The sequence below is a fragment of the Frigoribacterium sp. MEB024 genome (assembly GCF_000878135.1).
In the GTDB taxonomy this organism is placed as follows: Bacteria; Actinomycetota; Actinomycetes; order Actinomycetales; family Microbacteriaceae; genus Frigoribacterium.
Map to the genome: position 1 here is coordinate 1 of NZ_JXQZ01000013.1, position 55,145 is coordinate 55,145.

Genomic DNA, 55,145 nt, shown 5'->3' on the forward strand with positions numbered 1-55,145 from the left:
GGGCCAGGGCGTCGCCGGCGGCGCGCGTGGCGGCCGCGACGTGGGCGGCGGCGGACGCGAGGACGGGACGCAGGCGCTCGGCGAGGGTCGGGCCCGCGGTCACCGGCTCGGGGGACGGCTCGGGCGCGGCCAGGGGAGCGGACGCGGTCTCGACGGGCGTGCTCGGGGCGGAGGCGACCGCCGGGGTCGGTGCGGCGGCGACCACGGGGGCGGACGCGAGCGCGGCGGCGGACACCGGTCGTCCTGCGGGCAGGACCCGCGCCTCCTGAGCCGTCGAGCGGGCGGTGATCCTTGCCGTCCCACGGGCGGCCTCGTGCTCGAGACCGCGGTCGGGCTCGTCGCGCGGCAGGGCGCCGAGCACCCGGTCGGGCTCGTCGCGCGGCAGGGCGCCGAGCACCCGGTCGGTCAGCCCGACGAGCGCGATCGCGACGCCGCCCACGGCGAGGGCGGCGCCCAGCAGCCAGATCGCGATGGTGACGAAGTCGAGGTCGCCGATCGGTAGGAAGCCGCCGGCGAAGAGGCCCACGCTCGCGAGGCGGAAGGTGGCGGCCATGACGAGCGCGGCACCCGAGACGAGCATCGCGAGAGCGACCCAGCCCGTGACTGCTGCCTTGCCCATGCGACACCTCCTGTCCGTGGGGCGCACGCCGCGAGTCGGGCCCGCGCGGACGTCCCCTGCGAATGTAACCCCGACGGGGGCTCGACCGTAACCCGTGGGGGTGGACGCGCCGTTCCCGGGCGATGCTCGGCTTCTGCGGGGGCTTCTCGGATGCGGGGCCGGGAGGATCGGGGGCATGGCCAACTTCGACCGTCTCCTGGGTGCCGCCGCGCGTGCGCTCGGCAACTCCTCTTCTTCCTCGACCGGGCGCGGTGGTGCGTCCGGCGGTTCCACCGACTGGCGCGACATGGTGCGCAAGGTCTCCGACAAGGTCACCGGCGACGACCGTCAGACCGTGCAGTCGCAGCAGGGCGGGCAGCAGCCGCAGCGTGGCGGGTACGGCGCACCTCAGCAGGGCGTCGGTCGTCCGGCGGCCCCGCAGGGCTCCGCCGCCGATCGTGCGGCCCTCGCCAAGTACGACTACCTGCTGCAGACCGCCCCGCCGCAGCAGCTCGAACAGGTGCACCGCGACGCGTTCGAGCGGCTCACCCCCGAGCAGCGCCAGCAGGTGCTCGCCCGCCTGAGCGCCGAGGTGCCCCAGGGCGAACGTCCCGCCTCGAGCTCCCCCGCCGACCTCGCCCGGGCGGCGACGCGCGGCGAGACCGCGCACCCCGGGCTGATGAAGCGCGTGCTCGGCAGCACGGGTGGCAAGGTCGCGGCGGGTGCCGCGGTCGGCGCCGGAGTGGCCGGGGTCGCGGGCCTCGCGGTCGCCGTCGCCGGTGCGGCCGCCGTCAGCAGCGTCGCCCTGCCCCTGCTGTCCGACGCCGTGACGTCGGGCATCGACTTCGACCAGCTGACCAACGGCTTCGGCTTCGAGGGGCTCGACGGTCTGACCGCAGGCGGCGAGGAGTACCTCGGCGGCCTGGGCGAGCAGGTCGGCGGCCTCGGCGACCAGGTGGGCGGGCTGGGCGACCGGCTCGGCAACCTCGGCGAGGGGTTCCAGATCCCCGGCCTCGGCAACCTCTTCGACCGCTGACCGCGCGAGTCGCGTCCTGAGACCCCAGGATCTCGCCGAGACCCTTCCGCGCGCGCGGGGGTCCGAGCGACTTCCTGGGGCCTCACGCCGGTAGCCTCGGGGAATGACCGCGATCTCGGTCGGCATCGCCGCCGTCTTCCTCCTGCTCTTCGCCGTGTCGCGTCGACGGGACGCCCGGAGGTTCCGCAACGGGGTCTTCCTGTTGATGGCCGGGGGGTTCGGGGTCGTCGCCGCCGCGAACGTCCTCGTCGCCGCGTTCCCGCCGCTCGTCTTCGTGTTCCTCGTCGCCGTGGCGCTCGTGCCCCTGCTCGTCCTCGCGCTCGCCGTCTTCGCGATCGCGAACGGCGTCACCATGCTGCGGTCCGAAGGGCGCAGCCTGGGCAACCTGCTGTCGTTGCTCGTCGGCATCGCCCTGATCGGCGTGCCGCTGCTCGTCGTAGTGATCGTCGAGGCCGGTCGCCGGTCGGACGTCGCGGCCCTCCAGGACGTCTCCGTGGGACTGGGCATCGTCGTGGTCTTCGTCACCGGCTACGCCGCGCTCACGTTCGCCGCGTTCACCCTGTGGTCACTCGTCTACGCCCGACCCCGGGTGCGCGAGCAGCCCGACGCCCTGATCGTGCTCGGCTCCGGTCTGATCCGTGGCGAGGTGCCGCCGTTGCTGCGCAGCCGACTCGACCGGGCGCTGGCGATCTACCGCGCGACTCCCGAGGGGGTGAGGCGGCCGGTGCTCGTGCCGTCGGGCGGTCAGGGGGCCGACGAACCGCGTCCCGAGGGTGAGGCCATGGCCGAGTACCTGATCGCCCAGGGTGCCGACCAGGCCGACGTGCTGCCCGAGACGGAGTCGCGCTCGACCCGCGAGAACCTCGTGTTGTCGGGTCGGGTGCTCGCCGACGCCGGTCGGACCGGGCCGACCCTCGTCGTGACGAACAACTACCACGTGCTGCGTGCCGCCCTGCTGGCACGGGACGCCGGCAGCAGCGCCGACGTGGTCGGGGCCCCCACCGCCGCGTACTACGTGCCGAGCGCCTTCCTGCGCGAGTGGGTGGCCGTCATGGTCGAGCACAAGCTGCTCAACGTGCTGCTGGTCGCGCCGTTCGTCGTGCTGCTGGCGTCCCTGCTGGTCTACGCGCGCCTCTGACCCGCCGGCGCCGCGCCTCCTGGTCAGGACGGTCGCGTCGCCGTGCCCTCGTCGACGGCCAACTCGGCCGCGGTCTCGTCGCGTGCCCGGGCCGCGGCCGCGTCGCCGTCGTGCTGCAGGCGGTAGTGGAACCGGCCCGCCCCGAGCACGGGCAGTGCTCCGGTGACGGGGTCGGGCTCGCCCCCGCGGACGCGGCGCACCCGAAGGTGTTGCCCGCGCACGAGCCACACGACGGCGACGCCGGCCGCCACGAAGCCCGACGCCGCGGCGACGCCGATGGCCCAGCGCGGTCCGGCGACGTTCGCGACCCAGCCGACCATCGGTGCGCCGAAGGGCGTGCCACCGGTGAAGACGGCCATGTAGAGCGCCATGACACGCCCTCGCATGCGGGGTGCCGTGGTCAGCTGCACGGTGGCGTTCGCCGTCGTCATCAGGGTGATCGAGGCGAGTCCGACGGTGACGAGCACGGCCGCGAAGCTCCAGTAGGTCGGCATGACGGCGGCGACCAGGCAGGTGACGCCGAAGGCCAGGGCCGCCGTGACGAGCACGCGCCAGCGAGGCTTCTCGCGGCGGGCCGAGAGCAGGGCGCCGACCAGCGACCCCACCGCGATCGCCGACGACAGCAGGCCGAACCCGCTCGCGTCGACACCGAACTCGACGCTGGCCATGGTCGAGGTGAAGATGGCGAAGTTGAGGCCGAAGGTGCCGATGACGAACACCATGACGAAGACGACGACGAGGTCGGGTCGCTCGCGCACGTACCGGAACCCCTCGCGGATCTGGCCCTTGGCCCGCGACACCGCCGGTTTCAGCTCGAGCTGCGCGACGCGGATGAACCGCAGCGACAGCAGCACGGCGGCGAACGAGCCGGCGTTGATCAGGAACACCCAGCCCGTGCCGATCGTCGCGATGAGCACGCCGGCGACGGCGGGGCCGATCAGGCGGGCGCCGTTGAACGAGGCCGAGTTCAGGCTGACGGCGTTCGTCAGGTGGCCGGGGGGCACGAGCTCGGACACGAAGCTCTGCCGCACCGGGGCGTCGATCGCGGCCGCGACGCCGAGCAACAGGGCGAAGAGGTAGACCATCCAGAGCTGCACGCTGTCGGTCAGCACGAGCACGCCCAGGCCGAGCCCGAGCAGGCCCATGCTCAGCTGCGTCACCATCAGCAGCCGCCGCCGGTCGAACCGGTCGGCGATCAGCCCGGTGATCGGCACCATCAGGATCGGCGGCGCGAACTGAAGCGCCATGGTGATGCCGAGCGCCGTGGCGTCGTTGTCGGTCAGGTCGGTGAGGACGAGCCAGTCCTGCGCCGTCCGTTGCATCCAGGTGCCGATGTTGGACACGAGCGCCCCGGCGAACCAGAGGCGGTAGTTGAACAGCGACAGGCTGCGGAACATGGCCGTCACGAGCGCGTCAGCTTCCGCAGGATCTCGGTGGCGTCGGCCAGGGTGCGACGCTCGTCGGGGGTCAGGGCCGAGAGGCGGGGCACGAGCCACTCGTCACGGCGTCGACGCGTCTCGAACACGAAGGCGGCACCGGCCTCGGTCGTCTCGAGCAGCACGCGGCGTTTGTCGTCGTCGTCGACCGTGCGACGCAGCAGCCCGGCGTCGACGAGCTTGCCGACGGTGCGGTTCATCGACGGGGGAGTGACGCCCTCGTGGGCGGTCAACGCCCCGATCGTCAACGGTTGGTTCTGCACGACGTAGCCGAGAGCGGCCATCTGGGCGTCCGTGACGTCGGCGTCGGCCTTCTGCTGGCGCAGTCGACGGGCGAGTCGCAGCACGGCCCCTCGGACGTCGGTCGCGAGGTGGGCGTGCGGCACGGCCCGGGTGGCGGAGGGGGCAGGAGGCGCGGAGTCGGTCATCGCCGGGCCACGATACTCGTTTAGTTCGGCTAAGTAAACGTCTGGCCCGGACGGCGTGCGCCTAGGCTCGGACCGATGAGCGACGACGACGTCCCGGCCGAGCCGAGCCGCCCCTCCTGGTTGACCGGGCGTGGGGCCGTGCTGACGGTGGCGCTCATCGTGGGCATCTCGCCGTTCGCGACCGACATGTACATCCCCGCGCTGCCGGCCATCGCGCGCGACCTCGGGGCGACGACGGCCGAGGTGCAGCTCAGCCTGACGGCGTTCCTCGTCGCGTTCGCGGTCGGCCAGATCGTGATCGGGCCGATCAGCGACGGTCGGGGCAGGAGGCGCATCCTGCTGGGCGGGACGGTCCTGTTCGCCCTCGCCTCGATCGCCTGCGCCGTGGCTCCCGACGCGGCCACCCTCGTCGTCGCACGCGTCGCGCAGGGCGTCGGCGGCGCGGCGGGCTCGGTGGCGGCACGGGCCATGGTGGGGGACTCGACGACGGGCCTCGTGCGCAGCAGGCTCTTCGCGACGCTCGCCGCGATCAACGCCGTCGGTCCGGTCGTCGCGCCGCTCGTGGGCGGCGTCGTGCTCTCGGTGTCGAGCTGGCGGGCGACGTTCGTCGTGCTGGCGGTGCTCGGCGCCGCGTTGACCTGGGCGGCCGCGCGGCGCCTGCCCGAGACGCTCGTCGATCCCGAGCCGGGTGCAGGTTCGCTGCTCGCGTCCCTGCGACGGATGGGCACGCTGCTCGCGATGCCGCGCTTCCGCTGGTACCTCGTGACGGGCTGCGCCGCGACGATCGGCTTCTTCTCGTACATCGCCACGTCGTCGTTCGTCTTCCAAGAGCAGTACGGCTTCGGCGAGGGCCTCTACACACTCGTCTTCGCCTCGAACGCGTCGTGCATGATCGCCTCGACCCTGGTGTTCCGCCGACTCGTCGGGCGCTTCGCCGAGGACCACCTCTTCACCGCCGGCCTCGTCACCTGCACCGTGGGCTCGGCCCTCGTGCTCGTCGGTGCGCTGACCGGCGTCGGCCCGGCACTGATCTGGCCCGCGCTCGCCCTCGTGACGGCGGGCTGGGGCTGGGTCATCCCTGGGTCGATCACGCTGACGCAGGCGCTCGGGCACCGCGCGCCCGGCACGGCCGCCGCGCTCGCGGGTGGGCTGCAGTTCGGGCTCGGCGGTGCCGCGACCCCGCTCGCGGGGGCACTCGGCGGCACGGCCGTGGTCATGGGCGCGCTGATGCTCGGGTTCATCGCCGCCGGTCTGGCCGTGCAGGTGTGGGCCTCGTCGCGACCCGGGACCCCGGCGACCTGACCCACGGGGCGTCGGGCGGCACCCACGCGACCCGACCTCGGCGACTCGGCCCGCGCCTCCTGCTGTCCATCCGGGGCTGGTGCGCCGGACCGGGCGGTGCCACCCTGGGCTCGACGCCGACCGGCGCCGTGACCCGAGGAGGACCCCGTGACCGTGCAGCTCACCCCGTACCTGGCGTTCCGCTCCGAGACGAGGGAGGCGTTCGACTTCTACGCCTCCGTCTTCGGCGGCAGCCCCACCTTCAGCACCTTCGGCGAGTTCGGGGTGGGCACCCCCGACGAGGCCGGGAAGGTCATGCACGCCCAGCTGAAGACGCCGTCGGGCCTGCTGCTGATGGGGGCGGACCGCCCCGACTCGTACCCGCTCGAGGAGGCGAGCAGCATGTCGCTCTCGCTCTTCGGCGGGCCCGACGACGCCGAGACGCTGACCGGATGGTTCGCCGCGCTCGCCGAGGGAGGCACCGTGCACGAGGCCCTGTCGCAGGCGCCGTGGGGCGACTCGTTCGGCATGCTGGACGACCGCTTCGGCCAGCACTGGATGGTCAACGTCGGCGGTGCCGCGGCCTGAGCCCGGGTCGCGCCGCCCGGACCCGGAGGCGCGGGGGTGGTCTCCGAGGATACCCCGCCTCAGTCGCGCCCGAGCCGACCGATCACGCTCTCGTCGAGCCGGGCGAGCAGGTCGGCCACGTCGTCGTAGACCTCCTCGGCCCCGGCCTCGACCAGCTCGGCCCGGGAGAAGCCGCCGCTCAGCACGCCGACGCAGGTCACGCCCGCCCGGTGCGCGGCCTCGACGTCCCACACGGCGTCGCCGACCATCACGGCGCGCTCGGCCGGCACGTCCGCCTTCTCGAGGGCGACCTCGACGATGCCGGGGTCGGGTTTGGCGGTCTCGACGTCCTCGCTCGACGTGACGGCCCACAGGGCGTCCTCGACGTCGAGCAGGCGGCGCAGCGCCTTCAGCTCGTCCTCGGGCGCACTCGTGGCGAGCACGACGCCGTGCCCCCGGCGCGCGAGCTCGGCGAGCAGGTCGGTCGCCCGCTCGAAGACGTGGAGGTCGCCCTCGTCGCCGAGGTGCTCGGCGTAGTGCCGCGAGTGCGCGTCCTTCGCGTCGTCGAGGAGGCGCGCGGCGGCGTCCTTCCCGACCAGCCCCTCGACCAGCAGGGCGGAGTCCTTGCCGATCGACCGGTGGATGCGCCAGCTGTCGACGGGGTGGCCGACGTCGGTGAAGGCCCGCGACCAGGCGTCGACGTGCGCGAAGTTCGAGTCCACCAGGGTGCCGTCGATGTCGAAGAGGACGGCGGTGGACGGAGAGGAGGACGTGGGGGAGGTCATCCCGCCACCCTGCCCCTGAACGAGCAGGGCTGCACGGACTGCACGAATTTCGCCGAGGGCAAAGCGACACCTGTTGTCCGAGTGTCGATGCGGGCGTATGTTCGCAGTCGGGCTCGTCGACGAGCCCGACCGGCCCGACGGTCGGCCCACGAACGGAGAGAGGCACACACCATGGCACGGTTCAGCGACAAGACGGCACTCGTCACCGGCGGAGGCAGCGGCATCGGCGCCGCGATCTCCCGGTCCCTGGCGGCCGAGGGCGCGTCGGTGGTCGTCACCGACATCAAGCTCGAGGCGGCGCAGGGCGTCGTGGACCAGATCGTCGCCGCCGGCGGCACGGCCGTGGCCTTCGAGCAGAACACCGCGAAGCCCGAGCAGTCCGAGGCGGCCGTCGAGTTCGCGAAGACCACCTACGGCGCCCTGCACCTCGCCGTGAACAACGCGGGCATCGGCGCCCCGGCCGCCGACATCGGCGAGTACGACATCGCCGCCTGGGACCGCGTCCGCTCGGTCGACCTCGACGGCGTCTTCTACGGCCTGCGCTACCAGCTGCCCGCCATGGTGGAGGCCGGCGGCGGCTCGATCGTCAACATGAGCTCGGTGCTCGGCTCGGTCGGCATCGCCCAGAACGCGGCCTACGTGGCCAGCAAGCACGCCCTGGTGGGCCTGACCAAGGTCGCGGCGCTCGAGTACTCGAAGCGTGGCGTCCGCACGAACGCGGTCGGCCCCGGCTTCATCGACACGCCCCTCGTGCGCGCCTCGCTCGAGGGCGACGCGCTCTCGTACCTCGAGTCGCAGCACGCCACCGGCCGCCTGGGCACCGACGCCGAGGTCTCGGCGCTCGTCCTGTTCCTGCTGAGCGACGAGGCGTCGTTCGTCACGGGCAGCTACCACCTCGTCGACGGCGGCTACTCGGCGCACTGACGACGGTGTCCCAGGAGGCGCGGTGCGGGGAGTCCTGCGCCGCGCCTCCTCGGCCGGTCCGCTTCAGCGCCGCTTCAGCGCGTTCCCGCCATGATGGGCACGACGCGCACCCGGCGCGACCGAGGGAGGCCCCGTGCGCGTGCTCGTCGTCGAGGACCAGGCGACCCTGGCCGAGGGGTTGCGGCTCGGGCTCGAGGCCGAGGGCATCGCGGTCGACGTCGCGGCGACCGGCACCGACGGGCTCTGGCGCACCCGCGAGGGCACGTACGACGTGGTCGTCCTCGACATCATGTTGCCCGGCATGAGCGGCTACGCCGTCTGCCGGGCCATGCGCGAGGGCGGCGACTGGACCCCCGTCATCGTGCTCACCGCCAAGGACGGCGAGTGGGACCAGGTCGAGGCCCTCGACACCGGCGCGGACGACTACCTCACCAAGCCGTTCTCGTTCGCCGTCCTGCTGGCCCGGTTGCGCGCCCTGGTCCGCCGTGGTGCCCGCGAACGGCCGGTCGTGCTCGAGGCCGGTGACCTGCGCGTCGACCCGGCCTCCCGCAGCGTCCACCGCGGCGACGTCGCGGTCGAGCTCACCAGCCGCGAGTTCGCGGTGCTCGAGTTCCTCATGCGCCACGCCGGCAGCGTCGTCACCAAGCGCGAGGTGCTCGACGGCGTGTGGAACGACGACTTCGAGGGCGACCCCAACATCGTCGAGGTCTACGTGCGCCACCTGCGCAACAAGGTCGACCGCCCGTTCGGGCGCGAGGCCATCGTCACGCTGCGCGGGGCGGGCTACCGTCTGGAGGCGCGGGGTGGCTGAGCGCGCCCCTCGCGTCCCGGTGCCCGGGCCCGGGCCCTCGGCCGGCACCGGGCCGGGTCGCCCCCGACGGGCCTCGCTGCGCTCCCGCATCACCGCGGCCGCCGTGCTCGCCGTCGCACTGACCCTCGGCGTGTTCACGCTCGTCTTCGCGCTCGTGCAACAGGCCGTGCTCGCCGACGGCCCGCGCCGGTCCGCCTCGGCCGACGTGGACCGCGCCGTGTCGGCCCTGGCGATCGGTTCGACGCCCGACGTGGCAGTCGCGGGCGAGGCGGAGGGAGCCCTCGTCGTCGTGACCGACTCCTCGGGCCGCGTGCTCGCCGCCGGGGGAGAAGACGACCTCGTCGAGTCCGCCTCGTCGCTCGCGGCGGCCGGGTCGGGTGACCGCGTGACGCTCGACGGCGACCGGTTCGTCGTCGAACGGGACGACGTCGGGGTCGAGACCACGCCGACGCCGACGCCGAGCGCGGAACCGACGCCGACCGCGTCCTCGCGGTCCGGCGACGACGACGATGACGACGCCGCGGAAGACGCCGACGACGTCGCCGACGACTCGACCCCGACGCCCGAGGCCACCCCCGAACCCGCCGAGACGGTGACGACCGAGTACGGCGTCGTGGCCGCGCGGTCCCTCGACGAGGCGAGCGCCGCCTCCTCGGCCAGCCTCGTGACGCTCGGCGTCGCGATCCCCGTGGCGCTGCTCGTGCTCGGCGTCACGACCTGGCTCGTGGTCGGCCGCGCACTGCGTCCGGTCGAGTCGATGCGACGCGAGGTCGACACGGTCACGGCGCAGAACCTGTCGCACAGGCTGCCCGACCCGGGCGGCAGCGACGAGATCGCCCGCCTCGCCCGCACGCTGAACGGCATGCTCGACCGACTCGACTCGTCGGCGACGGCCCAGCGGCGCTTCGTCGGCGACGCCTCGCACGAGCTCAAGACGCCGCTCGCCACGATCAGACAGCACGCCGAGGTCGCGCTGCTGCACCCCGGCAGCATCGACGGTGCGGCCCTGGCCGGCACCGTCCTCGGCGAGGAGGCGCGGCTGACGGCGCTCGTGCAGGGCCTGTTGGTCCTCGCCCGGGCGGACGAGGGCGCCCTCGGGGTGACGCGTCGCCCGGTCGACCTCGACGATCTCGTGGTCGCCGAGACCGCCCGTCTACGCGGTGTCGCGCGTCGCGATGCTCGGGGGTCGCTCACCGTCGACGCCACGGCCGTCGGCCCGGCCCGCGTGGACGGCGACGAGGGGCTGCTCGGCCAGGTCGTGCACAACCTCGTGGCGAACGCGGCCCGGCACGCCGACACCCGGGTCGCCGTCGCCCTCGACGAGCGCGACGGCCGCGCCGTGCTCACCGTCGACGACGACGGGGCCGGGGTCGCCGAGGCCGACCGAGAGCGGGTCTTCGAGCGGTTCGTCCGCCTGGACGAGGCCCGCGCCCGCGACTCGGGCGGCAGCGGGTTGGGGCTGGCGATCGTCCGCGAGATCGTCAGGGTGCACGGGGGCTCGGTCTCGATCACCACGTCGCCGCTCGGGGGTGCCCGTTTCGTGGTCGACCTCCCCGCCGGCCCCGCCTGACCCGAGGGCCACCCGCCCTGCCCCGGTGAGGCGACCCGCGCCTCCTGAACGGTTCTTCAGCGGACTTCAGCACGGCTTCAGTGCCCGCTCGCGAGAGTGGGGTCATCAGCTCGAGAGAGCGACAGACCGGCCGCCCGGCGGCCCCACGAACGGAGCGAACCATGTTGAAGAACACCCTCACCAAGAAGAAGTCCCTGCTGATCGCCGGCGGCATCGCCGGCGTCCTCGTGCTGGGCGGCGGCGGAGTGGCTCTCGCCTCGGGCCTCGACGACGGCGTGTCCACCCAGACCCGCGACCGGGCCCAGGAGGCGGCGCTCGCCGAGACCGGCGGCGGCACCGTGACCGAGGTGGACACCCTCGACGACGGACTCGTCGGTTACGAGGTCGAGGTCGTCCTGCCCGACGGGCGCGAGGCGACGGTGCTGCTCGACGGCGACCACGCCGTCACCTCGAGCCGCGTCGACGACGACTCGCGCGGGTCCGGCGCCACCCCGACGCCCGCCGGCGACGACCGCGACGACGACGACTCGCTCGGGGCGGACGCCACCCCGACGCCCGTCGCGGGTTCGGCGCGCGACGACTCGGTCGACGACTCGACCCGCGACGACGACCTGACCGGCGCCGACTACGACCGGGCCGCGGCCGCCGCCCTCGCCGCCGCCGGTGGGGGCACGGTGACCGACGCCGATCGCAGCGACGACGCCGGCGTGGCCTACGAGGTCGACGTGCGCCTCGACGACGGCACCGAGGTCGACGTCGACCTCGACCAGGCGTTCGGCGTCGTGCGCACCGACGTCGACGCCCGCCGCTGACGGGGGCAGGGCCGCAGCCGGGCCGGTGATGGGAGACTGGTCGCGTGCCCACCTTCTCCGCCGCCCGAGGCGACTACGAGTTCACCGACGCCCACGGCGTGACCGTGCACTACTACGTCTGGAAGGCCGCGACGCCCAAGGCCGTGGTGCAGATCGCGCACGGCCTCGGCGAGTACGCGCTGCGCTACGACGACCTCGCGCAGGACCTCGTGCGGGCCGGCTACACGGTCTACGCGAACGACCACCTCGGCCACGGCGAGACCGGCCTCGGCCAGTGGGACGGCGACCACACGAAGCTCGGCCGGCTCGGCCCGGCCGGGCTGCGCGGGGCGATGGAGGCGGTGGTCCGGTTGACGGGCATCGCGCGTTCCGAGAACCCCGGCTCGCCGCTCGTGCTGCTCGGGCACTCGTGGGGCTCGTTGATGGCCCAGAAGCTCGTCGACGAGGGCTCCGACCGGTTCGACGCCGTCGTGCTGAGCGGCACGGCCTACCGGATGCCCGGCAGCATGAACGCGGGCGACCTGAACGCCCGGCACGCCCACCTCGGCGACACCGGCTACGAGTGGCTCAGCCGCGACCAGGCCGTGGTCGACGCCATGGCGGCCGACCCCCTGTCGGTGCAGGCGACGGCCCGTCAGCTGTTCGGCACGGCCGACACGCTGCGGCTGATGGGTCGCCCGTCGACCCGGCTGGCGAGCGACCTGCCCGTGCTCGTGCTCGTCGGCGACGACGACCCGCTCGGCGGCGAGGCCAGCGCCCGCAAGCTCGCCGACGCGTACGTCAACCGCAGCCGGCTCAGCGACGTCGAGCTCGTGGTCTACCAGGGCGCGCGGCACGAGGTGTTCCGCGAGACCAACCGCGACGAGGTCGTGGCCGACCTGGTGCGTTGGCTCGACGACCGCGTGGGGCACCAGGCATAGGCTGCGACCATGCACGGTGAGTACAAGGTCCCAGGCGGAAAGCTCGTGGTCGTCGACCTCGACGTCAGAGAGGGGCGCATCGCCGGGTTCCGTCTCGCCGGTGACTTCTTCCTCGAGCCCGACACGGCGCTCGACGCCGTCGACCGGGCGGTGAACGGCCTGCCGGTCGAGTCCGACGCGGCGACGATCGCGGCGACGATCAAGCAGGGGCTGCCGGATGACGCGGTGCTGCTCGGCTTCTCGCCCGAGGCGATCGCCGTGGCGATCCGCCGCAGCCTCTCGAAGGCGACCGACTGGCGCGACTACGACTGGCAGATCATCCACGACGCCCCGGTGTCGCCCAACGTGCACCTCGCCCTCGACCAGGTGCTCACCGAAGAGGTCGGAGCGGGCCGCCGCGGGCCCACCCTCCGTTTCTGGGAGTGGGACCAGCCCGCCGTGGTCATCGGCAGCTTCCAGTCGTTGAAGAACGAGGTCGACCTCGACGCCGCCTCGACCCACGGCTTCGAGGTGGTGCGCCGCATCAGCGGCGGCGGCGCGATGTTCATGGACGCCCAGTCGATCGTGACCTACTCGCTCTACGCCCCGGGCGAGCTCGTGCAGGGCATGAGCTTCGCCGACTCGTACGCGTACCTCGACGAATGGGTGATCACGGCGCTCAAGTCGCTCGGCATCGACGCCTTCTACCAGCCGCTCAACGACATCACGAGCGCCAAGGGCAAGATCGGCGGGGCCGCTCAGAAGCGCCTGGGCAACGGAGCCCTGCTGCACCACGCCACGATGTCGTACGACATGGACGGCGACAAGATGGTGCAGGTCCTGCGCATCGGCCGCGAGAAGATGAGCGACAAGGGCACGACCAGCGCCGCCAAGCGCGTCGACCCGCTGCGCAGCCAGACCGGACTGCCCCGCGCCGAGATCATCGAGCGCCTCAAGCAGACCTTCACCGGGCTCTACGGCGCGACCGAGGGCCACGTCACCGAGGCCGAACTCGAGAAGGCCGAGCAACTCGTCACCTCGAAGTTCGCGACGCCCGAGTGGCTGGCGCGCGTGCCCTGAGCACGCGAGGGGCGCCGTCGAGGCGACCCGCGCCTCCTGCCGGGGGTCCGCCTCGGCGGCCGGGCCGCGGTCAGCGGTCGAGCAGCTCGCGGTAGTCGACGTGATCGTCGACGAAGTCGACCACGAACGGGCAGAGCGGCACGACGCGCAGGTCGGTGTTCGCGCGCACGTCGTCGAGGGCACCCTGGACGAGCTGGGCGCCGAGGCCACCGGAACGGCGGCTGGGCTCGATCTCGGTGTGGGTGAAGCGAATCTCGTGGCCGACGACGTCGTAGGCCGCGAAGCCGATCGTCTCGCCGTCCTCGACGAGGGCGTACTGGTTCTGCGTGGGGCGGTTCTCTACCTCGGTGGTCATCCCGACACGCTACGCGCCCCCGGCCGGGAGTCGGGCACGTGTCGGTGCCCGGCAGGCAGCAGAATGGTCGGATGCCCCTCGACTGGACCACCGCCTCCCCGAGCCTCGTGGTCCAGGGCGACAACCTCGACGTCACGGTGCACCTGCCCGACGGTGCTTTCACGATCGTCTACCTCGACCCTCCCTTCAACACGGGGCGCCAGCAGCGGCGCCGGTCCACGACGTCGGTGCGCAGCGCCGAGGACTCGATCACCTCGGTGACGGGCTTCAAGGGCGTGCAGTACGAGCGCATCCGCGGCGATCTGATGGGGTACGACGACCGCTTCGAGGACTACTGGTCGTTCCTCGAGCCGCGCCTGGCCGAGGCCTGGCGGCTGCTCGCGCCCGACGGCACGCTCTACCTGCACCTCGACTACCGCGAGGCGCACTACGCGAAGGTGCTGCTCGACGCCCTGTTCGGGCGCGACTGCTTCTTGAACGAGATCATCTGGGCCTACGACTACGGCGCGAAGAGCCGCAACCGGTGGCCGACCAAGCACGACACGATCCTGGTCTACGTGAAAGACCCCAAGAGGTACCACTTCGACTCGACGAGCGTCGACCGCGAGCCGTACATGGCTCCCGGGCTCGTCACGCCCGAGAAGGTCGCCCGGGGCAAACTGCCGACCGACGTGTGGTGGCACACCATCGTGTCGCCGACGGGTCGTGAGAAGACCGGTTACCCGACGCAGAAGCCCGAGGGCGTGCTGCGCCGCATCGTGCAGGCCTCGAGCCGCGAGGGCGACTGGGTGCTCGACTTCTTCGCCGGCAGCGGCACCACCGGAGCGGTCGCGGATGCCCTCGGTCGTCGTTACCTGCTCGTCGACAGCAACGAGGAGGCGGTGGCCGTCATGCGCAGACGGCTCCCGTCGGCGCAGGTCGAGACGGTCTGACGGCGTGCAAGTCGGCGGCCGAGACGGCCGTCGTCACCGACCCGCGGACGAACGACACCAGTTGCTCGTGGGTGAGACCCTGCATCTGCTGGGCGGAGAAGCCCGACGGGCTCGTCATCGCATGACGCCGAGCGCGAGGAGCAGGGCGGCGACGAGACTGACGCTCGCGCCGGTGGCAGCCGTCGCGATGACGGCCAGCGTTCGTCGGCGGGCGGTGTCGCGCACCTCGGAGAAGGCGCTGCGGGTGGAGGTGGTGCGGTCGCTGCGAGCGACGTCGATCGTGGTCATGTTCGGCTCGTCTCCGGCACCCCTGCGATGCCTGGCGGAACGGTGGGACTTCGGACGGTCACGACACCGCCGTGAATCGGCGTCGTGCGGTCAGACTGTCACGTCGATGGTTAGTCGATCTAGTCAGTTCACCAGTTGTTCGCTCAACGGCTAGGACGAACGGTGGCCCGTGCCCGTGCCCGTGCCCGTGCCCGTGGCCTTGCCCGTGCCCGTGTCCGCGCGGTCGACCGGATCGCCGTCGACGTGGTGGTCGTCGATCTCGATCGCGGCCGTCATGCGCTGCAGGAAGCCCACGACCACGGCCGCCTGGTCGGCGTCGAGCGACTCGGCCGTCGAGATCATGCGGGCGTGCATCGCCGCCATGGTGTCGCGCACCTCGGTGTTCGACTCGCCCGTGGCGGTCAGCAGGACCCCGCGCTTGTCGGACGGGTGAGGGTGCCGCAGCATGTGCCCGCTCGCGACGAGACGGTTGATCAACACCGACGTCGAGGCCGAGGTGATCTTCAGCTGGGCGGCCAGTTCTTTCGCGCTGACGGGGTCGCCGAGCCGCTGGGCCCGGAGTAGGAACCGCAGGGCGGCGAGGTCGGTGTCGTTCATCTTCATCGACTTGCGGGTGCGGGCCCGCATCGCGACCTCGGCGGCGCGGTAGGCGCGAAGGGTGTTCAGCACCGTGACGCCGCGCTCTTCGGTGCTGCTGCTGTACCAATAGCCGGACGCGTCGAAGGGCGCGGCAGTGGCGTGCTGATCGGGCATGAGGTGGAGTCTAGCCCACGTTGCTAGACCGTCTAGAGAAAAGACGATGCTGATCAGGATTTTTCTCGTTGTCAACCCCTGTGCAGCGGCTCACGGCCGTCCTAGGCTCGACACGTCCGCCTCGCGTGGGCAGAGACGTCCCCCGAGTCGACCAGAGCTTCACGCAGGGGATCGACCCGGTGGGGCGTCCCGGGACGGAGAAAGGCCGCACACCCCGTGGGTGTGCGGCCTTCGGTCGTCTCGCCTCCCGCGTGAGCTTCACGGGCAGGGAACGCCGGACGCGGGACGAACCGTTCGGCACCGAAGTGCCGTCCAGGGAACGCTACCCGAGACCTGCCGTGTCGCGACACCAGCTCGGGCGCATCCGAGGCCGGGCGGTCTCCCCGAGGGGCGCGCGATCAGGGCCGTGGCGGGGTGTCGTCACGCCGCTGGCCCGCGGGCACGACGTCGATCGAGCCGGTGTCGGGTGCGACGAGCGAGCCGGTCTGAGCGGCGGCGGCCTGGGCCGAGAGCGCGGCGTCGGCGGCCACGGCGGCTCGCGCGTCGTCGGCCGCCTCGTCGATGGCCGACTTCTGACGCAGCGGCGTGGCCTTGAGGAAGAAGCTCAGCACGAAGGCCACCAGCACGACCGCCAGGGCGACCCAGAACACGGTCACGGCCGCGTTCGCGAAGCCGTCGAGGAACGGCGCGGCGAGGCGTCGGTCGGCCGTGTTGAGGAACGACGTGTTGCCGTCGAGTGCCCCGCTGACCTGCGACGTGTCACCGTTGCCGGCCGCCTGGTAGAGCTTCAGGATCGCCGCGTTCGCCGGGTCGCTCAGCACCGACTGGTCGGCGAGGGCGGCCTGGGCGCGGCCCTGCAGGCTCGAGTCGGCGAACGCGGCGGCGATCGTCTGAGGGATGCGGCTGAAGAGCACGGAGAACAGCACGGCCGTCCCGAGCGTCCCGCCGATCTGCCGGAAGAACGTCGACGCCGACGTGGCCACGCCGATGTCACGGGCCCCGACGGAGTTCTGCGAGGCGATGGTCAGGGTCTGCATCAGCTGCCCGAGACCGAGGCCGACGAGCAGCATGCCGACCATCATGAACCAGTACGGCTTGTCGAACGAGAGGTTCGTGAACCAGAAGAACCCGGCGGCCATGAACGCCGTGCCCGTGATCGGGAAGATCTTGTACCTGCCCGTGCGGGAGATGAGCTGGCCGGCGACGATCGACGAGATCATCAGGCCGGCGATCATCGGCAGCATCTGGAAGCCGCTCTCGGTCGGCGTCGCGCCGTTCACGAGCTGCAGGTACAGCGGCACCGTCAGCAGGGCGCCGAACATGCCGAAGCCGACGAGCACGCCCAGCACGGTCGCCATCGAGAAGGTCGGGTTGCGGAACAGCTTGAGCGGGATCAGCGCGTCGTCGCCCATCGACCGCTCGATCACGACGAACGCGACGATGCCGACCGCTCCGATCACGTAGCAGGCGAAGGCCCCGGGCGAGCTCCAGCCCCAGGTGCGGCCCTGCTCGGCCACCAGCAGCAGGGGCACGGCGGCCACGATGACGGCGGCGGCGCCGAACCAGTCGATGCGCACGTTCTCGCGTCGCTTCTGGCCCGGGATGTGCAGGAACCGGACGACGATGAACAGCGCCACGATGCCGATCGGCACGTTGATCAGGAACACCCAGCGCCAGCCGGTGACGAAGAGGATCTGGTCGGCTCCGGCGAACAGTCCGCCGACGAGCGGACCGATGACGCTCGAGATGCCGAACACGGCGAGGAAGTAGCCCTGGTACTTCGCGCGCTCACGCGGGGCCAGGATGTCGCCCATGATCGTCAGCGGCAGGGCCATGAGGCCACCGGCGCCCATGCCCTGGATCGCCCGGAAGATCGCGAGCTGGTACATGCTCTCGGAGAAGCCGGCCGCGACGGACCCGAGCAAGAAGATCGTGATCGCGATCAGGAAGAGCGGTCGCCTCCCGAAGATGTCGCTGAGCTTGCCGTAGATCGGCGTCGAGATGGTCGACACGATCAGGTAGGCGGTGGTCACCCAGGCCTGCAGGCTGAGCCCGTCGAGGTCGTCGGCGATCGTCCGCATCGAGGTGCCGACGATCGTCTGGTCGAGGGCCGAGAGGAACATGCCCGCCATGAGGCCGAAGATGACGTACAGGATCTGGCGGTGGGTCATCAGGCCCTGGCGCTCGGCGGGGGCCGTGGTCGTGGGGGCTGGGGCGGCGCTCGACATGGTGTCTCTTCTGTCTGGAAGTGGAAGGCGCGACGAGGAATTGCGCAGTACGCAAAGTTACTTCACGGGCAAGCATCCGACAACAAGAGGAATCGTCCCTCGTGGTGTCCGTCCGTGTCGATCCGGTGCTCGTGACTAGGCTCGACGCGATGTCACGCCGCCCCTCCCTGCCGCACACCGCGGCCACCGTCCTGGCCATCGTCCTCTCGACGGGCCTGCTGGTCGCGTGCTCGGGGGGCGCACCCGAGCCGAGCCCGAGCACGTCGGCCGCGACCGTCTCGCCGACGGTCACCCCCACCCCGACCCCGACCGAGGAGGCGCCTCCTACGTCCCCCACGACACCCGCGTTCGACAAGGCGGCCCGGTCGGTCGACGACCCCGCCAGCCTCTGGGTGGTCAGCGACAAGCTGCGCCCCCTCGACCCGGTCGACTACGTGCCCGCAGACCTCGTCACGCCCGACGTGACGCACCAGAACCCGCCGACGCTGCGCGCCGAGGCCGCCGCCGCGGTCGTCGCCATGTTCCAGGCGGGCGAGGCCGAGGGGGCCGGGGCGTTCCAGGTGCAGAGCGCGTACCGCTCGTACGACACCCAGGTGAGCGTCTACGCCGGCTGGGTCCAGCGCCTCGGGCAGGCACAGGCCGACGCTCAGAGCGCCCGCCCCGGCTTCAGCGAACACCAGACCGGGCTCGCCCTCGACATCAGCCCGGTGCCGCTCAGCTGTGCGCTGCAGGCCTGCTTCGGCGACACACCGCAGGGGCAGTGGCTGGCGGCCAACGCGTGGCGCTTCGGGTTCTTGCTGCGCTACCCGGCCGACAAGGTCGCCGTGACCGGTTTCACGTTCGAGCCGTGGCACTTCCGGTACGTGGGCGTTCCGCTCGCCACCGAGATGCACGACACGGGCGTCACCACGCTCGAGGAGTTCTTCGGCCTCCCCGCCGCCCCCGACTACGCCGGCTGAGCCGCAGCCTGCGTGCCGCCGCCCGCCCGCCGCGCGGCCCAGCGAACGCACGACGGGCGTGTTCGTCGGACAAGGGCGACCGAAGTCGCCCGTCCGTCACGAACACGCCCGTCGGGCGGTGCGGGAGGCGCGGGTCAGGCGCCCAGCGCGGCGTCGACGATGGTCTTGGCCTCGGCCTGGACGCGAGCGAGGTGCTCGGGGCCCTCGAACGACTCGGCGTAGATCTTGTAGACGTCCTCGGTGCCGCTCGGGCGTGCCGCGAACCAGGCCTTGTCGGTGACGACCTTGACGCCGCCGACGGCCGCGTCGTTGCCCGGAGCCTTGCTGAGCTTCGCCGTGATGCGGTCGCCGGCGAGTTCGGTCGCCTCGATGGCGTCGCCGTCGAGCTTGCCCAGACGGGTCTTCTGCTCTTTCGTCGCCGCCGCGTCGACCCGCTGGTAGACCGGGTCGCCGAACTTCTCGACGAGCTCGGCGTACAGCTGCGACGGGGTCTTGCCGGTGACGGCGATGATCTCGCTCGCCAGCAGGGCCAGCAGGATGCCGTCCTTGTCCGTCGTCCAGACGGTGCCGTCCTTGCGCAGGAAGGACGCGCCGGCGCTCTCTTCGCCACCGAACGCGACCGAGCCGTCCACCAGGCCGGGCACGAACCACTTGAAGCCGACCGGGACCTCCCACAGGCGGCGTCCGTGCGACTCGGCGACCTTGTCGATGATGCTCGACGACACGAGGGTCTTGCCGATCGCGGCGTCGTCGCGCCACTCGGGGCGGTGCGTGTAGAGGTAGTCGATGGCGACCGCGAGGTAGTGGTTCGGGTTCATCAGGCCGCCGTCGGGCGTGACGATGCCGTGGCGGTCGGCGTCGGCGTCGTTGCCCGTGAGCACGTCGAACTCGTCCTTACGGTGCACGACGCTCGCCATGGCCGAGGGGCTGGACGGGTCCATGCGGATCTTGCCGTCCCAGTCGAGCGTCATGAAGCGCCAGGTCGGGTCGACGCCGGGGTTCGTGACCGTGAGGTCGAGGCCGTAGACGTCGCGGATCGCGCCCCAGTACTCGACGCTCGCGCCACCGAGCGGGTCGGCACCGATCTTCACGCCGGCCTTCTTGATGGCGTCGATGTCGATGATGTTGACGAGGTCACCCACGTAGCCGCGCAGGAAGTCGTGGCGGCCGGGCGTGCCGACACCGCGCTTCACGTCGACGTTGCCGGCGGCGATGATCTCGTTGGCGCGGTTCGCGATCCAGTTCGTGGCGTCGCTGTCGGCCGGTCCGCCGTGCGGCGGGTTGTACTTGAAGCCGCCGTCGCGGGGCGGGTTGTGACTGGGGGTGACGACGATGCCGTCGGCCTTGTCGGTGTTGGCCGGGTCGTTGTTGTACACCAGGATCGCGTGGCTCAGCGCGGGCGTCGGCACGTAGCCGCCCTCGGCGTCGGCCAGCACCTTCACGTCGTTGCCGGTGAGCACCTCGACCGCGGTGCGCTCGGCCGGGCCGCTGAGGATGTGCGTGTCGCGGCCGATGAACAACGGGCCGGTGATGCCCTGGCCCGCGCGGTACTCGACGATCGCCTGCGTGATGGCGGCGATGTGGGTCTCGTTGAAGGCGGCGTCGAGCGAGGACCCGCGGTGGCCCGAGGTGCCGAAGACGACCTTCTGCTCGACCTCGCCGACGTCGGGGACGAGCTCGTAGTACGCGGCCGTGACCTCTTCGGGGTCGATCAGGTCGCTGGCTTCTGCGGGGGTTCCGGCACGGTCGGTCATGGGGACATCCTGGCACCCGGCGACGACCTTCGTCGCGGTGCCCGGGCGGCTCTCAGTAGGCTCCTCGTCATGCCGACCCGCGCCTCCTCGACGACCTACAGCTACCTCGGGCCCGCGGGCACGTTCACCGAGGCGGCGCTCAAGCAGGTGCCCGAGGCCGTCGGAGCCACCTGGAAGAGCGTCAACAACGTCGGCGAGGCCCTGGCCGACGTCGTCTCGGGCGTCAGCACGGCCGCGATGATCGCCATCGAGAACAGCGTCGAGGGCGGGGTCAGCGCGACCCAGGACGCCCTCGCCACGGTGCCGGGCCTCCGCATCGTCGGCGAGTACCTGGTGCGCGTCAACTTCGTGCTCGTCGCCCGTCCGGGCACCCGCATCGAGGAGGTGCGGGTCGTCAACGCGCACCCGGTCGCCTACGCGCAGACCCACCGCTGGCTCGAGCGCGCCCTGCCCGGCCACGGGCACCTGCCGGCGTCGTCGAACGTGGCCGCCGCCGCGTCGCTGCTCGAGGAGGGAGGGGTCGGGGGCTCCGCGGACGCCGCGGTCGCGCCTCCCGGCATCACCGACCACCACGACCTCGAGGTGCTCGCCCGCGACATCGGCGACAACGACCAGGCCGTCACGCGCTTCGTGCTGGTGAGCCGCACGGTTCCCGTGCCTCCCGCGACCGGCGCCGACAAGACCAGCCTGATCGTCGAGCTGCCGACCGACGGCTCGGGCGCGCTGGTCGACATGCTCGAGCAGTTCGCGACCCGCGGCATCAACCTCAGCCTGATCCAGTCCCGGCCGATCGGCGACGCCCTCGGGCGCTACCGGTTCGTGATCGACCTCGAGGGGCACGTGCTCGACGAACGCGTCGCGGACGCCCTGCTCGGGCTGAAGCGGTTCAGCCCGAGCGTGATGTTCCTCGGGTCGTACCCGCGCGCCGACGGTGCCCCGGCCGAGGTCTCGCCGCGGTACGACGACGAGGCCTTCGTCGAGGCTCGCGACTGGCTGCGCGGGTTGATCAGCGGCCTGCGCTGACGACCTGCCTCGCTCGGCCGGCCGCCCGTGCCGATCAGGCGTCGGCCGGCACGCGGACGGTCAGGCCGCCCGGGTCGACGACCGCGCGCAGGGCGACGACCTTGCCGACGGAGTCGCCGTCGATCTCGAAGTCCTGGGGGGAGTCGAGGCGGACCACGAGCTTCTTGCCCTTGTTGTAGCGCAGGGTGCGCACCTCGCGGCTGTTGGCGGCGAGGATGCGGCGGCCGACCTGGGTGCGGCGCATGACGCCGTTCTCCCACACGATCTTGACCCAGATCTGCACCCAGCCGAAGAAGCCCTCGGGGCGCAGGGCGACGATGTCGAAGATGCCGTCGTCGATCGCCGCGTCGGGCAGCAGCATGATGTTGGCGGGCAGCAGGCCGCAGTTGCCGACGATGATCGTGTGGGCGCGCATCGACTTGCGGCCCTGGTCGTCGAGCTCGTACCGGACGTCGATCTTGTTGTCGTCGCGGAGCGCGCGGGCGATGGCGTCGACGTAGGCGAGCCACCCGACGCGCTTCTTCAGCTCGTCGTTGGTGTTCGCGAGCATCTTCGCGTCGAGGCCGACGCCCGCCATGACGACGAACGCCTTGGTCTCGCGCGAGCCGTCCTCACGCTCGACGTCGACGACGCCGAGGTCGATGTCGCGGTCGCGACCGCTGAACGCCGTCGCGATCGAGTCGTCGAGGTTGTCGAGCGAGAGCTCGAGGTTGCGGGCCAACAGGTTGCCCGTGCCCGAGGGGAGCAGGGCGAGGGACGCGTCGGTGCCCTGCAGGGCCTCGGCCACGGCACGCACCGTGCCGTCGCCCCCCGCGGCGATCACCATGTCGGCGCCCTCGGCGAGTGCCTGCTTCGTCACCTCGCCGCCCGGGTCTTCCTTGCTGGTCTCGTAGAACGTCGTGGGGCCCCAGCCGTTCGAGAACTCGTGGCGCCCGACGGCCGTCTTGATGGCGTCGAGGTCGACCTTGATCGGGTTGTAGACGACCGCGGCGGTCTGGCGAGCCGTCTCGGGCTCGGATGCCGAGGCGTGCTCGGCGGGGGAGGGGGAGGTGGCGGTCATGGGGCGAGCGTATTGGACGCACCCCCGTGAGGTAACGGGAAGGCGAAGGCTCTGTGCAGAACGTCGGCCGCGCGGGTGCCGTTGCCTAGGATGGGCGGGTGATCGATCCCCAGTTGCTTCGTGAATCCCCCGACCTCGTCAAGCAGAGCCAGCGGGCCCGGGGCGATTCCGAGTCGCTGGTCGACGACGCGGTGGCGGCCGACCAGGCCCGCCGCGCGGCGATCGCCGCCTTCGAAGACCTGCGCGCCGAGCAGAACGCCTTCGGCAAGACCGTCGCCAAGGCGCCGAAAGACGAGAAGAAGGCCCTGGTCGCGCAGGCGCAGCAGCTCGCCGCCCGCGTGAAGGAGGCGCAGGCCGCTTCGAACGAGGCCGATGCGGTCTTCGACGCGGCCGCGCGCGGCATCGGCAACCTGATCATCGACGGCGTGCCCTCGGGCGGCGAAGAGAACTTCGTGACGCTCCGTGAGCACGGCACCCGCCCCTCCTTCGACTTCGAGGCCCTCGACCACGCCGACCTCGGCGAGAAGCTCGGCGCGATCGACATCAAGCGCGGCACCAAGGTCTCGGGCTCGCGCTTCTACTTCCTGCGCGGCATCGGTGCCCGCCTCGAGCTCGGCCTGATGAACATGGCCCTCGACCTCGCCCTGAAGAACGACTTCACGCCGCTGATCACCCCGACGCTGGTGCGACCCGAGGTCATGGCCGGCACCGGGTTCCTGGGGTCGCACGCCGACGAGGTCTACCACCTGCCCGCCGACGACCTCTACCTGACCGGCACGAGCGAGGTCGCGCTCGCCGGGTACCACTCCGACGAGATCCTCGACGTCGAGGCCGGCCCGATCCGCTACGCCGGCTGGTCGACCTGCTACCGCCGCGAGGCCGGGGCCGCCGGCAAGGACAACCGGGGCATCCTGCGCGTGCACCAGTTCAACAAGCTCGAGATGTTCAGCTACGTCCACCCCGACCAGGCCGAGGCCGAGCACGACGCGCTCGTGGGCTTCCAAGAGGCCATGCTGCAGGCGCTCGGCCTGACCTACCGCGTCATCGACGTCGCCGCCGGCGACCTCGGTTCGAGCGCCGCACGCAAGTTCGACATCGAGGCCTGGGTGCCGACGCAGGGCACCTACCGCGAGCTGAGCAGCACGTCGAACTGCACCACCTTCCAGGCACGCCGCCTCGACACCCGCTACCGCACCGAGAGCGGCAAGACGGCCCCCGTCGCGACGCTCAACGGCACCCTCGCGACCACGCGGTGGCTCGTCGCGATCCTCGAGACGCACCAGCAGGCCGACGGTTCGGTGGTCGTGCCCGAGGCGCTGCGCGGCTACCTCGGCGGCCTCGAGGTCATCGAGCCGGTCGCGTGAGCCAGGCCGCCGCCGCACCCCGGCCCGGCGACGAGCCCGTGGCCGCCGCCGACCGCTGGCTGGTCGCGCTCGACGTCGACGGCACGATCATGCCCGAGGACGGCACCATCTCCGAGGGCGTCCTCGGCGAGATCACGCGCCTCCACGACCAGGGTCACCAGGTCATGATCGCGACCGGACGCTCGGTGTCGATGACGCTGCCGGTCATGGAGCGTCTCGGTCTCGTCTCGGACTACGTCGTCTGCGCGAACGGTGCGATCACCCTGGGCCGTGACGAGTCGGCCCCGACGGGGTACCGCCGCGTGCACGTCGAGGAGTTCGACCCGACCCAGGTGCTGTCGACGATCCGCGAGGCCCTGGCCGACGCGGGGGCCGGGTACGCCGTCGAAGACCAAGAGGGGCTGCTCCGGTACTGCGGGTCGTTCCCCGCCGCGGCGGCGGCACTGAACGCCGAGAAGGTCGAGTTCGACGACCTCGTCGGCCGGCCGGCGACCCGCGTGGTCGTCGTCTCGCCCGACCACGACACCGAGGACTTCCTCACGGCCGTCGAGCGCATGGGCCTCCAGCACGTGAACTACAACGTCGGCTGGACGGCCTGGCTCGACATCGCCCCGGACGGCGTCACGAAGGCGACCGCCCTCGAGCGCGTGCGGCAGTGGCTCGACGTGCCGCGCTCGCAGGTGCTGGCCGCAGGCGACGGGCGTAACGACATCGACATGCTGCGCTGGGCCGCCGGCGAGGGGCGCGGGGTCGCCATGGGCCAGGCGCCCGACGACGTCGCGGCCGTGGCGAACGAGCAGACGTCGAGCGACCTGGACGACGGGCTCGCCGAGGTGCTCGCGACGCTCTGAGCCGGTAGACTCGGCCCCGGTTGCCGGGTGCGCGCATCCCGCCACGAGATGGACACGACGCGATCAAACGTGGCGTTTTGCTCACATCGTGGCGGCGTAGCTCATCAGGCCACCGGGAGGGCTGTCCGAGCGGCCGATGGAGCTTGTCTTGAAAACAAGTGGGCAGAGATGTCTCGTGGGTTCGAATCCCACGCCCTCCGCGCGCTAGATCCCCGAATGCCCCCGTTTTTCCGGGGGTCTAGCTCACTTGTCGGCTCGGCTTGCCCACAGTTTGCCCACAACCGTGTGCGCCAGTCTCTGATCCAAACGCTCGGCTACAGCGTCAAGGTCGTCGTCGAACAGGTCCGAGTACACGTCGAGGGTCATTGAGGCAGACGCGTGCCCGAGCATCCGTTGCACGGCTTTTACGTTCGCGCCTGCGCTGACGGCGAGGCTTGCAGCAGTGTGTCGGAGCGTGTGTGGAGTGATCGGCGGTAGGCCGGCTGAAGATACAGCAGCGGGGAACCAGCCGTGCCCGTTGTGCGACCGGCGCTCGTGAGTTCCGTGGCGGCTGCTGAAAACCAGATCGTCCTCAGTCTTCCCTTTGCACTGCTGGGCAAGCGGAAGGGCCAAGAGGGCCGGGAACGGGACGCTGCGGCGTTTGTGCGTCTTGGGAGTCCCGACCTCGATGCGGTCACCGACCTCGACGGCGTTGACCGTGACATTGATTCGACGTCGGACCATGTCGAGATCCTTGACGCGCAGGCCCACGGCCTCGCCCCAGCGGAGGCCGCAGTAGGCGAGAGTGAGGACGAGTGTGCCGCGATCACCTGCAGCCATAGCAAGGGCTGACACCTGATCGTGAGTCAGGTAGACGTGTTCCTTCTTCGTCTTGCGGGGGAGGTTGATGCCTCGGGCAGGGTTGCTCAGCAGCCGGCGGTCCTTCACCGCCACGTCGAGAATCGCTGCCAGGACGCCGTAAACGCGAAGCACGGTCGTAGCGCCGCGCTCTCGTGACAGGTCGCTGACCCAAGTCTGGACGTCGCTGTGGCGGATTTCGCTGACCTTGCGTGCGCCCCACCGCGGCTCGACATACAGCCGCCATGCGATCTCGAGGGGCCGCAGTGACGATGGTTTCAGATGCGACTGGTTCGACAGCCACGGCGGGCCAAGAGCGCCGATGGTCTCACGTGCGTCGGCAGGCTGAACGAACTCTCCGCGAGCCTTGGCGACCTCTACGGACGCCAGGAAGAGGTCCGCATCACGTTTTGTTCTGAAGCCACGCTTGTCGGTCTGTCGGTGTTCTGGGGTGCGGTAGCGGACGCGATAACGCTTGCCTGCGGCGGTTTCGTAGGGGGTGACGCTTCCCACGGCTACTCGTCGATCTTGAAGTTCTGCAAGTCGACCCCAAGGTCACGCAGCTCTTGTCGCGTCTTACTGAGCATTTCGCGCGCTTCCTCCACGTACGGCTGGTGGGCTTCGCCGTTGTCGTACTCGTGCTCGCGGAGGCGGACTGCGGCTTCCTCCCACGTGTACCGGTCGAGGGCTTTGATGAGCGAGTTGGCGTAGCCCCGTCCTGGGCCGAGTGTCTTTTCATGTAGAGCTGAGTTCGGCTGTCCAAGGAACCAGCTCATGAGGTAGCGCGACCGTACTGCCTCAGTACCTGCCGGTGTCTTTGCAAGAGCTACAAATCGCTCGGGCTCCTCGAGGGGTAGCGCGAGTGCTACGGGCGGAATGTCGAGCGCCCAGGCCAAAGTCAGCATCTGATCGACAGTGACGTCAGTTTTGCGTCCGCTTTCGATGTTGGCGATGACTCCGCGCGAGATCTCGCCGTTGATTCGGTCGCTCAACTCGCGGGCACTGAAGCCGGCCATCTTCCTGTACTTGGCTAGCCGTGCCCCGAAACCGTCACTTGCTCTGATGCTCACGCTTCCTACTCTAGTGGTCACTTGGGCGCAAGAATAGTTTTGACGACACACCTTCTGTCCACTGGACACAAGTTCCGTCTGCGCGTAGTCTGTGTACAACAGAGACAATCAGTGTCCTGCAGACGAACGGAGGCAAAGTGGCTTCTCAGCCCTCAAGCCAGACGCAGATGATCGATCGCTACCTGAGCGACGACGATGTCTGCCAGCTCATCCCTGGAATGACACCCAGCAGGCTCAAGAACTTGCGCTTCCTTGGCACTGGACCCGAGTACTTGGTACCTACGCCGAAGACCATCGTGTACTCGGAGCGACGAGTCCGCGAGTGGTTGGAATCGACAGCACGAACCGGGACGGCGGACGCTTCCTGACCAACGTGAATCTCAGTAGAGCTGACCATTCGCTCGACTACAACTCGCTGACTTACCGCGACCCAACTGGGGATGAGGCTGTTCGAAACCTCAGTCCAGGTGACGTCTCGATCACTTGGCCGGATGGGTTCACGATCTGGGTGCCCGCGTCTCAAGCACGGCTCCTCAGTCGGTTCTTGTCTGTGGCCTACTCATTCCGAATGTCTCGGAAGGCCCACATCTGGGCCACCCAGAAAAAGAACGACCCCGCCGCTCTTGCAGGAGCGGACGGGGCCAGGTCCACCACGCAACCATCACGAAGCAGGAGAACCAATGTCTGAGTCAATCATCGCACCCGCCACTGACAAAGCGACAGCCCCCACTTCGGTGGACGCGCTCACAATCATCGACAACGCCCCGTCCGAACCAGGCACTTACCTCACCGCCTGGAAGCAGAACGGCGACGACTGGCAGCTTTCGGTCGACTACTTCGAGCATGAAGGCAGATGGGCTGTCTACGGGGTTATGGGTCACGACACCAGCCCCCTCACCGTCTCCAAAATGGCGGAGATTCTCGAGGCCCACGAAGACGCGCAGGGTGTTGCCGACCACCTGAACAACACGCACGCCTTGACGCCGGTGCTGCGGGAAAACGGCGCGCGGAAAAAGCGCGTTACAAGCCTTCTCGCAGCGATGACCGTCGCGGGGGTGCAGTGAGATGGCGACCGTGACAACAGGCATGAACGGCGACCAAAAGTCCGTCGTGCTCATCACGAACCACAGCCGGTATGAGATCACAGAGCATCTGACGCCCTCCGAATCAAAGAAGCTGGCGGTGCAACTCTTGTCGGCTGCGGGGCGCGCAGAACGGTCCGCAGCGGCATCGGAGTGGCCCTAGGTAGCCGCATGGATAGTGACAAGGCGGGAGCCGCGCGTGAAGCGTCGGCTCCCGCTTTTACGTATCCAGACCGCATCGCTCTGAGCCGAGGGGCGGAACGCTACCTCGAGCAGTTGGGCGTGGATTTGCTCACCGGAGAGGTCGAGGCGTACCAACTTCCGCCCTCGCTTCTGCAGTTCTTCACCTTCGCCTATGAGCAGGGCAAGGCCTCCCGCCAGAACGAGGTCGACAACCTCAACCGTGAGGCTGACCGGCTCTACGCCGAGATGTGCCGACGCACCCCACCCCCTCAGCGCGATCCGCGGAGCTTTGCCGACCTGAGCCGCATACGTGGCGACCACGAGCGAGCTGAACGACACGAACAACGCATGTCATCTATTTCCGAGTCTTTGGGTTTCTCCCGGCCCGAACCGAACACCAAGGACCACACCGCATGACCCGAAATGGCACTGAGCCGGCCAAGCCGCCGACGAGAACGCTTGCCCTGACTCCCTTATCTCTCGTGCGCCCGCAACGGCAGACGTTTCTCTGGAATGGACGCATCCCGATGGGCACCGCGACGATCTTCGCTGGCAGAGGCGGTGAGGGAAAAAGCACGTTCTCACTCTGGCTCGCGAGCGCCGTCACGAGGGGGCTGCTGCAAGGAGAGTTCGAAGGCAGCCCTCAGAACGTCCTCCTGGTGGGCCACGAAGACGACCTAGGAACCGTCGTGCGCCCCCGTCTCGACGCCGCAGATGCCGTCATGGAGCGCATCAACGCCATGACCATCAAGACGCACGTCGAAGGGATGGAGCTAAGCGAAGTGCCGTCGATTGCGGACGATCTCCCTCGGATTCGTCAAGCGATCGAGGAGACGAACGCAAAACTCATCATCGTCGACCCACTGACTTCGATGATGGACGGGGCGAACCTCGACAAGACATCCGAGGTGCGGAAAGCGCTCAACCCCTTCACAACCCTTGCCGGGGAGATGAACGTCGCCATCGTCGCGCTCATGCACTTTCGCAAGGGACAGGGCGACACCCGCGACCTACTTAGCGGCAGCCACGCCTTCCGAGACACCGCCCGCAGCGTCATTCTTTTCGCCACGGATGAAGAGACCGGCGAGCGAGTTGGCACGGTGGACAAGTCGAACTACAGCGAGAGCCGGGGCGACTCGTTTGCTTTCCAGTTGGTCTCGGCTCAAGTCCCCGTAGACGACGGGACTCAGGCTCAGGTAGCTCGCGTGGACTATCTAGGTGACTCCACCATTTCGGTGTCGGACATCGTAAACAAGCCTGACGACGTCGATCTTGGCGAGGCAATTGGCGCGGTCGTGGAGTGCGTGAGCCGCCACAGCGAGGGCATCAAGCCTGCAGCCGTCGCCGACGAAACGAACCTGCCAGCCAACGCAGTCCGCACCTACCTGACGCGAGCTGCTAAGCGCGGACTCATCGACAAGGCGGGGCACGGGACGTATCTGCCGAAAGCAACAGCCCCGTCAGTGCGTACATCTGTTGCACCTGTTGCTTCTGTTGCTCTTAACCCCCTAAAAGCAACAAAGGCAACAGAAGCAACTGCGCAACAGGCTGACTCCCCTGTTGCTTTGTGTCGTTCCTGCGGACTTCGCCTCAATCCGGCCGTCGCTCACCACGGCATCCATCCAACGTGCGAAGACACCGCCAATCTGACTCAACACGCAGCTAGGACGGCCTGATCATGCGACCGATGCAACCGCTCAATCCCATCGAAAACATTGCTTCTCGCGCGGCCATGCGCCTGGTCCTGCGGAGAGACAAGCCATCTAGGGACGCCGAGATAGAGAAAGCTCTCGGCGAACTAAACGTCATCGACGCGCAGACGGTCCTCGAGGGAATCGTCCGAACGCTCCTCATCACGTTGGACGACCTCGCCATCCGAGGTGGGTTCGAGGAAGACCTGCAATCCAACGCCCGCGCCTTGCTGGCCGCGCTACCTGACATCGAATCCGAAGGAGGCAATCGTGCCTAGACGCAACCGGCTTGCGCGCCCCTACCAGCCCCGTCACACCTACACGCGTCTTCTGGCTGATGAGCTGCACAGCCTGTGGCGAGAACGACGATCTGCCATGTCGAGCCAAAACAACCCATTCGTCCCGCAGCAGGAGGCGTCATGACAGCACGCCATCTCACGCAGCCCGTACTCGTTCTCGAGGGCCGAGACGCGGCCATTCTCTGGCAGATAGGCCAACTCGAACCGGCCCGCGTGAAAGCTCGTGGACGCGACGAGGAGGGATACGCCGTTCTCCTCGCCGTCTACCAAGCAGCCCTCACCTGGCGAAATTCCGTCGACGGAAAAGCTGCAAGCCAGTCGGAGGAAAAACGGGAACGTAGTAACTGGGTCACCCCAACAGATCTTGCAAAGCAGCTCGGAGTGACACCAAGAACCATCCGAAACGACATCGCTGGCGGAATACTCCCGGCGACCAAGAGAGACCGGCAATGGGTCATTGACCTGCCGGACGCCTTCACCTACATCGCCGCGCGCCGGCCCAACTGAAAGCGACACCCATGCCTTCACCAATTAGCTCCACCAGCTACAAGAACGCCAACCTCAACAGCCGCGAGTTCCAGGCCCGCATCGAACAGATCCGTGGCGACGGAATGCTGTCTGATCAGGGCAAGCTCGGGGAGATCAAAGCGGAGTACGACCGAGCGCTGGCCACGAAAGAAAAGATCGACGCCGACCGGGTCAAGCAGCTCGAAGCCCGCCGCAGCAGCATTGAGCAGAACCGATTGTGGCTGCGCCCTAGCGAGGCAGCCAACTCGTCCACCGTCATCGCATTCCGTGACTCCCAGCAGCGCGCAGACACGCTTAAGGATGAGGCAGAGGCACTGCGCTCCCTCGAACGTTCCGAGCGGTCTGGTGACAACCTCCACGCCCGCGCCATTCTTGCTGCCGCGTTTGAGCCGGACCGCATGTGGATCAACGTCGTCGACGCCTACGTGGCCAAGCACCCCGAGACAGAGGCCGACCTGCACGAGTTGTGGGCAATGGTCAAGGAAGACGGAAGCGGGAACGGGCCGCTTGACACCGATACCTTCGCCCAGCTCCTGGCCACGCCCACAGACGTTCGGCTGCCCCGCGAGCTTGGTGGACGGTTCTAAGACATGGCCGACGGCATCGGGCTCAACAGCCCCGAGATCGAACGCATCGCAGCCGGCAGTTCGTCCGGTGCATCGGACCTCACCAGAGCAATTGCGCAACGTGTCGAGATAGCAGGACGGGCAGGGTTGCCCCCCGAAGCCGTCCGCTTCCTGACCGGAGACGATGAGGCATCTCTTGCCGAATCCGCGGATTCACTCGCCGGATGGCTGGCGACCTCATCTGCTGCGAAGCCGCGCATGGTCATTCGCGGGGAAGGTAGCCACCCCGCTACACACCGCAGCGGGTCCGACCTCGAGGACGGACTGCGTAAAGCCCTCAATTTGCCCTCCGCCTGGTAGCCCCCTCCACCTCTTCACCGGGCGCCCGCCCACACCAGTCACACATCCATCGCTGATCTCCCGCAGCAGACCTACTGCACGGGAGATCTCTCATGGCGGCAGCCAGCAACTACCAGGCCTGGGTTGAGGTCGTCCCTCAGTTCAAGGGCTTCAACAAGTCAGTCGACAAGAACGTCTCGCAGTCCCTCGGTGACGCGGGAGACGCGGGAGGCAAGGCCTTCGGCGGTCGTCTTGCCGGCGCTGTCGGAGCTATCGCAAAACCACTGGCAATTGTGGGGGGCGCAGCTCTCTCAGGCGTTGGTCTTGCTGCGGGTGTCGCTCTAAGCAAGGGCCTGTCTCGATCTTTAAACATTCAAGATGCTCAGGCGAAGCTCCGAGGCCTAGGCAACGATGCGGAGACCATCACCGAGGTGATGAAGAATTCGCTTGAATCTGTCAGGGGAACGGCGTTCGGTCTTGATGAAGCAGCCACCACGGCCGCCTCTGCTATCGCCTCTGGCATCAAGCCAGGCCAGGAACTGACGCGATACCTGAAGATCACGGCGGATACGGCGGCCATTGCCGGGTCTTCTCTCAGCGACATTGGCAGCGTCATGAACAACGTGACCACAGTTGGTGCCGCTTACAACGATTCCTTGCAGATTCTGGCCCAAAAGGGCATCCCGATCTATCAGTACTTGGCGGACCAACTTGGCATCACGACTGATGAAGTCAAAAACTTGGCTTCTGAGGGAAAGATCTCCGCTGAGGATTTCCGTACTGCAATTGAGAAAAACGTTGCTGGTGCCGCCCTTGCTGGGGGCGAGACGGCTAGGGGCGCTCTCGCTAACCTTGGGGCAGCTTTGGGGCGTTTCGGCGCAAAATTCACCGATCCGCTAGTTGCTGCCGCTCCGGGATTCTTTGGAACGCTTGCTACCGCGGTCGATTCCCTTGCCGAAAAAGCGCAGCCGTTTGCAGATCAGTTCGCAAAGTGGGTCGGCCCAGCAATTGAAAATGCTGGTACTTCGATTGCAAATTTCATCAACGGCGATCCGGGCAAGCTTGCTGATTTCTTCGGCGGAATCGGCAAGGCGGTCGAAACGATCGCGCCGCACATTCCCGCCCTCGTCCGCGGCATTGGCGACTTCGGTGGCAAGGTCGCGGACGTCCTCGGACCGGCGATTAGTGACAACCTCCCCGGCCTGCAGGATCTCGCGCAGACGTTCCTTGATACGGCCACAGACGCACTGCCGCAGATCATCCCCGCGCTGGGCGAACTGGTGTTGGCTCTGCTGCCGATCCTGCCCGCGATCACACCGCTGATCACGCAAGCACTGCCGCCCCTGATCGACCTCTTCGGTCAGCTCGTGGATGTGGTCTACAGCGACGCGACAGGACTCGACCAGCGCGTCGCAGCCTTCAAGGGACTCGGAGACGCACTCGCGTTCCTGCTTGGCGCACTCCCCGGCCCTCTGGTACTCCTGCCCCAACTTGCGGATGCGTTCAGCAGCACGGAGGGGGCCGTCAACTTCGTCGAGCAGGCCATGTCAGGGAAGCTTGGCCCCGTCATCCAAGCAATTGGCGGATTCATCTTCGACCTGGCCTCCACGTTCCGAAACGCACTGACCTCGATTCGGTTGACAGTCGAAACGGGTGTTGAGGCGGTCCGGTCAGCTTTTGATCGGGTGTTCAACAGCCTGCCGACTCCGGTCCGGAATGCGCTCTCTACCGTTGGCTCTGTGATCTCGGGCGGTATCAGCGGCGCGGTTTCCACTATTGCGACGCTCGGTCCTCGAGCCGTTTCTGCCCTTGGGAACACAGGGTCGCTTCTTGTCGGTGCAGGCCGAAACCTAGTCGACGGATTCATTGCCGGCATGGTCGGGGGCATCGGGCGGGTCGCTGCCAGGGCTGCGGAGCTTGCGAACGCTGCGCGCACTGCGGCGGAACGAGCATTGGACATCAACTCACCGTCTCGGGTCTTCCGCGACGACATCGGCGTCATGGTCGGACGTGGCTTCGCTGATGGTCTCGACAAGTCAGCCGGCATCGTCTCGAGCGCAATGGGACGCCTCACCGCCACTCCGACACTCGTTGCCCCGGTAATCGAGACCGCACCCCTGAGTGCACGGGCACGAGTGAGCATGGCGGCTGCTCCTGTGTTTGATCAGTCCAACGCAACCTCAGGTAGCTCGGGCGGCGCTTTCGTCGGCACGCTGGTGCTGGATAGCGGCGAGTTCCTTGGACGTGTCCGCGGCGAGATCCAGGCCGCCGACACGAACTCCACTATGACCGCCCGCATGGGCAAGCAAGTCCGCTAGATCCCCCTCCCCGCAATTTCCCTTAAGGGGCCACCCACTCCGGGTGGCCCCTTTGTCGTACCCAAACAAAGGACAAACCATGGGCACTCCCCGCCTCGTATCTGCCGACCCCGATTCCGGCAAGCTTCCCGACGTCGTCCTCAACAACCTCGACGCACGAACCACCGACGCTGTGAACGTGGTCAAGGGCACTCCTAGCTACGTGACAACGGACACCGCACGGGCCGCACGATTCAATCCCACCCAATCCGTGTTCAACCTCGACCCGACGAAACTTCGCACAGCTCGTGGCGCTTTCGCCAGGGCAGCCGCAGGAACCGGGGAAGCTCGCGTCGCGTTCCTCGGAGACAGCACCGTCGCGGGCAATGGCGCATCCCCCGGTGAGACGGATTGGCCGTCGTGGTTCCGTCGCATTCTCGCCCAGCGCGGCTACCCGATTGCCAACCCCGGGGCCAGCCAACTGAATAAGGACAGTGCCCTCCTGCAGGTCGACCCGCACATGGTGTTTGCTTCGACGGGTTGGACTCGACCCGTCGCCGCGTCCGGTCTCATGCAAGCGGCAGCATCAGGCGGGGCGGTCACCTACACCAGCCCCCACACCGGAACCGTCGTCAGGATCGGCCACAACGACTTCGGTGGCCCGTTCACTGTCCAGATCGACGGGGGCACGGCGGTCACGGTCACGCCTGGCACGGGTGACACCGGTCGGGTGGTGCGCGAGTTCACGGGCCTGGCGAACACGACTCACGTCGTCGCGGTCACCGCCACCACGGGGAACGTCGCGCAGGTGTTCGACATCGAAGTTGGCTACCCAGCCGGCACAACCGGCGTCAGCTTTCGGAACCTCGGAATCGGCAGCACCACCATGGAGCAGGTCAACACCAACTCCAAGTTCGGCACCCTGCAAGTGGCTAGAGCGTTCAACCCGCACCTGGTGTTCATCTGCTCGGAAATCAACGGCCTTGGAGGTTCCTCACCCCGTCCGCTCGCCTCCTACAAAGCGGACACAAGTGCCGTCGTCACCGAGGCGCTTAGCTGGGGTGCAACCGTCGTCCTGGTGACCGCGAACCCGGTGCAAGGGCTGACTGACAATGGCAGCTATCAGCAGTACACGAACGCCCTCTACGAGGTTGCGCTCGAGAAGGGTGTCGCTCTGATCGACCACCAGGCGCGGTGGACGTGGGCGGCACTCCAAGCCGCGACACTCATGGCCGACACCGCACACCCCAACCCTGCCGGATACCGAGAGCTTGCCCTGACCAACATCGGGGCGCTCGGGCTCTAATTGGTCCGGACGGCGACGTCTAACCCGCTGTCCGGGCGTAACAACCAGGCCGCGTCTGCTGGTCCGTGACGATGTTCTGAGTTAAAATACAGGCGAGGAACGACGACCTCATCGGTTGTGGCCTCTCACGGTTGGGGAACCGTGAGAGGCCATTCGTCGTCAAAGCCCGAGCTAGGCCCCATGTCGCGTCGTCACACGACATTGGTTGGCGCGACCTCCTCAGGACGAAGCGAGTTGCAACCAGAGCCCGTTCGAGCAGCGCCTATCCATCGAAAGGTCGATTGTGGCTAAAATCAAACGCCCCAGGATGCGCCGACGCGCCGCATGGGGAACCGACGCAAACCGGTCGGTTCATTACCGTTCAGCACACGTGAGAACAGACCCCGTAGAGGACCGAACGATGACCCTTCCAAGTGAATTCGGGTCCATTCGCGAACTGCGCCGGAATGCCAGCGAATTGGCTGAGGCGCTCCTCGAGGCAAATTGGCCCGAGAACTCATACCCAGTGGACCCAATACTCATAGCGAACCGGGTGGGAGTTGAAACGTTCTCCGCTCAGCTCGGCAACGACGTTTTTGGAATGTTGGTCAAGCCAGCAGGGTCGGGGCGTCCTCAAATATTCCTTGATGCAGACCAGCCTGCTAACCGTTTTCGTTTCACGGCAGCTCACGAACTGGGGCACTACGTCGACCGCAGCAGTCGCCTCGACGGCGACATGGCCTACATCGACAAGCGAAGCGACAACGACCGGGGAAACGCCGAAGAGATCTGGGCAAACGAGTTCGCAGGGAACCTACTGATGCCTCGCGCGATTATCCAGCAGCTTGAAAGTGAAGGGTTGTCACAGTTCCAGATTGCCGACCAGCTCGGCGTCTCCTTCGATGCCCTGAAGTATCGCTTGCGCATGCTTGCTAACGCGGCGTGAAGATGGATCGGGAGGATGACGACGCCGTTCCGAAACAGCCCGCGTCGAGTACTACTCCCGAGGATGTCTATCAGGTCCTAAATGACCACGAGGACGGCGTCGAAGGGGCGCGCCCCCTTCAGCAAATGCCAACTCAACCGGGTCCAGGGGAACCAAAAGAGCCGGGGTTCAGCTTTCTTCAGTCGCTCCTAAGGCGCACCCTATTCTTCGACTATTTCGTTCATGTGAGCGACCATGTGCATGCCGCGACGAAGAAAGATCAACGGGTGGCTCGGCTTAGGCGTCAGCACCGAGTTTTTTATGGAGCGGTCATCCTTCTCGACCTTCTCGTGCGACTTGTTACGGCAGCTGGCCTTACGGCAGCAGCTTTTTATGCAATATACAAGACGCTAATGTGATCAGGTTGATTAATGACGCCGCATGGGCTGCTATCAGTGGTCGGGCTCAGGGTTGGACCGGCTGATGAGGTCGCGGATCTCGGGTAGATGCTGAAGCATCCAAGCGACGGCGCTGTTCAGGCTGTCGAACTCGCGCAGCCATGGCCGACGCCCTGAAGCGTCCCGGCAGAAGGCATAGCAGTGGTAGCGAGGGCCATTGCCGGCTGAGCGTGCGGTGACCCAACCAAGCGGCGGACCAGGCTTGACCTGGACGACCCAGAAGCCATGAGCACCAGGCGTTGGTGCGTGCGCATGGGGATGGCTCGGCACGGGTCTATTCAGGGCTGACCTTGCCGCTTCGCCACTTCCTCGCACACCCATGCGTGAATGATCACTCCGACCGCCGACGCCGCATCACAAGACGAGTCATCCCGACCAGTGCAAGCTTCCGCCTTACTCGCTCAAGTGGCCTGAGTCCAGCTCGGGACAACCCCTTGAGCGAGAGGCGCGCCATGCCTGGGCGATGCTATTTCGTAATGTCTTCGCCTGCAGCCTTGGCCTTACGCTCGGCAGCGGTGCGGACCCCTTCTGGTAGCTGCATGAAGAGACGCTCGGCCTCGGCTGGCTTCGTAATCAGCTCATCGACTAGCTCATTGATAGCCGAGAAGATGACGTCCGCAATACCTGCTTCTGAACTCGCGTCGAGGTACAGGGCCACAAGCTCAGCCTCCTCGTCGGTGCCGTGGAGCGCGTCGTTACCTATGTAGCGGAGGACCGTCAGGTTGCGAGCGAGGGCACTACTTACTTTCGGAGCTAGGCGAGCGATCCGCTCATCAAGTCGCGCCTTGGCAGGGGCCTCATCATCCAGTGTGCGTAACAGGCGTTCCAGGCTTGCGCGCGCAAGAGCCGCACTTGCCCGCCTCGACAGCGGGGCTACAAGACGGGCCTCCTCGTACAATTCGCGAACATTCGCAGGCATATCACGGTGCGCGAGCGGACCATCTGCCTCTCGCGGCCAGATCATCACGTCGCCATGCCAGATGCTGAGTCGATCACAGTTGGTGCAGCGGCAGCCTGACATTGATTGCCGCACACTAACTCCTGGTTCTATCTCGACCATATCCCCGAGCTCGGTCCAAGAATTCCGCTGGAGGGCCTTGGCTGGCATCCATGTCATCGAGCTATACACACCACAGAAGGGGCATACAAAGGCCTTCGAGTCGATTTTAGGACGAGTGTCTATCGACGGCGTTACATCTGACACTTGGTGCTCCAGTCCTAGTAATCGAGGAAAGATTCGACGAGCGGTGCGCCGTTCGAGCCGACGACCGTGCATTCGACAGTGGCACGACGTTCCGCCCCGAAAGCGTTGGTGATGTCAGCGCCGGCCTTGAGGAACCACTTGTCGTCGACAATCTGACTCGTGCCATCGATCAACCAGTCGCCATCCCAGCCGTAGACATACGTGTCCTTGCCGTACTGGTCGCACGCGGTTACGGCCCAGCCAGCGTCAAGACCGCCACTCGTGATGGTCGGCTCAGCAGGCTGCACTGGTGCCGCAGCAGGTGCGGTCGTGGAGCTGGTCTCACTCGGCTCCGGCGACTCGTCAGTGCCAGGCTTGCTCACGCTTAGGACGACCGTCTCGCCCTCTTCAAGAGGGGAGCCAGCAGAAGGGGCCATGCTGTCCACGTTCCAGTTCGACCGTACAAAGACGTGATCGTCACCAGCGTCGAACTCGACCTCGTAATCCTCCAGGGCGTCCTCAGCGGCCGCTCCATCCATCCCAATAACATCCGGCACCCGCGGCAAGGGGGCAGGCTCCGAACAGCCCGCCAGGACGAGCATGAGGCATGCGACGACGCCAGCAGTGATGGTCTTTTTCAAGGTTCCCCCTCAGCCGCAACAACCGTCGCGAGCGTCATGACTATAGGGATGACAGACCCTCAAGTCGAGTTCGCGGGCTACCCGCCGATCTGACGCACTCCGTGTGTGAAAAGGCACTATGCCGCCCGAGGGCCGTGCAGACGCGGGGGGAGGGGGTCGTGCCCGGCTCTCCGTCGTCACACGAGTGGCCAGATCTGAGTAGCTACTAGTCAGATCGACATGGTTGGCACTCACACCTGGTTTTGATGTTTCTTGCGCGCCGTAACAAGGCAATTCGAGGCGGATTGAGCCCCTTAGATCGGGGCATGAGAAGAGCAAAGGGAACCGGCACCATCAGTCGTGTGCCCGCCGATGACACCCTCCCCCTCCGGTTCTGGCAAGCGGCCCTCGAGCTGCCCCCCTCACCGGAGGGCAAGCGACAACGGCAAGTCTTTCGCTGCAAGGACAGGGCAGTCGCACTGCGGGCGCTTGAGTTGGCCATTCATACCAGGGATAGCGCTATACGCCGGCCCAAGGTCCCCGCCCTGTTGGTGACGCCCCCGCTCGTTCCGAGTGGCAGCACGGGTGAGTGGTTGCGCTACTGGCTGGTGGAGATAGCAGGTCGGGAGGTCAAGCCTCGGACTGCGGCGAACTATCAGAGCACGGTGCGCAACCATCTTCTGCCTCAGGTTGGGCAGGTCCCACTTGTTGAGCTGAGCGCGGCAGACGTCAGGGGCGTCACGAGCGCCGTCCTCGACAAAGGACTCTCGTCGACCACCGCGCTACACGCTTACCGTGTTCTCGCCATAGCTCTCGCCGCTGCTCATCGAGAGGGGCACACGTATCGGGATGCAGCCAAGCAGGTCCGTCCTCCTCGGAAGACGCGGCCTGACCTTGCGGTCCTTACGGCAGCCCATGCTCGGACCATCATCGATGCCTCCCGTAGTGACCGTCTCGGGTCGCGGTGGGCGGCGGCGCTGCTGACGGGTGCCAGGCAGGGTGAGCTTCTAGGACTCGAGCTAGACCGCGTTGGTGACTCGCTTGACCTGTCGTGGCAGTTGCAGCGACTGACCTGGACACACGGATGTGGCGGCAGGTGCGGGTGGAATCGAGGGGCCGACTGCCCTGACAAGCGCGTAGTCGCGCCTGCGGGCTTCGAGAGCCGTCACCTCACCGGGGGGCTGTGGTTGACCCGTCCGAAGTCGGCAGCGGGGTGGAGGCAGGTGCCTCTCGTCGGCTCCCTCCGCGTTGCTTTCGAGGCGAGGCGCGAGCTGGCCATGACTGAGGCCAATCCGCACGGACTGATGTGGACCGCATCGGGTGTGACGGGCGCGCCTATCGACCCCTCCGTGGACAATCGTGCGTGGAAGATCTCGCTCCGTGGATTGCAGGTGCCTCAGGCCCGTTTGCATGACGCTCGGCACGCCGCGGTCACCCTGTTCTATGAGGCCGGAGTTCCCGAAGTCCTGGCCATGGACATCGTTGGTCACTCAACTACTGCGATGACTCGGGCTTACAGGTCGACGGGAGAGACGGCGCGGCTAGGGCAAGCCTTGATGAGCCTGCAAGCCCTCGTCGAGGGGGCTGGCGACGACTAGCGCCACGTGTTCAGGGCTTGCCCACAAAATGCCCACAACTGCTAAGACCGAACGGCCGAGTGGCAAACCGAATTGCGTCCGTAGAACCCGTAAGTAAGGGCACTTAGGTATTGATTGACCTAAGCGGACGCTGCTGGGGTGGGTTCGAATCCCACGCCCTCCGCCAGACGGGTCGAACGTTCCGCACCGCGCCCCGGAGGGCGCCGACCGGGCGGACGCGTCGCTGGCGCGCCGCGGGGTTCGAATCCCACGCCCTCCGCCAGACGGGTCGACCGTTCCGCACCGCGCCCCGGAGGGCGCCGACCGGGCGGACGCGTCGCTGGCGCGCCGCGGGGTTCGAATCCCACGCCCTCCGCGACGCGAGGCGGGGCCGGTGACCCGGCCCGCGCCTCCTGGGGTGGACGGGGTTAGGCCTTGGCGGCGGCGTAGGTGGCGAAGGCCTCACCGATCAGGGTGCTGAGGTCGCGCCAGGTCGTGTCGTCGACCGAGACCGCGGAGTCGCCGTCGACGAAGCCCGCGTGCTTGTGCAGCACGTCCGAGCCGACCGCGGGGAGCACGAAGAAGTCGCGGGTCCAGTCGTCGGTGTCGGCGATGACGGGGGCGCGGTACCAGTCGAGGTAGCCGTCGAAGACGTCGTTGCGCTCGTCGCCCTTGAGCCAGGTCTCGACCGAGTCCCGCCACGCGTCTCGGTTGGTCTCGCCGTTCATGTGGTCCTCCGGGGCCTGGTGCGTGCGGGAGCGTCCGCGACCGCCGGTCCAGTGTCCCAGGTCCGTCACCGCGAGGGCCGTCGCGAGGGCCGACCCGGCGGCGGTGCGCCTCGGCCCGTGGCCCCCGAAGTGGAACGCCCCGTCCCCCCGAACAGGGACTGAACGCGACCGCGCCCCCGTGTTGCACTGTTCGAGCCTCCCCCTGCGACCCCGCAGCGGTCGGCACCCCGGGTGGGCCGAACACCGCCCGGGCCCCCGACACTCCAGGACCGACACCCATGACCCACATGACCCCGACGACCCGCGCCGCCCTCGTCATCGGCGCCGCCGTCGCCCTCGTGGCCGGCCTCGCGGCCACCCCGGCCGCTGCCCACGCCGCCGGGCCCACCCCGACCCCGACGTCAACCGCGGCGCCCCGCACGACCGCCACGACGACCCCGCAGACCATCCGCACCGCGAGCAGCGCCACCCTCTACAAGGGCGGTCTGTTCGTCGACGCGAACGGCGAGGCCGCCCGCGCCGCGGCGACGCTCTCGTCGCAGGGCCGTACCGCCGAGGCGTCGGCCGCCCGCACGATCGCCCAGCAGTCCGTCGCCACCTGGCTCGGCGGTTGGTTCACCGACGCGCAGCTCGTGCAGAAGATCGACGCCACGGTGGCCGCCGCCGAGAAGAAGGGCACCACCCCCGTCTTCGTCACCTACAACATCCCGAACCGCGACTGCGGCAGCCACTCGGCCGGCGGCTCCGCCGACAACGCGGCCTACCTCCGCTGGAACCAGCTCGTCACCTCGCGCCTCGCCGGCCACCGCGCCGCCGTGATCGTCGAACCCGACGCTCTCGCCCTGATCAGCAACTGCCCGACGCAGACGAACGGACGCGAGGCGACCATCGCCGCGGCCGTGGCGACGCTCGCGGACGCCGGGGTGCCGGCCTACATCGACGCCGGCAACTCCAACTGGGTGCCGCCGCAGACCATGGCCGCACGCCTCAAGGCCGCGGGCGTGGACCGGGCCCGGGGCTTCGCGACCAACGTCTCGAACTACTACCCGGTCGAGTCCGAGCGGGCGTACGCCGAGAAGGTGTCGCAGGCTTCAGGAGGCGCGCGCTACGTGATCGACACGTCACGCAACGGTCGCGGCTGGAAGGGCACGTGGTGCAACGCTCCCGGCGCCGGCCTGGGGTCGGTACCGTCCGTCCAGACCGGCTCGACGAAGCTGGACGCCCTGCTCTGGATCAAGACGCCCGGCGCCAGCGACGGACAGTGCAACGCCGGGCCCGCGGCCGGCCAGTGGTTCGCGTCGTACGCCGTGCAGCTCGTCGCCAACCGCAAGGTCGGCTGAGTCCCGGGGGCGGTCCAGGACCGCCTGCGTAGACTCTCCTTCTGCCCGTACACCGAACGGTGCACGTCCGCCCGCTCGATCCACGAGTTCTCTCGGGTCCGAACGAGCGACCAGTGCCTTCGATGACCGAGAGGACACCGCGTGAGCGACCTTCGCGACCGATCCGGCCGTGGCCGCCGAGCTGCCCGACCCGAGGGGACCGCCTCCGGTCGCCGTGCCACCCCGGCGACGACGGGAGTCGCCCGTCACGGTCGGCTGACCAGCGGAGGCCCGGTGCGGGCCGTCACGAAGGTGGTCGCCGCCTCCGTGGCCGTGCTGCTCGTCAGCGGAGCCTCGGTCGGCGCGATCGCGGCGTACCAGGTGCGCAGCGACCTCGGCACGGGGGTCGAGCTGCAGGCGGCCCAGGGCGAGACCACCAAGCCCGCGCCTCCGTCGATCAGCGAGTACGAGGGCGGCTTCAACATCCTCGTCGTCGGTACCGACAACGACGCCAGCCAAGACCAGGGTGCCTTCGGCGAACGCGACGCGACCCTGAACGACGTCAACATCCTGCTGCACGTCTCGGCCGACCACAGCAACGCGACGGCCGTCAGCATCCCGCGCGACATGGTCGTGCCCATCCCGTCGTGTGCGAAAGAGGACGGCTCGGGGTACTACTCGGCGATGTCGGCCCGGCCGATCAACGAGGCCTACTCGTACGGCGGGCTCAGCTGCGTCGCCTCGACCGTGTCGAGCCTCACCGGTCTCGACATCCCCTTCGCCGGGATGATCTCGTTCAACGGCGTCATCGAGATGTCGAACGCCATCGGCGGCGTGCCGGTCTGTGCGGCCACCCCCATCAAGGACCGCTACACGGGACTCGACATCCCGGCCGGCGAGTCCGTGCTCTCCGGGGCCGACGCCCTGGCCTTCCTGCGCACCCGCCACGGCGTGGGTGACGGGTCCGACCTCGGCCGCATCAGCAGCCAGCAGGTCTACCTCTCGTCGCTGCTGCGGACGGTGAAGAGCGCCGACACCCTCAGCAACCCCACGAAGCTCTATTCGCTGGCCCGTGCGGCAGCCAGCAACATGACCCTGTCCGACCAGCTGACCAAGATCGACACCATGGTGCAGATCGGCCTCGCGCTGCGAGACCTGCCGCTCGACTCCGTCAACTTCGTCCAGTACCCCGGCACGACCGGTGGCTCGGGCGTCTACGAGGGCAAGGTGCAGCCCGACAAGGCCGTGGCGACCCAGCTCTTCGACGCCATCAAGAACGACGTCCCGTTCTCGATCCCCGAGGGCAGCACCGGCATCGGCTCCGAGAACACCGCCACGGGTGACGGAACGGCGGCGAGCCAGGCCCCGGCCGCACCGGCCGACACGGCCGCACCGGCCGACACGGCGGCGCCCACCGATCCGGGCGCAGGAGCGGCGACGACTCCGCCGACGACCGACGTCATCGAGGGACTCACGGGTCAGACGGCGGCCGACCAGACCTGCTCGGTAGCTTTCGGCTCGAACTAGGCGCACGGCCGAGAAGTCGTCCCGGCGAGTAACCAGCTCGCCGGGACGACCGGTGACCTCAAGCGGCGGCCCGAACCGGCACGCATGAGAACCCCGCGATGCCGGGATCAGGGGTGCGGCACCGTGGGGGGTGTGGAGGCCGGCGTCGATGCCGGCGGCGAGCCCCTCGGGCGCAGCCGTTCGGGTGCGGCGCTCGATGATGGGGCACGTGACGCGACGACTGTCGGGGGGCGTGTTCGGCAAGGGTGAACGGGCTCGTGCTGTCGAGCCACTGCCCCTCGGCCGTCGTCGGCGTCAGGGGTACTCTATGTGTCGGCACAAATGCCGACAAGCCGGTCATGCCCCCCAGAGCGGGTGGGGCACGGGTGGTTCTGTGCACACCCCTCCGGGCCCGACGTCCGGCCCGCCTCGGGCCCGTTTCGGCATCTGGCCCTCGGGCCGCTATGCTGGTCTCTGCGCGTTCGCTCGCGAGCCGCATGGAGCCGTCGCATAGTTCGGCCTAGTGCACCACCCTGCTAAGGTGGAGTTCCCTTTGTGGGAACCGTGGGTTCAAATCCCACCGGCTCCGCGGAAAGCCACGTCGGTTCTCTCTCTCGCCAGAGATGTTCCGGGGTGGCTTTTCTTCTGCCCGCGCCCGGGCGCCCTGGCGTCCCCCGGTGCGGTGCGCTCCCAGACGCCTGCGGCGTAGCGTGACGGGTGACGGCGAACCGTCTCGACTGCAGGGAGAAACACCGGTGAAACGCATCCACTACACCGACGAGTACCTGGTCACCGGCGACGACATCGCAGCAGCCGTGGTCGAGTACGCACGAGCGCTGGCGATGCAGAACAAGTCCGACATGGTCGACCTCCCGGGCATGGACCGAGGCGGAGTGCACCAGCGGTTCCAGGTGCTGCTCGGTCCCGCGAGCCAGATGCTCGTCTCCGAAGAGCAGACCGACGAGGCCGAGATCACCGACGGACCCCTGGTCGACGACATCGGGGGCCGCATCGACCGTCTCCGCGGGGTCGAGCCCCAGTCCGCCGAGCCCGCCGAGGGCATCCCGCTCGACACCGACGAGTTCTGAGTCCGGCCGCGGCGACGACGCCGGCCGGCGACGACGCTCGCCGCGTCGACGACACCTGTCGCCGGGCTCGGTGTCAAGGCCCCGCGTGAGGCCGGTCGACCGACTAGCGTCGGGAGGATGAGTCCTTCTGCGCCCGCGCGCCCTGCCGCGACCGTCGTCCCGGTCACCCTGGGAGGCGCGGGTCCGGTCGTCGGCACCGCCACGGCTCTCGTCGTCGAGCGGCTCCGATCCGGCCAGGCACCGACGGTCGACGAAGCCCTCGACCTCGCCGTCGATCTCGGTCGACACGGTGCCCTGCCCGGACTCGGCTCCACAGCCGACCTCTGGCAGGCCCTGGCGACGCTCGCCGCGCACGATCTCGGTGCGGCCCGGGCGGCCGAACCGCACCTCGACGCCCTCGCCATCCTCGACCAGCACGCCGAGGCCGTCGCCGCGACGGCCACCGAGACCCTGTCCGACGAGGACGACGGCTACCGCTCGGCCCTCCCCCCGCGGGCTCGGACCGCGGACCCGTTCACCTGGGGCGTGTTCGCCGCCGAGGGGCCGGGCGTCCGGCTGACGGCGACCCGGGGCCCGGACGAGTCGGGTCCGTGGTCGCTGGCGGGCACGAAGCCCTGGTGCTCCCTGGCGGGCACGGTCGACGGCGCCCTCGTCACCGCCTGGGTCGGCGACGAGCGTCGGTTGTTCTCGGTCGATCTGCGGCGGTCGGGCGTCACCGTCACGGCCGACGCCTGGCACGCCCGGGGCCTGGTCGAGATCCCGTCCGGCCCGGTCGACTTCGACGACGTCGAGGCGCACGAGGTCGGCGACCCGGGGTGGTACCTCGAGCGTCCCGGCTTCTCGTGGGGCGGGATCGGCGTCGCGGCGTGCTGGTACGGCGGCGCGGTCGGGGTGGCCCGCACGCTGCTGGCCGCGGCGGTGACCGCCTCGTCACGCGCGCCGGAACGCCCGGCCGACCCGCACCTCCTGCAGGCCCTCGGTCTCGTCGACACGCGGCTGGCCGACGCCCGCCGGGCGCTGGTCGAGGCCGCCGACCTCGTCGACGCCGGTGAGGCGACCGGTGAGGCGGGGCGGCTGCTGGCCAAGCGCGTCCGCGGGACGGTCGCGCACGCCTGCGACGAGGTGCTGGCCCGGGCGTCCCGTGCCCTCGGCCCCGCGCCGCTGGCCACCGACGCGGCCCACGCCAAGCGCGTCGCCGACCTCGCTCTCTACCTCCGCCAACACCACGGCGAACGCGACGACGCGTCGCTGGGTCAGACGGTGCTCCGCGACGCCGTCCGCGACGGGCTCCCCACGTGGTGAGCTTCGACGGCCGCGCGCCGGGGACCCCGGTCGAGGCCTGGGAAGCCGACCCGCGCCTCCTCGACCTGCCGCCGCTCGACGGCGCCGTCGTCCCGACCAGCGTGTCTCGCCTGGTCGTGCTCGCCGCCCACCCCGACGACGAGACCCTCGGCGCCGGCGGGCTCATCGCCCACGCGGCCGCCCACGGAATCCCGGTCACGGTCGTCGTGGTGACCGACGGCGCTGCCTCGCACCCCGGCTCGACCACGAGCGCCGAGGCCCTCGTCGCGACGCGGGCCGAGGAGGCGCGGGTCGCGGTGGGCCTGCTGGCTCCCGACGTCGAGCTGGTGCAGGGGAGCATCGCCGACGGGACGGTCCGCGAGGCCCGTGCCGAGATCACCGAGCGGCTGCGGCCCCTGCTGCCCGGACCGGGTGGCCTGCTCGTGGCGCCCTGGCGTGGGGACGGCCACCGGGACCACCGCGTGCTCGGCGAGATCGCCGCCGAGCTGGTGGCCGAGGCGGACCAGGCCGGCACGACACTGCTCGAGTACCCGATCTGGATGTGGCACTGGGGTTCGCCCGACCACCCCGACGTGCCCTGGGCGTCGCTGCGGCTGTCGTCCCTGGACGCCGTCGCCGACGCCGCGAAGCGCTCGGCCCTCGCGGCGTACGTCTCGCAACGTCGCCCCCTCTCGGACGCACCCGAGGACGCCCCCGTGCTGCACCCGGTGTTCGAGCGGCACTTCACCCGCGGGCGCGAGGTGTTCGTGGTGGCCGAGCCGGGGTCGGGCCCGGCGACCGAGGCCACGTTCGACCGGACGCACGCCCGCCGCGCCGACCCGTGGCGGGTCACGACACGCTGGTACGAGCGCCGCAAGCGCGCCCTCACCGTGGCGTCGCTGCCGCGTGAGCGCTACGGCCGCGTGCTCGAGGTGGGCTGCTCGATCGGCGTGCTGACCGGCGACCTGGCCCCCGCGGCGGACCGTCTGCTGGCCCTCGACGTGTCGTCGGTCGCCGTGCAGGCCGCCCGCGAACGGCTCGCGAACCTGCCGCACGTCACGGTCGAGCAGGCCGACGCCGCCGCCGACTACCCGTCGGGCACCTTCGACCTCGTCGTGCTCAGCGAGGTCGGCTACTACCTGGCCCCCGACGCGTTCGGGCGGCTGGTGGACGCCATCGTCGACGGTCTGGCCGACGACGGCGACGTCGTCGCCTGCCACTGGACCCAGCCCGAGGGCGACTTCCGGCAGAGTGCGGACGACGTGCACGCCCGGCTGGGGGCCGACCCGCGCCTCCACCGGGTCTCGCACCACGTCGAGGGCGACTTCGTGCTCGACGTCTTCTCGCGCGACCCCCGGTCGGTCGCCGAACGGACGGGACTGCGATGACCGACGCCCCCGTGCGCCGGACCCCGGCCCGCCCCGTGCGGGCCGTCGCGGTGGTCGTCCCTGCGCACGACGAGGAAGAACTCGTCTCACGCGCCCTCGACGGCGTCGACGTCGCGCGGCGGCACACGGCCAGGACCCATCCGGAGGTGCGGGTCGTCGTCGTCCTCGTGGCCGACGCCTGCACCGACGGGACGGTGGCGGCCGCTCGGGCGCACCCTCGCGTGACCGTCGTCGAGATCGACGCCCGGGGTGTCGGCGTCGCCCGGGCCGTCGGCGTCGACGCCGCCCTGGACGAGCTCGGCGTCCCCTCGGACGACCTGCCGCTCGACGCGGTGTGGCTCGCCTGCACCGACGCCGACTCGGTCGTGCCGCCGGGCTGGATCGACGACCAGCTCGACCGTGCGGCGTCGGGCGCCGACGTCGTGATCGGGACCGTGCGACCGGACTTCGCCGACCTCTCGCCGCGTCAGATCGCGGCCTGGACGGCCCGGCACACGCCCGGACGGCCGAACGGCCACGTGCACGGCGCCAACCTCGGGGTGCGGGCGTCGTCGTACCGGTCCGTCGGCGGGTTCGCCCCCGTCGACCTGCACGAGGACAACGTCCTCGTCGACCGGCTGCGCGACGTCGGCGCGACGCTCGTCGCCTCGGACGTCGGCGAGGTGCTGACCTCGGGACGGCGCGACGGACGCACGTCGGGCGGCTACGCCGGCTACCTCGCCGTGGACCTGCTGGCCTGACGAGGGAGGCACCGCGCCTCCTCGTCGCCTGCGGTCCGGCGACCGCCGTCGTGACGAGCGCAGGAGGCGCGTGCGGGTCAGTCGCGCAGGGTCGCCAGGTACGCGGCTTCGCGCTCGTACCCGTCCGCGTCGTCGGCGAGACGCGGGTTGCCCAGCTCGACCGCCTTGTCACGGCTCATGTCGGCGAGGTCGTGCAACCGGATGATCGCGACCCGCAGCACGTCGGACCAGGTCGCCTCGCTGCCGTAGGCGTCGAGGAGCAGCCGCACCCGCCGCTCGGCGTCGGCCCTGCCGGGGGCGTTCGGGGGTGTGCGGTCGGTGAGGGGCACGGCGCGCGTCGCGTAGTAGGCGAGGTCCCACAGGCGGGGGCCGGGCGAGGCGAAGTCGAAGTCGATCGCCCCGACGACGTGGCCGGCGGCGTCGTAGGCGAGGTTGTGCGGGGAGAAGTCGTTGTGGCAGATCACCTCGGACGGCACCTTCGCCGGGGCCTGCCAGACGGCGCCGTCGAGGCCGAAGCCGATGCTCGCGTCGTGCAGGCGGCGCAGCAGGCGCGCACCCTCGACCAGGGCCTCGTCGGTGAAGACGTGGTCGGGCAGCGGGTACACGGGCACGTCGGCGTCGACGAAGCTCAGGCGTTCACGGCCGCCCTCGATGCCCAACGGCCGGGGGATGCCGCCGACGCCCGCGCGCGCGAGGTACGACAGGAAGCGATGGACGGTGGGGGTCCAGGGGCCGGCGACGCGGAGGACGGTGTCGCCCTGTCGGACGACCGCGTTCATGTTCCCGCCGGCCAGGACCTCGCCGGTGGGGGTCTCGTCCGTCGTGGCCTCGTCGGCCGGAGTCGCCGCGTCCACGGCTCAGGCGACGGGGCCGAAGCCCGTGCGGAAGCGCTCGAAGGTCGTCGCCCAGTAGGCACGGAGGGCGTCGACGCGTTCGTCGTCGGTGGTCGTCTCGGCCCAGGGGTCGTAGACGCCGCGCAGCACGGCGATGACGGCGCCCCAGGTCGAATGGATCAGCAAGGACGTGGTCAGGTCGTCCCGCGAGGGGCCGACGGCCAGGCCGATCACGTCGCCGACCCGTTCGGTCATGGGGACGCCGACCGCGAGCACGTAGGGCAGCAGGGGCTCGTGCGTCCGCAGCAGGTGGCGGAGGCTGATCATGTAGTCGACGAGCTGGGTGTCGACGGCGGACAGCAGCAGCAGCTCGAGCAGATCGATGTCGGTGCCCTCGAAGGACGCCAGCATGGACAGGTCGGAGGCGTCGACCGCGGCACCCGCCTTGTTGAGCAGCACCGAGGCCACGGCGTCCTCTTTGCACGAGTAGTGGTTCGCGAAGGTACGCCTGGAGTAACCGGCCAGAGCGGTGACGTCCTCGACGACGAAGCCGTCGAAGCCCTTCTCGGTCGCCAGTCGGAAGGCCGCGTCGGCGAGCCCGCGGCTGGTCGCCCGACGTTTCTCGTCGCGCCCACCGACCGCTTCCGTGCCGAATCGGGTGAGGTCCCCACGCGCCGGAGTCTGCTGCATCGGACCATCGTGCCGGGGCTTCCTGAGAATCTCCATGCCCAATGGGCAACGGAGCCTCCGGATCGAGTACCCTGAAGGAGTCCGATTCGGGTCGGACGGCCTCGAGAGACACCAGGCACACAACCCCCTGTGAGATCGCGCAGGGTCGCGTCGGGTGCGACCCTCCAGCTGAACCACGGAGGGGGCCAGGTCCTCTCGAGACACACGCCTCGTGGCCCCCGTGGTCACGGGGCGTTCCCGTGTTCCCGGCGAGTGGTCCCCGTCCGGCACGCGCGGGTCCGCAGGGGTGACAGGCTGAGCGCATGAAGCGAGGGCGGTTGCGGGTGGTGCTGGGGGCGGCACCCGGCGTGGGGAAGACGTACACGATGCTCGAAGAGGGCGCACGGCTGCGGGCGGAAGGGGTCGACGTCGTCGTGGCCGTCGTCGAGACGCACGGGAGGCGCGCGACCTCGGCACTGGTCGGCGACCTCGAGGTCGTGCCCCGCCGGGCGGTCGTCCACCGTGGCGTCGCGCTGGACGAACTCGACCTGGAGGCGGTGCTCGCGCGGGCCCCACAGCTCGCGCTCGTCGACGAGCTCGCCCACACGAACGCCCCCGGCTCCACCCACGAGAAGCGCTGGCAGGACGTCGAGGCCCTGCTCGTCGCCGGCATCGACGTCGTGTCGACCGTGAACGTCCAGCACGTCGACTCGCTCACCGACGTGGTCGAGCGCATCACCGGGGCGACCCAGCGGGAGACCGTGCCCGACGCGGTGCTGCGCGCGGCGGACCAGGTCGAACTCGTCGACCTCGCCCCCCAGGCCCTACGCGACCGGCTGGCCGAGGGCGTCGTCTACCCGGCCGACCGGGTCGACGCGGCGCTCTCGAACTACTTCCGTCTGGGCAACCTCACGGCGCTCCGCGAGCTGGCGTTGCTCTGGTTGGCCGACGAGGTCGACAGTGCGCTCAAGGCGTACCGCGACGAGCACGGCATCGACAGCACGTGGGAGGCCCGCGAGCGCGTCGTCGTCGCGCTGACCGGCGGACCCGAGGGCGAGACGCTGATCCGCCGGGGAGCCCGCATCGCCGCCCGGTCGTCCGGAGGGGAGCTCGTCGCCGTGCACGTCAGTGCCCAGGACGGCCTGCGGCAGGGAGCGCCAGGAGCCCTGGCGGCGCAGCGTGCCCTGGTCGAGAAGCTCGGCGGCACGTACCACCAGGTCGTCGGCTCCGACGTGCCCCGCGCGCTCGTCGACTTCGCCCGCGGGGTGAACGCCTCGCAGCTCGTGATCGGCGTCAGCCGCCGCGGGCGACTGGCCGCTGCCCTGACCGGGCCCGGCATCGGCTCGACCGTGATCCGCGAGTCGGGGCGCATCGACGTGCACATCGTCACCCACGCCTCGGCCGGTCGCGACCGGGTGCTGCCGCGACTCGGCGGGGCCCTGTCGCGCCGCCGCGTGGTCGCCGGGTTCGTGCTCGCCCTCGTGGCCGGGCCGTTGCTCACCGGACTGCTGGCCGGGCACCGCTCCGAGGACGGCATCGCGGGCACGGTGCTCGTCTTCCAGCTGCTGGTCGTGGTGGTCGCCGTCACGGGCGGCATCTGGCCGGCCCTGCTCGCGGCGCTGCTCTCGGGCGTGACGCTCGACCTCTTCTTCATCGCGCCGATCTACCAGCTGACCATCGCCGAGCCGCTGCACCTGGCAGCACTCGTGCTGTACGTGCTGAACGCCGCCATCGTCAGCTACGTGGTGGACCAGGCCGCCCGCCGCAGTCGCGCCGCCGCCCGGGCGCTCGCCGAGACCGAGCTGCTCGCCACGGTCGCGGGAAGCGTGCTGCGCGGTCAGGACGCCCTGCAGGCCCTCATCGGCCGTACCCGAGAGGCCCTGGGCATGACCCGGGTGCGCGTCGTCCAGGGCGGGGTCCCGATGGGGGAGGCGCGGCTCGCCGACGACGGACGTCCCGCACCCGGGTCCCCGGCCGAGATCACGACGTCGATCGCCGCGGGCACCGACGCGACCCTCGAGCTGACCGGACCGGAGCTCCAGGCGGCCGACCGGCGCCTCCTGGACGTCGTCGCGGCTCAGGTCGAGGCGGCCCTCGAGCACTCCGAGCTGAGCCGGACCGCCGGCCAGGTCGCCCCGCTCGCCGAGGTCGACCGCATGCGCAGCGCCCTGCTCGCCGCCGTCGGCCACGACCTGCGCCGCCCGCTGGCCGCGGCGACGGCCGCAGTCAGCGGACTGCGGCAGACCGACGTCGCCTGGAGCGACGCCGATCGCGACGAGTTGTTGTCCACCGCCCACGAGAGCCTCGACTCGCTCTCGACCCTCGTCACCGACCTGCTCGACGTCAGTCGCGTGCAGGCCGGGGCGCTCGCCGTGACGCCGGCTGACGTCGACCTCGACGAGGTCGTGCTCGGGGCCCTCGACGAGCTCGGCCTGGGGCCGGCCGACGTCGAGCTGGCGCTGCGGGCCACGGTGCCGCCCGTGCGGGCCGACGCCGTGCTGCTGCAGCGCGTCGTCGTCAACCTGCTCGACAACGCCCTTCGGCACTCGCCGCCGGACGCGAGCGTCCGCATCTCGACGAGCGCCTTCGGCGACCGGGTCGAGCTGCGGGTCGTGGATCGCGGCCCCGGGGTCCCGGTCGAACGGCGGGACGAGATCCTCGTCGCGTTCCAACGACTGGGCGACACCGACAACGGCACGGGGCTCGGTCTCGGCCTGGCGCTGAGCAAGGGATTCGTCGAGGCGATGGGCGGCACGCTCGCGCTCGACGACACTCCCGGCGGCGGACTGACCATGGTGGTCGGGCTGCCGGTGGTGCCCGGACCGGGCGGGGCAGGCGAGGACGATCGGGTACGGTCGGCCACGTGAGCGCCGTGAAGATCCTGATCGCCGACGACGACCCGCAGATCCTGCGGGCGCTGAAGGTGACCCTCGGGGCTCGCGGCTACGACGTCGTCACGGCCGGCGACGGGCGCGAGGCGCTCGACCTGGCGGCGAGCGAGCACCCCGACCTCGTCATGCTCGACCTCGGCATGCCGCATCTCGACGGGGTCGAGGTGATCGCCGGCCTGCGCGGCTGGTCGACCGTGCCGATCCTCGTCGTGTCGGGCCGCACCGACGCCGCCGACAAGGTCGAGGCCCTGGACGCGGGCGCCGACGACTACGTCACGAAGCCCTTCTCCATGGACGAACTGCTCGCCCGCATCCGGGCGCAGACCCGCCGACTGCCGTCGGGCACCGACGACGAACAGCCCGTGGTGGCCTTCGGCGACGTGCAGGTCGACCTCGCGGCGAAGACCGTGGTGCGTCGGACGGGCGCGGGCGGTGTGCCGGGCGCGGGTGGTGTGCCGGGCGCGGGTGGTGTGCCGGGCGCGGGTGGTGTGCCGGGCGCGGGTGGCGCCGCGGGGGCGGCCGGGAGCGGTGGCGCCGGCAGCGAGTCGGTGCGGCTGACGCCGACCGAGTGGAAGATCCTCGAACTGCTGCTGCACAGCCCCGACAAGCTGATCACGCGCGAGACCATCCTGACCGAGGTCTGGGGGCCCTTCCACGCGAAGGACACCGGCTACCTGAGGCTCTACTTCGCTCAACTCCGCAAGAAGCTCGAACCCGTGCCGGCCTCACCGCGACACCTCGTCACGGTGCTCGGCATGGGCTACCGCTTCGTGCCGGACGCCGACGGGCAGACCGTCCAGGGGACGTGACCGCGGACGCCGCGGCGATCCTCACGGTTTCCTAACGCCCGACGACACCTCCGGGAGGCGCGGGAGGCTTAACGTGGCAGGGTGCGTGCCCGCCTGCCGGTCGGTGCACTCCGCACGCCCGAGAGGAACCCGTGTCCGCGCAGCCCGAGTCACCCGCCAGGGTCGAACCGCCGTCCCCGCACGCGACCACGCGACGGATGCGGAGCTGGCTGCTGCACGGCCTCACCGAGACCGCGGGGACGCACCAGGGGCCGCACGCCGAGACCCCGGAGAAGACGCACTCGTGGTGGCGCGTGATGTGCCTGACCGGCGTCGACTACTTCTCGACCCTCGGGTACCAGCCGGCGATCGCGGCCGTCGCGGCCGGTCTGCTCTCGCCGCTCGCGACCATCGTGCTCGTGCTGCTGACCCTCTTCGGCGCCCTGCCGGTCTACCGCCGGGTCGCCCGGGAGAGCCCCCGCGGCGAGGGGTCGATCGCGATGCTCGAGCGGCTGCTGCCCTGGTGGGGCGGCAAGCTGTTCGTCCTCGTGCTGCTCGGCTTCGCCGCCACCGACTTCATGATCACCATCACCCTGTCTGCGGCCGACGCCACGGCGCACGCGGTCGAGAACCCGTTCGCCCCGTCCTGGTTCCACGGGGCCGAGGTGCCGCTGACGCTCGTGCTCGTCGCGCTGCTCGCCGCCGTCTTCCTGCGGGGCTTCCGCGAGGCGATCGGCATCGCGGTCGTGCTCGTCGCGATCTTCCTGACGCTCAACCTCGTCGTCATCGCCGTGTCGCTCTTCCACATCGGCGAGAACCCGGTCGTCATCGGCAACTGGTGGGAAGCGCTGACCGTGCAGCACGGCAACCCGTTCGTGATGGTCGGCATCGCCCTGATCGTCTTCCCGAAGCTCGCCCTCGGCCTGTCGGGCTTCGAGACCGGGGTGGCCGTCATGCCCCAGATCACCGGCGACCCGACCGACACCCCGGCCAAGCCGGTCGGACGCATCCGTGGGGCCCGGCGCCTCCTCGCGACGGCCGCGATCATCATGAGCTCGTTCCTCATCCTGTCGAGCTTCGTCACGACCCTGTTGATCCCACAGGCCGAGTTCCAGGCCGGCGGGTCGGCCAACGGCCGGGCACTCGCGTTCCTGGCGCACCAGTACCTCGGTGACGGCTTCGGCACGGTGTACGACGTCAGCACGATCTGCATCCTGTGGTTCGCGGGGGCGTCGGCCATGGCCGGGCTGCTCAACCTCGTGCCGCGCTACCTGCCGCGTTACGGCATGGCGCCGCAGTGGGCCCGAGCCGTCCGTCCCCTCGTCCTGGTCTTCACGGTGATCGCGTTCGTCATCACCATCGTGTTCGAGGCGGACGTCGACGCCCAGGGCGGGGCCTACGCGACGGGGGTGCTCGTGCTGATCACCAGCGCCTCCGTGGCCGTGACGCTGTCGGCGCGACGGGCGCGCCAGCGGAAGCGCACGATCGGCTTCGGCGTCGTCGCCCTCGTGTTCGTCTACACGACCGTCACCAACGTCGTCGAGCGCCCCGACGGCGTGCGCATCGCCGCGATCTTCATCATCGGCATCATCGCGGTGTCGCTCGTCTCGCGCGTGCAGCGGTCGTTCCAGCTGCGGGCGACCTCGGTCACCCTGGACGACACCGCGCTCGCGTACGTTCGTGAGGACGCCGACGAGTACGGCACGATCCGCGTCATCGCCCACGAGCCGGGGCGCGAGGTCGCCGAGATCTACAAGAAGAAGCTGACGGCCGAGCGGAAGTACAGCGGAATCCCGCAGCGCTCGCCGGTCATCTTCCTCGAGGTGCACAAGGGGGACTCGTCGAACTTCGAGGAGGACCTCGTCGTGACGGGACACGCGTTGCACGGCTACCGGGTGCTGCGCACGACGAGCGGCGCCGTGCCGAACGCCGTGGCCAGCGTGCTGCTGGCGATCCGTGACGAGACCGGCGTCGTGCCCGACATCTACTTCGAGTGGACCGAGGGCAACCCGCTGTCGAACATGGGGCGGTTCTTCCTGACC

Annotated in this window: 51 protein-coding genes, 2 tRNA genes and 1 pseudogene; 37 read left to right on the forward strand and 17 right to left on the reverse strand. The window is 69.4% G+C overall.

Going from position 1 to position 55,145, the window contains the following annotated elements; all coding sequences use genetic code 11:
* Positions 1–619, reverse strand: a pseudogene (locus tag SZ60_RS17050) (hypothetical protein); the annotation flags it as partial.
* A gap of 175 nt (positions 620–794) precedes the next feature.
* Here SZ60_RS17050 and SZ60_RS03010 point away from each other — a divergent pair.
* Both SZ60_RS03010 and SZ60_RS03015 read left to right on the forward strand, forming a co-directional pair.
* A complete protein-coding gene (locus tag SZ60_RS03010; RefSeq protein WP_043593558.1) occupies positions 795–1,634 on the forward strand; it encodes a hypothetical protein in 840 nt (279 codons plus the stop codon).
* 103 nt (positions 1,635–1,737) lie between these two features.
* Positions 1,738–2,772, forward strand: a complete 1,035-nt coding sequence (locus SZ60_RS03015) for a YdcF family protein (RefSeq protein WP_043593560.1) — start codon at positions 1,738–1,740, stop codon at positions 2,770–2,772.
* 23 nt (positions 2,773–2,795) lie between these two features.
* On the opposite strand, the gene SZ60_RS03020 is transcribed toward SZ60_RS03015, so the two are convergent.
* A complete protein-coding gene (locus tag SZ60_RS03020) occupies positions 2,796–4,178 on the reverse strand; it encodes an MFS transporter (protein ID WP_082059819.1) in 1,383 nt (460 codons plus the stop codon).
* Positions 4,175–4,636: a MarR family winged helix-turn-helix transcriptional regulator gene (locus SZ60_RS03025; RefSeq protein ID WP_043593561.1), complete on the reverse strand. Its 462-nt coding sequence runs from the start codon at positions 4,634–4,636 to the stop codon at positions 4,175–4,177. Before SZ60_RS03025 ends, SZ60_RS03020 begins: the two co-directional genes overlap by 4 nt.
* Positions 4,637–4,711: 75 nt before the next feature.
* Here SZ60_RS03025 and SZ60_RS03030 point away from each other — a divergent pair, with 75 nt between their 5' ends.
* Positions 4,712–5,938, forward strand: a complete 1,227-nt coding sequence (locus SZ60_RS03030; RefSeq protein WP_043593563.1) for a multidrug effflux MFS transporter — start codon at positions 4,712–4,714, stop codon at positions 5,936–5,938.
* Positions 5,939–6,085: 147 nt separating this feature from the next.
* Positions 6,086–6,505 carry a VOC family protein gene (locus SZ60_RS03035; RefSeq protein ID WP_043593564.1) on the forward strand — a complete coding sequence of 140 codons (420 nt, stop codon included), beginning with the start codon at positions 6,086–6,088 and terminating at the stop codon, positions 6,503–6,505.
* Between the two features lie 59 nt (positions 6,506–6,564).
* On the opposite strand, the gene SZ60_RS03040 is transcribed toward SZ60_RS03035, so the two are convergent.
* On the reverse strand, positions 6,565–7,269 hold the full coding sequence (locus SZ60_RS03040; protein ID WP_043593566.1) for an HAD family hydrolase: 705 nt from the start codon (positions 7,267–7,269) through the stop codon (positions 6,565–6,567).
* A gap of 171 nt (positions 7,270–7,440) precedes the next feature.
* On the opposite strand from SZ60_RS03040, the gene SZ60_RS03045 reads away from it, so the two are divergent.
* The 6 genes from SZ60_RS03045 (at position 7,441) to SZ60_RS03075 (ending at position 13,365) form a co-directional block, all read left to right on the forward strand.
* A complete protein-coding gene (locus SZ60_RS03045; protein WP_043593568.1) occupies positions 7,441–8,193 on the forward strand; it encodes an SDR family NAD(P)-dependent oxidoreductase in 753 nt (250 codons plus the stop codon).
* Between the two features lie 133 nt (positions 8,194–8,326).
* Positions 8,327–9,004, forward strand: coding sequence for a response regulator transcription factor (locus tag SZ60_RS03050; RefSeq protein ID WP_043593570.1), 678 nt, complete (start codon positions 8,327–8,329; stop codon positions 9,002–9,004).
* Positions 8,997–10,574, forward strand: coding sequence for an ATP-binding protein (locus SZ60_RS03055; RefSeq protein WP_052505114.1), 1,578 nt, complete (start codon positions 8,997–8,999; stop codon positions 10,572–10,574). The genes SZ60_RS03050 and SZ60_RS03055 overlap by 8 nt, the downstream gene beginning before the upstream one ends.
* A gap of 161 nt (positions 10,575–10,735) precedes the next feature.
* The gene (locus tag SZ60_RS16265) at positions 10,736–11,386 is read left to right on the forward strand and encodes a PepSY domain-containing protein (protein ID WP_052505115.1); all 651 of its coding nucleotides are present in this window, start codon (positions 10,736–10,738) and stop codon (positions 11,384–11,386) included.
* A 44-nt stretch (positions 11,387–11,430) separates the two neighbouring features.
* On the forward strand, positions 11,431–12,306 hold the full coding sequence (locus SZ60_RS03070) for an alpha/beta fold hydrolase (RefSeq protein WP_043593572.1): 876 nt from the start codon (positions 11,431–11,433) through the stop codon (positions 12,304–12,306).
* A 9-nt stretch (positions 12,307–12,315) separates the two neighbouring features.
* Complete coding sequence (locus SZ60_RS03075; protein WP_043593574.1) at positions 12,316–13,365, forward strand: biotin/lipoate A/B protein ligase family protein; 1,050 nt, start codon at positions 12,316–12,318, stop codon at positions 13,363–13,365.
* Positions 13,366–13,435: 70 nt separating this feature from the next.
* On the opposite strand, the gene SZ60_RS03080 is transcribed toward SZ60_RS03075, so the two are convergent.
* Complete coding sequence (locus tag SZ60_RS03080; protein ID WP_043593575.1) at positions 13,436–13,720, reverse strand: GNAT family N-acetyltransferase; 285 nt, start codon at positions 13,718–13,720, stop codon at positions 13,436–13,438.
* Positions 13,721–13,791: 71 nt separating this feature from the next.
* Between SZ60_RS03080 and SZ60_RS03085 the strand changes: the two genes are divergently transcribed.
* Positions 13,792–14,652, forward strand: coding sequence for a site-specific DNA-methyltransferase (locus SZ60_RS03085; protein WP_043593577.1), 861 nt, complete (start codon positions 13,792–13,794; stop codon positions 14,650–14,652).
* Between the two features lie 114 nt (positions 14,653–14,766).
* On the opposite strand, the gene SZ60_RS17055 is transcribed toward SZ60_RS03085, so the two are convergent.
* The 3 genes from SZ60_RS17055 to SZ60_RS03095 all read right to left on the reverse strand — a co-directional run bounded on the left by SZ60_RS17055 (position 14,767) and on the right by SZ60_RS03095 (position 17,921).
* A complete protein-coding gene (locus SZ60_RS17055) occupies positions 14,767–14,940 on the reverse strand; it encodes a hypothetical protein (RefSeq protein WP_156155460.1) in 174 nt (57 codons plus the stop codon).
* A 150-nt stretch (positions 14,941–15,090) separates the two neighbouring features.
* The gene (locus SZ60_RS03090; protein ID WP_082059820.1) at positions 15,091–15,693 is read right to left on the reverse strand and encodes a MarR family winged helix-turn-helix transcriptional regulator; all 603 of its coding nucleotides are present in this window, start codon (positions 15,691–15,693) and stop codon (positions 15,091–15,093) included.
* 398 nt (positions 15,694–16,091) lie between these two features.
* Positions 16,092–17,921, reverse strand: coding sequence for an MDR family MFS transporter (locus tag SZ60_RS03095; protein WP_231567035.1), 1,830 nt, complete (start codon positions 17,919–17,921; stop codon positions 16,092–16,094).
* A gap of 149 nt (positions 17,922–18,070) precedes the next feature.
* On the opposite strand from SZ60_RS03095, the gene SZ60_RS03100 reads away from it, so the two are divergent.
* A complete protein-coding gene (locus tag SZ60_RS03100) occupies positions 18,071–18,880 on the forward strand; it encodes a M15 family metallopeptidase (protein WP_043593579.1) in 810 nt (269 codons plus the stop codon).
* A gap of 134 nt (positions 18,881–19,014) precedes the next feature.
* Here the strand turns inward: SZ60_RS03100 and pgm are convergent, their stop codons facing one another.
* The gene (gene pgm / locus SZ60_RS03105; RefSeq protein WP_043593580.1) at positions 19,015–20,634 is read right to left on the reverse strand and encodes a phosphoglucomutase (alpha-D-glucose-1,6-bisphosphate-dependent); all 1,620 of its coding nucleotides are present in this window, start codon (positions 20,632–20,634) and stop codon (positions 19,015–19,017) included.
* Positions 20,635–20,703: 69 nt separating this feature from the next.
* Between pgm and pheA the strand changes: the two genes are divergently transcribed.
* The gene (gene pheA / locus SZ60_RS03110; protein WP_043593582.1) at positions 20,704–21,657 is read left to right on the forward strand and encodes a prephenate dehydratase; all 954 of its coding nucleotides are present in this window, start codon (positions 20,704–20,706) and stop codon (positions 21,655–21,657) included.
* Between the two features lie 34 nt (positions 21,658–21,691).
* Here the strand turns inward: pheA and SZ60_RS03115 are convergent, their stop codons facing one another.
* Positions 21,692–22,717 carry a diacylglycerol kinase family protein gene (locus SZ60_RS03115; protein WP_043593584.1) on the reverse strand — a complete coding sequence of 342 codons (1,026 nt, stop codon included), beginning with the start codon at positions 22,715–22,717 and terminating at the stop codon, positions 21,692–21,694.
* A 98-nt stretch (positions 22,718–22,815) separates the two neighbouring features.
* Here SZ60_RS03115 and serS point away from each other — a divergent pair, with 98 nt between their 5' ends.
* The 3 genes from serS to SZ60_RS03130 all read left to right on the forward strand — a co-directional run bounded on the left by serS (position 22,816) and on the right by SZ60_RS03130 (position 25,132).
* On the forward strand, positions 22,816–24,081 hold the full coding sequence (serS, locus tag SZ60_RS03120) for a serine--tRNA ligase (protein WP_043593586.1): 1,266 nt from the start codon (positions 22,816–22,818) through the stop codon (positions 24,079–24,081).
* Positions 24,078–24,932: an HAD family hydrolase gene (locus SZ60_RS03125; protein ID WP_231567036.1), complete on the forward strand. Its 855-nt coding sequence runs from the start codon at positions 24,078–24,080 to the stop codon at positions 24,930–24,932. The genes serS and SZ60_RS03125 overlap by 4 nt, the downstream gene beginning before the upstream one ends.
* A 115-nt stretch (positions 24,933–25,047) precedes the next feature.
* Positions 25,048–25,132 (forward strand) — tRNA-Ser (locus SZ60_RS03130).
* Between the two features lie 43 nt (positions 25,133–25,175).
* Here the strand turns inward: SZ60_RS03130 and SZ60_RS03135 are convergent.
* Together SZ60_RS03135 and SZ60_RS16270 are read right to left on the reverse strand one after the other, a co-directional pair.
* Complete coding sequence (locus SZ60_RS03135; RefSeq protein WP_043593587.1) at positions 25,176–26,282, reverse strand: site-specific integrase; 1,107 nt, start codon at positions 26,280–26,282, stop codon at positions 25,176–25,178.
* A 2-nt stretch (positions 26,283–26,284) separates the two neighbouring features.
* Positions 26,285–26,839 carry a helix-turn-helix domain-containing protein gene (locus SZ60_RS16270; RefSeq protein ID WP_156155461.1) on the reverse strand — a complete coding sequence of 185 codons (555 nt, stop codon included), beginning with the start codon at positions 26,837–26,839 and terminating at the stop codon, positions 26,285–26,287.
* A gap of 680 nt (positions 26,840–27,519) precedes the next feature.
* On the opposite strand from SZ60_RS16270, the gene SZ60_RS03145 reads away from it, so the two are divergent.
* The 10 genes from SZ60_RS03145 (at position 27,520) to SZ60_RS16760 (ending at position 36,055) form a co-directional block, all read left to right on the forward strand.
* Complete coding sequence (locus SZ60_RS03145; RefSeq protein WP_043593589.1) at positions 27,520–27,903, forward strand: hypothetical protein; 384 nt, start codon at positions 27,520–27,522, stop codon at positions 27,901–27,903.
* 189 nt (positions 27,904–28,092) lie between these two features.
* Positions 28,093–28,521, forward strand: coding sequence for a hypothetical protein (locus SZ60_RS17060; RefSeq protein ID WP_156155462.1), 429 nt, complete (start codon positions 28,093–28,095; stop codon positions 28,519–28,521).
* A complete protein-coding gene (locus tag SZ60_RS16275) occupies positions 28,518–29,780 on the forward strand; it encodes an AAA family ATPase (RefSeq protein WP_082059821.1) in 1,263 nt (420 codons plus the stop codon). Before SZ60_RS17060 ends, SZ60_RS16275 begins: the two co-directional genes overlap by 4 nt.
* Positions 29,781–29,791: 11 nt before the next feature.
* Positions 29,792–30,073 (forward strand): hypothetical protein, encoded by a 282-nt coding sequence (locus SZ60_RS03160; RefSeq protein ID WP_156155463.1) that lies wholly within the window; start codon positions 29,792–29,794, stop codon positions 30,071–30,073.
* Between the two features lie 141 nt (positions 30,074–30,214).
* Positions 30,215–30,601: a helix-turn-helix domain-containing protein gene (locus tag SZ60_RS16750; RefSeq protein ID WP_082059822.1), complete on the forward strand. Its 387-nt coding sequence runs from the start codon at positions 30,215–30,217 to the stop codon at positions 30,599–30,601.
* Between the two features lie 11 nt (positions 30,602–30,612).
* Positions 30,613–31,209: a hypothetical protein gene (locus SZ60_RS03165; RefSeq protein WP_156155464.1), complete on the forward strand. Its 597-nt coding sequence runs from the start codon at positions 30,613–30,615 to the stop codon at positions 31,207–31,209.
* 3 nt (positions 31,210–31,212) lie between these two features.
* A complete protein-coding gene (locus SZ60_RS17065) occupies positions 31,213–31,548 on the forward strand; it encodes a hypothetical protein (RefSeq protein ID WP_156155465.1) in 336 nt (111 codons plus the stop codon).
* 92 nt (positions 31,549–31,640) lie between these two features.
* Entirely contained in the window at positions 31,641–33,845 is a 2,205-nt protein-coding gene (locus SZ60_RS03170) for a tape measure protein (RefSeq protein WP_082059823.1), read from the forward strand.
* A 79-nt stretch (positions 33,846–33,924) separates the two neighbouring features.
* Positions 33,925–35,130 carry an SGNH/GDSL hydrolase family protein gene (locus SZ60_RS16755; protein WP_082059824.1) on the forward strand — a complete coding sequence of 402 codons (1,206 nt, stop codon included), beginning with the start codon at positions 33,925–33,927 and terminating at the stop codon, positions 35,128–35,130.
* A 400-nt stretch (positions 35,131–35,530) separates the two neighbouring features.
* Positions 35,531–36,055: an ImmA/IrrE family metallo-endopeptidase gene (locus SZ60_RS16760; RefSeq protein ID WP_043593600.1), complete on the forward strand. Its 525-nt coding sequence runs from the start codon at positions 35,531–35,533 to the stop codon at positions 36,053–36,055.
* Positions 36,056–36,958: 903 nt separating this feature from the next.
* Here SZ60_RS16760 and SZ60_RS17375 read toward each other — a convergent pair.
* A complete protein-coding gene (locus SZ60_RS17375; RefSeq protein WP_231567039.1) occupies positions 36,959–37,456 on the reverse strand; it encodes a DUF4145 domain-containing protein in 498 nt (165 codons plus the stop codon).
* A gap of 254 nt (positions 37,457–37,710) precedes the next feature.
* Entirely contained in the window at positions 37,711–38,316 is a 606-nt protein-coding gene (locus SZ60_RS16285; RefSeq protein ID WP_197073487.1) for a PASTA domain-containing protein, read from the reverse strand.
* 305 nt (positions 38,317–38,621) lie between these two features.
* Here SZ60_RS16285 and SZ60_RS17845 point away from each other — a divergent pair, with 305 nt between their 5' ends.
* Complete coding sequence (locus SZ60_RS17845; RefSeq protein WP_197073488.1) at positions 38,622–39,893, forward strand: tyrosine-type recombinase/integrase; 1,272 nt, start codon at positions 38,622–38,624, stop codon at positions 39,891–39,893.
* A 407-nt stretch (positions 39,894–40,300) separates the two neighbouring features.
* Here SZ60_RS17845 and SZ60_RS03200 read toward each other — a convergent pair whose 3' ends face one another.
* Positions 40,301–40,600, reverse strand: coding sequence for a hypothetical protein (locus SZ60_RS03200; protein WP_043593605.1), 300 nt, complete (start codon positions 40,598–40,600; stop codon positions 40,301–40,303).
* A gap of 278 nt (positions 40,601–40,878) precedes the next feature.
* Here SZ60_RS03200 and SZ60_RS03205 point away from each other — a divergent pair, with 278 nt between their 5' ends.
* The 7 genes from SZ60_RS03205 (at position 40,879) to SZ60_RS03235 (ending at position 47,922) form a co-directional block, all read left to right on the forward strand.
* The gene (locus SZ60_RS03205) at positions 40,879–41,940 is read left to right on the forward strand and encodes a glycoside hydrolase family 6 protein (protein ID WP_052505120.1); all 1,062 of its coding nucleotides are present in this window, start codon (positions 40,879–40,881) and stop codon (positions 41,938–41,940) included.
* A 273-nt stretch (positions 41,941–42,213) separates the two neighbouring features.
* Positions 42,214–43,446: an LCP family protein gene (locus SZ60_RS03210; RefSeq protein WP_231567037.1), complete on the forward strand. Its 1,233-nt coding sequence runs from the start codon at positions 42,214–42,216 to the stop codon at positions 43,444–43,446.
* Positions 43,447–43,924: 478 nt separating this feature from the next.
* Positions 43,925–44,014, forward strand: a tRNA-Ser gene (locus SZ60_RS03215).
* Positions 44,015–44,180: 166 nt separating this feature from the next.
* Positions 44,181–44,513, forward strand: a complete 333-nt coding sequence (locus tag SZ60_RS03220; RefSeq protein ID WP_052505121.1) for a hypothetical protein — start codon at positions 44,181–44,183, stop codon at positions 44,511–44,513.
* Positions 44,514–44,630: 117 nt separating this feature from the next.
* Entirely contained in the window at positions 44,631–45,815 is a 1,185-nt protein-coding gene (locus tag SZ60_RS03225; protein WP_052505122.1) for an acyl-CoA dehydrogenase family protein, read from the forward strand.
* Complete coding sequence (locus tag SZ60_RS03230; protein ID WP_043593608.1) at positions 45,809–47,182, forward strand: PIG-L family deacetylase; 1,374 nt, start codon at positions 45,809–45,811, stop codon at positions 47,180–47,182. The genes SZ60_RS03225 and SZ60_RS03230 overlap by 7 nt, the downstream gene beginning before the upstream one ends.
* On the forward strand, positions 47,179–47,922 hold the full coding sequence (locus SZ60_RS03235; RefSeq protein WP_043593609.1) for a glycosyltransferase family 2 protein: 744 nt from the start codon (positions 47,179–47,181) through the stop codon (positions 47,920–47,922). Before SZ60_RS03230 ends, SZ60_RS03235 begins: the two co-directional genes overlap by 4 nt.
* 77 nt (positions 47,923–47,999) lie before the next feature.
* On the opposite strand, the gene SZ60_RS03240 is transcribed toward SZ60_RS03235, so the two are convergent.
* Together SZ60_RS03240 and SZ60_RS16290 are read right to left on the reverse strand one after the other, a co-directional pair.
* Complete coding sequence (locus SZ60_RS03240) at positions 48,000–48,776, reverse strand: aminoglycoside phosphotransferase family protein (RefSeq protein WP_231567038.1); 777 nt, start codon at positions 48,774–48,776, stop codon at positions 48,000–48,002.
* A 3-nt stretch (positions 48,777–48,779) separates the two neighbouring features.
* Positions 48,780–49,445: a TetR family transcriptional regulator gene (locus SZ60_RS16290; RefSeq protein ID WP_052505123.1), complete on the reverse strand. Its 666-nt coding sequence runs from the start codon at positions 49,443–49,445 to the stop codon at positions 48,780–48,782.
* 302 nt (positions 49,446–49,747) lie between these two features.
* On the opposite strand from SZ60_RS16290, the gene SZ60_RS03250 reads away from it, so the two are divergent.
* The 3 genes from SZ60_RS03250 to SZ60_RS03260 form a co-directional block, all read left to right on the forward strand.
* Positions 49,748–52,291 (forward strand): ATP-binding protein, encoded by a 2,544-nt coding sequence (locus SZ60_RS03250; protein WP_043593611.1) that lies wholly within the window; start codon positions 49,748–49,750, stop codon positions 52,289–52,291.
* Between the two features lie 5 nt (positions 52,292–52,296).
* Complete coding sequence (locus SZ60_RS03255) at positions 52,297–53,124, forward strand: response regulator (protein WP_043593642.1); 828 nt, start codon at positions 52,297–52,299, stop codon at positions 53,122–53,124.
* 197 nt (positions 53,125–53,321) lie between these two features.
* A partial coding sequence (locus SZ60_RS03260; protein WP_043593613.1) for an APC family permease occupies positions 53,322–55,145 on the forward strand: 1,824 nt, incomplete at its 3' end.

Bases quoted from the DNA above. Each gene is read 5' to 3' on its own strand.
- SZ60_RS03010 (WP_043593558.1), top strand. From the start codon at position 795: ATGGCCAACTTCGACCGTCTCCTGGGTGCCGCCGCGCGTGCGCTCGGC.
- SZ60_RS03015 (WP_043593560.1), top strand. From the start codon at position 1,738: ATGACCGCGATCTCGGTCGGCATCGCCGCCGTCTTCCTCCTGCTCTTC.
- SZ60_RS03025 (WP_043593561.1), bottom strand. From the start codon at position 4,636: ATGACCGACTCCGCGCCTCCTGCCCCCTCCGCCACCCGGGCCGTGCCG.
- SZ60_RS03030 (WP_043593563.1), top strand. From the start codon at position 4,712: ATGAGCGACGACGACGTCCCGGCCGAGCCGAGCCGCCCCTCCTGGTTG.
- SZ60_RS03040 (WP_043593566.1), bottom strand. From the start codon at position 7,269: ATGACCTCCCCCACGTCCTCCTCTCCGTCCACCGCCGTCCTCTTCGAC.
- SZ60_RS03045 (WP_043593568.1), top strand. From the start codon at position 7,441: ATGGCACGGTTCAGCGACAAGACGGCACTCGTCACCGGCGGAGGCAGC.
- SZ60_RS16265 (WP_052505115.1), top strand. From the start codon at position 10,736: ATGTTGAAGAACACCCTCACCAAGAAGAAGTCCCTGCTGATCGCCGGC.
- SZ60_RS03075 (WP_043593574.1), top strand. From the start codon at position 12,316: ATGCACGGTGAGTACAAGGTCCCAGGCGGAAAGCTCGTGGTCGTCGAC.
- SZ60_RS03080 (WP_043593575.1), bottom strand. From the start codon at position 13,720: ATGACCACCGAGGTAGAGAACCGCCCCACGCAGAACCAGTACGCCCTC.
- SZ60_RS03085 (WP_043593577.1), top strand. From the start codon at position 13,792: ATGCCCCTCGACTGGACCACCGCCTCCCCGAGCCTCGTGGTCCAGGGC.
- SZ60_RS17055 (WP_156155460.1), bottom strand. From the start codon at position 14,940: ATGACCACGATCGACGTCGCTCGCAGCGACCGCACCACCTCCACCCGC.
- SZ60_RS03090 (WP_082059820.1), bottom strand. From the start codon at position 15,693: ATGCCCGATCAGCACGCCACTGCCGCGCCCTTCGACGCGTCCGGCTAT.
- SZ60_RS03095 (WP_231567035.1), bottom strand. From the start codon at position 17,921: ATGTCGAGCGCCGCCCCAGCCCCCACGACCACGGCCCCCGCCGAGCGC.
- SZ60_RS03100 (WP_043593579.1), top strand. From the start codon at position 18,071: ATGTCACGCCGCCCCTCCCTGCCGCACACCGCGGCCACCGTCCTGGCC.
- pgm (WP_043593580.1), bottom strand. From the start codon at position 20,634: ATGACCGACCGTGCCGGAACCCCCGCAGAAGCCAGCGACCTGATCGAC.
- pheA (WP_043593582.1), top strand. From the start codon at position 20,704: ATGCCGACCCGCGCCTCCTCGACGACCTACAGCTACCTCGGGCCCGCG.
- SZ60_RS03115 (WP_043593584.1), bottom strand. From the start codon at position 22,717: ATGACCGCCACCTCCCCCTCCCCCGCCGAGCACGCCTCGGCATCCGAG.
- SZ60_RS03145 (WP_043593589.1), top strand. From the start codon at position 27,520: ATGTCTGAGTCAATCATCGCACCCGCCACTGACAAAGCGACAGCCCCC.
- SZ60_RS17060 (WP_156155462.1), top strand. From the start codon at position 28,093: ATGGATAGTGACAAGGCGGGAGCCGCGCGTGAAGCGTCGGCTCCCGCT.
- SZ60_RS16275 (WP_082059821.1), top strand. From the start codon at position 28,518: ATGACCCGAAATGGCACTGAGCCGGCCAAGCCGCCGACGAGAACGCTT.
- SZ60_RS03160 (WP_156155463.1), top strand. From the start codon at position 29,792: ATGCAACCGCTCAATCCCATCGAAAACATTGCTTCTCGCGCGGCCATG.
- SZ60_RS16750 (WP_082059822.1), top strand. From the start codon at position 30,215: ATGACAGCACGCCATCTCACGCAGCCCGTACTCGTTCTCGAGGGCCGA.
- SZ60_RS03165 (WP_156155464.1), top strand. From the start codon at position 30,613: ATGCCTTCACCAATTAGCTCCACCAGCTACAAGAACGCCAACCTCAAC.
- SZ60_RS17065 (WP_156155465.1), top strand. From the start codon at position 31,213: ATGGCCGACGGCATCGGGCTCAACAGCCCCGAGATCGAACGCATCGCA.
- SZ60_RS03170 (WP_082059823.1), top strand. From the start codon at position 31,641: ATGGCGGCAGCCAGCAACTACCAGGCCTGGGTTGAGGTCGTCCCTCAG.
- SZ60_RS16755 (WP_082059824.1), top strand. From the start codon at position 33,925: ATGGGCACTCCCCGCCTCGTATCTGCCGACCCCGATTCCGGCAAGCTT.
- SZ60_RS16760 (WP_043593600.1), top strand. From the start codon at position 35,531: ATGACCCTTCCAAGTGAATTCGGGTCCATTCGCGAACTGCGCCGGAAT.
- SZ60_RS17375 (WP_231567039.1), bottom strand. From the start codon at position 37,456: ATGATCTGGCCGCGAGAGGCAGATGGTCCGCTCGCGCACCGTGATATG.
- SZ60_RS17845 (WP_197073488.1), top strand. From the start codon at position 38,622: ATGAGAAGAGCAAAGGGAACCGGCACCATCAGTCGTGTGCCCGCCGAT.
- SZ60_RS03200 (WP_043593605.1), bottom strand. From the start codon at position 40,600: ATGAACGGCGAGACCAACCGAGACGCGTGGCGGGACTCGGTCGAGACC.
- SZ60_RS03205 (WP_052505120.1), top strand. From the start codon at position 40,879: ATGACCCACATGACCCCGACGACCCGCGCCGCCCTCGTCATCGGCGCC.
- SZ60_RS03225 (WP_052505122.1), top strand. From the start codon at position 44,631: ATGAGTCCTTCTGCGCCCGCGCGCCCTGCCGCGACCGTCGTCCCGGTC.
- SZ60_RS03235 (WP_043593609.1), top strand. From the start codon at position 47,179: ATGACCGACGCCCCCGTGCGCCGGACCCCGGCCCGCCCCGTGCGGGCC.
- SZ60_RS16290 (WP_052505123.1), bottom strand. From the start codon at position 49,445: ATGCAGCAGACTCCGGCGCGTGGGGACCTCACCCGATTCGGCACGGAA.
- SZ60_RS03250 (WP_043593611.1), top strand. From the start codon at position 49,748: ATGAAGCGAGGGCGGTTGCGGGTGGTGCTGGGGGCGGCACCCGGCGTG.